Source organism: Streptosporangium sp. LJ11, from assembly GCF_051918945.1.
Taxonomy (GTDB): Bacteria; Actinomycetota; Actinomycetes; order Streptosporangiales; family Streptosporangiaceae; genus Streptosporangium.
The window spans coordinates 113,998-170,646 of the sequence record NZ_JBPXMB010000013.1 but is presented as its reverse complement, the minus strand read 5'-3'; the positions used below and the strand labels follow the sequence as shown (position 1 = coordinate 170,646).

Annotated in this window: 48 protein-coding genes and 1 pseudogene (2 of these 49 cut by a window edge); 33 read left to right on the top strand and 16 right to left on the bottom strand. The window is 71.9% G+C overall.

All coding sequences use genetic code 11. From position 1 onward, the window contains the following. From ACTOQ3_RS20660 to ACTOQ3_RS20650, 3 genes are all read left to right on the top strand, one after another. A protein-coding gene (locus ACTOQ3_RS20660; protein ID WP_440084987.1) for an ABC transporter ATP-binding protein crosses the window boundary here: on the top strand, positions 1 to 779 show its 3' portion. It extends 166 nt beyond the left edge of the window; the window shows 779 of its 945 coding nt (coding positions 167-945); its start codon lies beyond the left edge, outside the window; its stop codon occupies positions 777 to 779. After that, positions 772 to 1,497 carry an ABC transporter ATP-binding protein gene (locus tag ACTOQ3_RS20655; protein WP_440084986.1) on the top strand — a complete coding sequence of 242 codons (726 nt, stop codon included), beginning with the start codon at positions 772 to 774 and terminating at the stop codon, positions 1,495 to 1,497. Before ACTOQ3_RS20660 ends, ACTOQ3_RS20655 begins: the two co-directional genes overlap by 8 nt. 138 nt (positions 1,498 to 1,635) lie before the next feature. After that, positions 1,636 to 2,316, top strand: a complete 681-nt coding sequence (locus tag ACTOQ3_RS20650; protein WP_362685797.1) for a GntR family transcriptional regulator — start codon at positions 1,636 to 1,638, stop codon at positions 2,314 to 2,316. Between the two features lie 176 nt (positions 2,317 to 2,492). Here the strand turns inward: ACTOQ3_RS20650 and ACTOQ3_RS20645 are convergent, their stop codons facing one another. The 4 genes from ACTOQ3_RS20645 to ACTOQ3_RS20630 form a co-directional block, all read right to left on the bottom strand. Continuing rightward, the gene (locus tag ACTOQ3_RS20645) at positions 2,493 to 3,410 is read right to left on the bottom strand and encodes an EamA family transporter (RefSeq protein WP_440084985.1); all 918 of its coding nucleotides are present in this window, start codon (positions 3,408 to 3,410) and stop codon (positions 2,493 to 2,495) included. A gap of 193 nt (positions 3,411 to 3,603) precedes the next feature. Further along, the gene (locus tag ACTOQ3_RS20640) at positions 3,604 to 5,007 is read right to left on the bottom strand and encodes a glycosyltransferase family 39 protein (protein ID WP_440084984.1); all 1,404 of its coding nucleotides are present in this window, start codon (positions 5,005 to 5,007) and stop codon (positions 3,604 to 3,606) included. Positions 5,008 to 5,181: 174 nt separating this feature from the next. Then, the gene (locus ACTOQ3_RS20635) at positions 5,182 to 5,949 is read right to left on the bottom strand and encodes an ABC transporter permease (RefSeq protein ID WP_440084983.1); all 768 of its coding nucleotides are present in this window, start codon (positions 5,947 to 5,949) and stop codon (positions 5,182 to 5,184) included. Between the two features lie 166 nt (positions 5,950 to 6,115). Then, on the bottom strand, positions 6,116 to 7,024 hold the full coding sequence (locus tag ACTOQ3_RS20630; protein WP_440084982.1) for an ABC transporter ATP-binding protein: 909 nt from the start codon (positions 7,022 to 7,024) through the stop codon (positions 6,116 to 6,118). A gap of 243 nt (positions 7,025 to 7,267) precedes the next feature. On the opposite strand from ACTOQ3_RS20630, the gene ACTOQ3_RS20625 reads away from it, so the two are divergent. From ACTOQ3_RS20625 to ACTOQ3_RS20575, 11 genes are all read left to right on the top strand, one after another. Continuing rightward, a complete protein-coding gene (locus ACTOQ3_RS20625; RefSeq protein ID WP_440084981.1) occupies positions 7,268 to 8,500 on the top strand; it encodes a multidrug effflux MFS transporter in 1,233 nt (410 codons plus the stop codon). Positions 8,501 to 8,604: 104 nt separating this feature from the next. Then, a complete protein-coding gene (locus ACTOQ3_RS20620) occupies positions 8,605 to 9,396 on the top strand; it encodes a helix-turn-helix transcriptional regulator (protein WP_440085039.1) in 792 nt (263 codons plus the stop codon). Next, positions 9,393 to 10,805, top strand: coding sequence for a Fe-S cluster assembly protein SufB (sufB, locus tag ACTOQ3_RS20615; RefSeq protein ID WP_362836595.1), 1,413 nt, complete (start codon positions 9,393 to 9,395; stop codon positions 10,803 to 10,805). The genes ACTOQ3_RS20620 and sufB overlap by 4 nt, the downstream gene beginning before the upstream one ends. Next, on the top strand, positions 10,805 to 11,926 hold the full coding sequence (sufD, locus tag ACTOQ3_RS20610; protein WP_440084980.1) for a Fe-S cluster assembly protein SufD: 1,122 nt from the start codon (positions 10,805 to 10,807) through the stop codon (positions 11,924 to 11,926). Before sufB ends, sufD begins: the two co-directional genes overlap by 1 nt. After that, positions 11,923 to 12,240: a Rieske (2Fe-2S) protein gene (locus ACTOQ3_RS20605; protein ID WP_362685816.1), complete on the top strand. Its 318-nt coding sequence runs from the start codon at positions 11,923 to 11,925 to the stop codon at positions 12,238 to 12,240. Before sufD ends, ACTOQ3_RS20605 begins: the two co-directional genes overlap by 4 nt. A 1-nt stretch (position 12,241) precedes the next feature. After that, positions 12,242 to 13,012, top strand: a complete 771-nt coding sequence (gene sufC, locus ACTOQ3_RS20600) for a Fe-S cluster assembly ATPase SufC (RefSeq protein WP_440084979.1) — start codon at positions 12,242 to 12,244, stop codon at positions 13,010 to 13,012. Beyond that, the gene (locus ACTOQ3_RS20595) at positions 13,012 to 14,271 is read left to right on the top strand and encodes a cysteine desulfurase (protein WP_440084978.1); all 1,260 of its coding nucleotides are present in this window, start codon (positions 13,012 to 13,014) and stop codon (positions 14,269 to 14,271) included. Before sufC ends, ACTOQ3_RS20595 begins: the two co-directional genes overlap by 1 nt. Positions 14,272 to 14,389: 118 nt before the next feature. Beyond that, on the top strand, positions 14,390 to 14,827 hold the full coding sequence (sufU, locus tag ACTOQ3_RS20590; protein WP_362685821.1) for a Fe-S cluster assembly sulfur transfer protein SufU: 438 nt from the start codon (positions 14,390 to 14,392) through the stop codon (positions 14,825 to 14,827). Next, the gene (locus ACTOQ3_RS20585; protein WP_362836589.1) at positions 14,824 to 15,219 is read left to right on the top strand and encodes a metal-sulfur cluster assembly factor; all 396 of its coding nucleotides are present in this window, start codon (positions 14,824 to 14,826) and stop codon (positions 15,217 to 15,219) included. The genes sufU and ACTOQ3_RS20585 overlap by 4 nt, the downstream gene beginning before the upstream one ends. 367 nt (positions 15,220 to 15,586) lie before the next feature. Further along, on the top strand, positions 15,587 to 17,305 hold the full coding sequence (locus ACTOQ3_RS20580; RefSeq protein WP_440084977.1) for a DEAD/DEAH box helicase: 1,719 nt from the start codon (positions 15,587 to 15,589) through the stop codon (positions 17,303 to 17,305). Positions 17,306 to 17,704: 399 nt separating this feature from the next. Then, positions 17,705 to 18,538, top strand: a complete 834-nt coding sequence (locus tag ACTOQ3_RS20575; protein ID WP_440084976.1) for a hypothetical protein — start codon at positions 17,705 to 17,707, stop codon at positions 18,536 to 18,538. Between the two features lie 36 nt (positions 18,539 to 18,574). On the opposite strand, the gene ACTOQ3_RS20570 is transcribed toward ACTOQ3_RS20575, so the two are convergent. After that, positions 18,575 to 19,609, bottom strand: a complete 1,035-nt coding sequence (locus ACTOQ3_RS20570; RefSeq protein ID WP_440084975.1) for a LacI family DNA-binding transcriptional regulator — start codon at positions 19,607 to 19,609, stop codon at positions 18,575 to 18,577. A 181-nt stretch (positions 19,610 to 19,790) separates the two neighbouring features. On the opposite strand from ACTOQ3_RS20570, the gene ACTOQ3_RS20565 reads away from it, so the two are divergent. From ACTOQ3_RS20565 to hisG, 8 genes are all read left to right on the top strand, one after another. Continuing rightward, positions 19,791 to 21,581, top strand: a complete 1,791-nt coding sequence (locus ACTOQ3_RS20565; protein WP_440084974.1) for an ABC transporter substrate-binding protein — start codon at positions 19,791 to 19,793, stop codon at positions 21,579 to 21,581. 153 nt (positions 21,582 to 21,734) lie between these two features. Next, entirely contained in the window at positions 21,735 to 22,730 is a 996-nt protein-coding gene (locus ACTOQ3_RS20560; RefSeq protein WP_440084973.1) for an ABC transporter permease, read from the top strand. Further along, the gene (locus tag ACTOQ3_RS20555) at positions 22,727 to 23,632 is read left to right on the top strand and encodes an ABC transporter permease (RefSeq protein ID WP_440084972.1); all 906 of its coding nucleotides are present in this window, start codon (positions 22,727 to 22,729) and stop codon (positions 23,630 to 23,632) included. Before ACTOQ3_RS20560 ends, ACTOQ3_RS20555 begins: the two co-directional genes overlap by 4 nt. Continuing rightward, a complete protein-coding gene (locus ACTOQ3_RS20550; RefSeq protein ID WP_440084971.1) occupies positions 23,633 to 24,574 on the top strand; it encodes an ABC transporter ATP-binding protein in 942 nt (313 codons plus the stop codon). Positions 24,575 to 24,592: 18 nt separating this feature from the next. Continuing rightward, positions 24,593 to 25,474 (top strand): ABC transporter ATP-binding protein, encoded by an 882-nt coding sequence (locus ACTOQ3_RS20545; RefSeq protein WP_440066062.1) that lies wholly within the window; start codon positions 24,593 to 24,595, stop codon positions 25,472 to 25,474. Beyond that, positions 25,471 to 27,840, top strand: a complete 2,370-nt coding sequence (locus ACTOQ3_RS20540; protein ID WP_440084970.1) for a glycosyl hydrolase 2 galactose-binding domain-containing protein — start codon at positions 25,471 to 25,473, stop codon at positions 27,838 to 27,840. Before ACTOQ3_RS20545 ends, ACTOQ3_RS20540 begins: the two co-directional genes overlap by 4 nt. Positions 27,841 to 27,982: 142 nt before the next feature. Beyond that, positions 27,983 to 28,246 carry a phosphoribosyl-ATP diphosphatase gene (locus ACTOQ3_RS20535; protein WP_012892448.1) on the top strand — a complete coding sequence of 88 codons (264 nt, stop codon included), beginning with the start codon at positions 27,983 to 27,985 and terminating at the stop codon, positions 28,244 to 28,246. A gap of 60 nt (positions 28,247 to 28,306) precedes the next feature. Then, positions 28,307 to 29,152 (top strand): ATP phosphoribosyltransferase, encoded by an 846-nt coding sequence (gene hisG, locus ACTOQ3_RS20530; RefSeq protein ID WP_440084969.1) that lies wholly within the window; start codon positions 28,307 to 28,309, stop codon positions 29,150 to 29,152. A gap of 151 nt (positions 29,153 to 29,303) precedes the next feature. Here the strand turns inward: hisG and ACTOQ3_RS20525 are convergent, their stop codons facing one another. The 3 genes from ACTOQ3_RS20525 to ACTOQ3_RS20515 form a co-directional block, all read right to left on the bottom strand. Continuing rightward, positions 29,304 to 30,155: a siderophore-interacting protein gene (locus tag ACTOQ3_RS20525; protein WP_440084968.1), complete on the bottom strand. Its 852-nt coding sequence runs from the start codon at positions 30,153 to 30,155 to the stop codon at positions 29,304 to 29,306. 50 nt (positions 30,156 to 30,205) lie between these two features. Further along, positions 30,206 to 31,552 carry an aminotransferase class V-fold PLP-dependent enzyme gene (locus tag ACTOQ3_RS20520; protein WP_440084967.1) on the bottom strand — a complete coding sequence of 449 codons (1,347 nt, stop codon included), beginning with the start codon at positions 31,550 to 31,552 and terminating at the stop codon, positions 30,206 to 30,208. A 200-nt stretch (positions 31,553 to 31,752) separates the two neighbouring features. After that, positions 31,753 to 32,850 (bottom strand): EAL domain-containing protein, encoded by a 1,098-nt coding sequence (locus tag ACTOQ3_RS20515; protein WP_440084966.1) that lies wholly within the window; start codon positions 32,848 to 32,850, stop codon positions 31,753 to 31,755. Between the two features lie 131 nt (positions 32,851 to 32,981). Between ACTOQ3_RS20515 and ACTOQ3_RS20510 the strand changes: the two genes are divergently transcribed. From ACTOQ3_RS20510 to ACTOQ3_RS20485, 6 genes and pseudogenes are all read left to right on the top strand, one after another. Further along, complete coding sequence (locus ACTOQ3_RS20510; protein ID WP_440084965.1) at positions 32,982 to 33,638, top strand: acVLRF1 family peptidyl-tRNA hydrolase; 657 nt, start codon at positions 32,982 to 32,984, stop codon at positions 33,636 to 33,638. Between the two features lie 338 nt (positions 33,639 to 33,976). Then, on the top strand, positions 33,977 to 35,575 hold the full coding sequence (locus tag ACTOQ3_RS20505) for an ABC-F family ATP-binding cassette domain-containing protein (RefSeq protein WP_362685863.1): 1,599 nt from the start codon (positions 33,977 to 33,979) through the stop codon (positions 35,573 to 35,575). 114 nt (positions 35,576 to 35,689) lie between these two features. After that, on the top strand, positions 35,690 to 35,905 hold the full coding sequence (locus ACTOQ3_RS20500; protein WP_030904785.1) for a helix-turn-helix domain-containing protein: 216 nt from the start codon (positions 35,690 to 35,692) through the stop codon (positions 35,903 to 35,905). A gap of 133 nt (positions 35,906 to 36,038) precedes the next feature. Continuing rightward, the gene (locus tag ACTOQ3_RS20495; protein ID WP_440084964.1) at positions 36,039 to 36,842 is read left to right on the top strand and encodes an enoyl-CoA hydratase/isomerase family protein; all 804 of its coding nucleotides are present in this window, start codon (positions 36,039 to 36,041) and stop codon (positions 36,840 to 36,842) included. A gap of 150 nt (positions 36,843 to 36,992) precedes the next feature. Further along, positions 36,993 to 38,867: an ABC transporter ATP-binding protein gene (locus tag ACTOQ3_RS20490; protein ID WP_440084963.1), complete on the top strand. Its 1,875-nt coding sequence runs from the start codon at positions 36,993 to 36,995 to the stop codon at positions 38,865 to 38,867. A gap of 72 nt (positions 38,868 to 38,939) precedes the next feature. Further along, positions 38,940 to 39,194: pseudogene (locus ACTOQ3_RS20485) on the top strand (transposase); the annotation flags it as partial. 153 nt (positions 39,195 to 39,347) lie between these two features. On the opposite strand, the gene ACTOQ3_RS20480 reads toward ACTOQ3_RS20485, so the two are convergent. After that, on the bottom strand, positions 39,348 to 40,238 hold the full coding sequence (locus ACTOQ3_RS20480; RefSeq protein ID WP_440084962.1) for a sulfotransferase family protein: 891 nt from the start codon (positions 40,236 to 40,238) through the stop codon (positions 39,348 to 39,350). 30 nt (positions 40,239 to 40,268) lie between these two features. Between ACTOQ3_RS20480 and ACTOQ3_RS20475 the strand changes: the two genes are divergently transcribed. The 3 genes from ACTOQ3_RS20475 (at position 40,269) to ACTOQ3_RS20465 (ending at position 45,043) form a co-directional block, all read left to right on the top strand. Further along, positions 40,269 to 41,195, top strand: a complete 927-nt coding sequence (locus tag ACTOQ3_RS20475; RefSeq protein ID WP_440084961.1) for a S66 peptidase family protein — start codon at positions 40,269 to 40,271, stop codon at positions 41,193 to 41,195. Positions 41,196 to 41,234: 39 nt separating this feature from the next. After that, positions 41,235 to 42,164, top strand: a complete 930-nt coding sequence (locus ACTOQ3_RS20470) for a hypothetical protein (RefSeq protein ID WP_440084960.1) — start codon at positions 41,235 to 41,237, stop codon at positions 42,162 to 42,164. Positions 42,165 to 42,403: 239 nt separating this feature from the next. Beyond that, on the top strand, positions 42,404 to 45,043 hold the full coding sequence (locus ACTOQ3_RS20465; protein WP_440084959.1) for an Hsp70 family protein: 2,640 nt from the start codon (positions 42,404 to 42,406) through the stop codon (positions 45,041 to 45,043). A 79-nt stretch (positions 45,044 to 45,122) separates the two neighbouring features. On the opposite strand, the gene ACTOQ3_RS20460 is transcribed toward ACTOQ3_RS20465, so the two are convergent. From ACTOQ3_RS20460 to yczE, 5 genes are all read right to left on the bottom strand, one after another. After that, positions 45,123 to 47,051: a dynamin family protein gene (locus ACTOQ3_RS20460; RefSeq protein ID WP_440084958.1), complete on the bottom strand. Its 1,929-nt coding sequence runs from the start codon at positions 47,049 to 47,051 to the stop codon at positions 45,123 to 45,125. 52 nt (positions 47,052 to 47,103) lie between these two features. After that, positions 47,104 to 48,993 carry a dynamin family protein gene (locus ACTOQ3_RS20455; RefSeq protein WP_440084957.1) on the bottom strand — a complete coding sequence of 630 codons (1,890 nt, stop codon included), beginning with the start codon at positions 48,991 to 48,993 and terminating at the stop codon, positions 47,104 to 47,106. A gap of 367 nt (positions 48,994 to 49,360) precedes the next feature. Then, positions 49,361 to 49,615, bottom strand: a complete 255-nt coding sequence (locus ACTOQ3_RS20450; protein ID WP_362685896.1) for a hypothetical protein — start codon at positions 49,613 to 49,615, stop codon at positions 49,361 to 49,363. Positions 49,616 to 49,785: 170 nt separating this feature from the next. Then, positions 49,786 to 51,546, bottom strand: a complete 1,761-nt coding sequence (locus ACTOQ3_RS20445) for a glycoside hydrolase family 15 protein (RefSeq protein WP_440084956.1) — start codon at positions 51,544 to 51,546, stop codon at positions 49,786 to 49,788. A 9-nt stretch (positions 51,547 to 51,555) separates the two neighbouring features. Next, entirely contained in the window at positions 51,556 to 52,200 is a 645-nt protein-coding gene (gene yczE / locus ACTOQ3_RS20440) for a membrane protein YczE (RefSeq protein WP_440084955.1), read from the bottom strand. A gap of 75 nt (positions 52,201 to 52,275) precedes the next feature. Between yczE and yczR the strand changes: the two genes are divergently transcribed. Then, positions 52,276 to 53,712 carry a MocR-like transcription factor YczR gene (yczR, locus tag ACTOQ3_RS20435; protein ID WP_440084954.1) on the top strand — a complete coding sequence of 479 codons (1,437 nt, stop codon included), beginning with the start codon at positions 52,276 to 52,278 and terminating at the stop codon, positions 53,710 to 53,712. Between the two features lie 28 nt (positions 53,713 to 53,740). On the opposite strand, the gene ACTOQ3_RS20430 is transcribed toward yczR, so the two are convergent. Both ACTOQ3_RS20430 and ACTOQ3_RS20425 read right to left on the bottom strand, forming a co-directional pair. Then, the gene (locus ACTOQ3_RS20430) at positions 53,741 to 54,352 is read right to left on the bottom strand and encodes a trimeric intracellular cation channel family protein (RefSeq protein WP_440084953.1); all 612 of its coding nucleotides are present in this window, start codon (positions 54,350 to 54,352) and stop codon (positions 53,741 to 53,743) included. A gap of 55 nt (positions 54,353 to 54,407) precedes the next feature. Beyond that, positions 54,408 to 55,907, bottom strand: coding sequence for a peptide MFS transporter (locus ACTOQ3_RS20425; RefSeq protein ID WP_440084952.1), 1,500 nt, complete (start codon positions 55,905 to 55,907; stop codon positions 54,408 to 54,410). Positions 55,908 to 56,087: 180 nt separating this feature from the next. On the opposite strand from ACTOQ3_RS20425, the gene ACTOQ3_RS20420 reads away from it, so the two are divergent. Beyond that, positions 56,088 to 56,649, top strand: partial view of an AMP-dependent synthetase/ligase gene (locus ACTOQ3_RS20420; protein WP_440084951.1) — the 5' portion only. The gene runs 1,274 nt beyond the window's last position; the window shows 562 of its 1,836 coding nt (coding positions 1-562); the start codon lies at positions 56,088 to 56,090; the stop codon falls past the right edge of the window.

Here is a 56,649-nt window from a genome sequence, read left to right as displayed (position 1 = left end):
CCTCCGGCCGGATCACCCTGCGCGGCAGGGACCTGCCGGGGATGCGGCCCTCGGCCATCGCGGGCCTGGGGGTCGCGCGGACCTTCCAGAACCTGCGCCTGTTCGGCGAGCTGTCGGTCCTGGACAACGTGCGCGCCGGATCGCACCTGTGGCTGCGCCAGAGCGTCCTGGACGCCCTGCTGCACACCCCGCGCTACCGGCGCTCCGAGCGCGAGTGCACCGAGCAGGCCCATCACTGGCTGGACTTCGTCGGCCTGCGCGGCGACCGGTACGGGCAGGCGCGCAACCTTCCCTACGGTGAGCAGCGCCGTACGGAGATCGCCCGTGCCCTGGCCCGCCGCCCCGATCTGCTGCTGCTGGACGAGCCCGCGGCCGGGCTCAACCACGGCGAGAAGGCCGAGATGCTCGACCTGATCCGGCGCATCCAGGCGCTGGGGGTGGCCATCGTGCTCATCGAGCACGACATGGGCCTGGTCATGGAGGTCTCCGAGCGTGTGGTCGTGCTCAACTTCGGCCGGGAGATCGCCGACGGCCGTCCCGAGGACGTCCGGCGCGACCCGGCCGTCATCGAGGCCTACCTCGGCGGCGACCCCACCGTCACGAGGGACGAAGCCGACGGGACCGACGGGACCGACGGGGCCGACCGGGCCGATCGGGCCGGCGGGGCCGCGACGGCGGGGAAGGACGGTGCCGGGGAAGACGACGGCGCCGGGGGAGCAGCCGCGGGGAAAGAGACCGCGGGGAAGGACGGCGCGGCCGGGGGAGACGCCAATGCTTGAGATCGACGGGCTGGACGTCCACTACGGCGGCGTACACGCCCTGCGCGGCCTGTCGCTCGGCGTCGCCGAGGGGGAGATCGTCGCCCTGCTCGGCAACAACGGCGCGGGCAAGACCACCACGCTGTCGGCGGTCTCGGGGCTGCTGCGGCCCTCCGGCGGCAAGGTGGTCTTCGACGGGAAAGTGATCACCAGGGAGAAGCCGCACCGGATCACCGCGCGCGGCCTGGTGCACGTCCCGGAGGGCCGCAGGATCTTCAGCACGCTCAGCGTGCACGAGAACCTCCAGCTGGGCGGCTACCTGGTCCGCGACCAGGCGGAGATCCGCACGCGGATCGAGCGCGTCTACGAGCTGCTGCCCCGCCTGGCGGAACGGCGCGCCCAGCAGGGCGGCACGCTGTCGGGCGGCGAGCAGCAGATGCTCGCCATCGGCAGGGCGCTGGTCACCGGGCCCCGGCTGCTGCTGCTCGACGAGCCGTCCATGGGCCTGGCGCCCCTGGTGGTCGCCTCGGTCATGGAGCTCATCGCGGGGATCAACGCCCAGGGCACCTCGGTCCTGCTCGTCGAGCAGAACGCCGTGGCCGCCCTGGGGATCGCGCACCGCGGCTACGTGATCGAGAACGGCGAGTGCGTCCTCGACGGGCCCGCCGCCGAGCTCCGCCGGGACGCCCGGGTGGTCGAGGCCTACCTCGGCGGGGTCCGGGGGAGCGAGGGGGGATGACCGGCGGACCCGCCACCGGCGTCCTGCTCTCCGGATCGGCCCCCGGGTGTTCGGGGACGCACGCACAGCCTGGGAGGATGTGGAGGTGGCGGGTTCCGCCGATCAGGCGCGGACGCGAGCGACACGAGAGGCTCCGGTATGGCTCCTAGGGCGGACGGCCGGCTCGACCTGCCGGCCGTGAGCGAGCGGCAGAGCCTGCGTGAGCAGGTGGCCCACGCGCTCAGGGCGGCCCTCATCACCGGTGAGATGAGGCCCGGCATGGTCTACTCGGCCCCGGTCCTCGCCGCCCAGTTCGGGGTCTCGGCGACCCCGGTGCGCGAGGCCATGCTCGACCTGGCCAAGGAGGGCCTGGTCGAGGCGGTGCGCAACAAGGGCTTCCGGGTCACCGAGCTGTCCGACCGGGACCTGGACGAGCTGACCGAGATCCGCAGGCTCATCGAGGTGCCCACGGTGGCGCAACTGGCCGACGCCGGGCGCGCGCCGAGCTTCGAGACGCTGCGCCCGCTGGCCCAGGCGATCGTCGACGCCGCCGAGCGCGGCGACCTGCTCGCGTACGTCGACGCCGACATCCGCTTCCACCTGGACCTGCTCGCCCTGGCGGGCAACTCCCACCTCGTGGAGGTGGTCCGCGACCTGCGCAACAGGGCCCGCCTGTACGGCCTGTCGTCCCTGCACCGGAGGGGCACCCTCGCCGACTCCGCCCGCGAGCACCTCACCCTGCTCGCGCTGCTCTCCGAAGGGGACGCGAGCGGTGCCGAACGGCTGATGCGCGCCCACATCCGGCACGTCCGCGGCATCTGGGCCAGCCGGCCCGAGTAGCGGCGGCCCGGCGGCCGAGGGCGACCGGCCGGGACGCGGCGGCTCGGAGGGCGGGCCGGCGGTGCCCCGCGAGCGCCGGGCCGGGACGGCGGGACGGTCCGGGGTGCCGCGGGTGGCGCCCCGCGGCGGGAACCCGATCGGCGGGCGCCGCGGGTGGCGCCCAGGCGGGGACGGGGTCAGCCGCTGCCGCGGGTGGCGCCCACGCTGGCGATGACCACGCAGCCGATGGCGGCCCACTCCCGTACCTGGAGCACCTCGCCCAGCACCAGCAGCCCGACCAGCGCCGCCATCGCGGGCTCCAGGCTCATCAGGATGCCGAAGACCCGCTTGGGCATCCTGCGCAGGGCCTCCAGCTCGATCGAGTAGGGGATGACCGACGACAGCAGGCCCACCCCGAGCCCGATCAGCAGGAGCTCGGGCTGGAGCAGGTCGGTGCCGCCCGAGGTGATCCCGACGGGGGCGACCAGCACACAGGAGACGATCATCGCCAGGGAGAGGCCGGTGCTCCCGGGAAAACGCCGGCCGACCGAGGCGGACAGCAGGATGTAACCGGCCCAGCAGGCCGCCGCCACCAGGGCGAAGGCGATCCCGGCCCAGCTGATCCTGGACACCGTCGTGCCCCACGGGGCCAGCAGCACCACGCCCGACCCGGCGAGCGCGACCCAGAGCAGGTCGAGGCGGCGGCGCGAGGCCGCCACCGCGACGCCGAGCGGGCCGAGGAACTCGATCGCCACCGCGATGCCCATGGGCAGCCGGGCCAGCGCCTCGTAGAACGACAGGTTCATCACGCCCAGCGTCACGCCGAACGCCACCCCCGCCCCGACGTCCGCCCTGGACAGCCCGCGCAACCGGGGGCGGGCGATCGCGCCCATGATCAGCGCTCCTGTCGCGATCCGCAGGAACACCACGGCGCTCGGCGGCAGCTGGGAGAACAGATCCTTGGCGAAACCCGCGCCCACCTGCACCGACAGGATGGCCAGTATCACCAGCCCGGACGGCGGGACGGCGTCGGAGGCCGCCTTCAGCAGTGCTCCGGGCTTGAGCAGGCTCTGCTTGTACGGCTCGGCGGGCCCCTGCAGGGCTTCGGCGGTCACGGCTCTCCTCATGCCAGGTGCAAAGCGATTTATGACACCTTACTTTTCGTGACTCTCATTTTCAGCGGCGTCCGCGATGCGAGACGCCCGGCGAGAAGTGCCTCCCCCGCGAAGGTGCCGCCTCAGCGCTCTCAGCGCCCTCAGCGCCCTCGGGGGCCTCGGCGTTCTCGGCGGGGGTGACGGCCTCGCCGGTCTATCCGGTGGCGGGTGCCGGGTCGCGAGTGTAGAGCGCCACGGTCATACCGGGTACGCGGCCCGTCCGCCATGCCTTGATCCGGACGAATCCCTCCTTGACCAGGGCGGTGACCCGGCCGACGCGCGAGGCCGCCTCCGATCCGCCGCGCCAGACCACCCAGACCCGCTCGCGCCCGGCCACGGCGGCGGCCACGTCGGAGCGCTCCGGGTAGCCGAAGGAGTCCGGCAGGGGGCCGGGCCCGGCGAGCAGCACGTCGTCGGGCAGCCCCTTCCCCCCGTGCCGCGTCCCGTCGTAGTAGCGGAGGCCCTCACGCAGCGAGGAGCGCCCGTAGACGAGGGCGTCGCCCGGCCGGGACTCGCCGGCGAGGATCCGTGCCGCCCGGGGGAAGTTCTCGTGGTGCCCGTCCTCCCTGCGGAAGTCCAGCTGGCCGGGGAACCCGGCGGCCAGCACGCCCGCCAGCGCGAGCCCGGCGGGCAGGCGGGGCAGCGCGCTGAGCGCGAGCCCGGCCAGCAGCGCGTACGCGGGCACCGTCGCGAACAGGTAGCGGTCGACGTAGACCGGCGAGACCAGGTGGGACAGGGCGAACAGCAGCAGGGGCGGCAGGAGCGCCCAGGCGCCCAGCAGGACGATCCAGAGCCGGTCGGTGCCGTGTCGCCGGCGCAGGAGAGGGGCCGCCGCCGCGACGGCCAGCACCGCGCACCCCGCCAGGACGGTGCCCCCGGCCATCTTGGGCAGTGCCAGGAACACGTCGGGTCCCGGCATGGTGATCCAGCTGATCGCGTGCCGCTCGGCGAAGCCGACCGCCGCCCAGACGGCCCCCGGAACACACCCCAGGGCCACGCAGGCCAGCACCCTGGGCAGGACGCCCCGCCCGTACAGCGCGATCGCGAGCAGGTGCGCGGACATCACGAGCAGCGCGAACACCTGCGTGCAGCCCAGCAGAGCGACGGCGGCCGCGTACCTCCACCAGCCGCCGCGCCGTCCTGGCTCCTCGATCGCCCGGTACAGCGTCCAGGTGGCCAGGACCGCGGCGGCGGCGGCGAACGCGTAGGAGCGGATGTTCTGTCCGTGGTAGGAGACCGAGGGCAGGAAGACGTAGACGGCGGCGGCGGCCAGTCCGGCGGGCTGCGAGCTCAGCCGGCGTCCCAGGTCGGCGATGAGCGCGGTGGCCGCGCCCGTCGCGAGCGCCGAGGGCAGGCGCATCCACCACTCGGCCTGCCCGAACTCCAGCCACAGGTGCATGAGGCCGTAGTAGGGCAGGAAGTGCCCGTCGATGTGCTGGGCCAGCTCCCAGAGTCCTCCGGCGCCGCGGCGGGCCGCGCTGAGGGTGGCGAGCTCGTCCGACGACTGGGAGACCGTGGACGAGCCTGCGACGGCGACAAGCGCGGCGACGATCCCCATGACCGAACTCGGCCAGATCTGCCCCGTATATCGTGTCGCCGGACGGGATGAAGACCGCGTTCCGGTAATGATCACTTGGAGGATGGTAGATCTTGACGATCATCCTCGTAGATCTTTTACATGAACGTGGGGATATTTCCGATCAAGCAGTTCCGGCGCGCGGGTCCGGCCGGGTCACTCCCAGCGGAACGTCCGGGAGGTCAGGAAGAGCGACACCGCCGCCCACGCCGCGAGGATCGCCGCGGCGGCGAGCGGGAGTCCCGCGCCGTCGCTCAGGACCGCGCGGAGCCCGCCGGTCAGCGCCGAGATCGGCAGCAGTTCCAGCACCGGCCGTACCGCCTCGGGGAATTTCGCCAGCGGGAAGGCGACCCCGCCGCAGGCGAGCAGGAGCAGGTAGACGAGGTTCGCCGCGGCGAGCGTGGCCTCGGCGCGCAGCGTTCCCGCCATCAGCAGGCCGAGCCCGCTGAACGCGGCGGTGCCCAGCACGACCAGCAGCAGCGCCGCGAGCGGCGAGCCCGTGGGGCGCCAGCCCAGGGCGAGCGCCACCCCGCAGATGACCGCCACCTGGACGACCTCCACGGCGATCACCGCGAGCGTCTTGGACAGCATCAGCCCGGTCCGCGACAGCGGGGTCGCGCCCAGCCGCTTCAGCACGCCGTACCGGCGCTCGAAGCCCGTCGCGATGGCCTGCCCGGTGAAGGCGGTGGACATCACGGCCAGCGCGAGCACCCCGGGAGTCATGAAGTCGATCCGGGAACCGCCGCCCACGTCGATGATCGGGGCGGAGGAGAGGCCGACGAGCAGCAGCACCGGGATGATCATCGTGAGCAGCAGCTGCTCGCCGTTGCGGAGCATCGCCCGTATCTCCGCGCCCGTCTGGGCCGCCACCATCCGGCCCAGCGGCGCGGCTCCGGGAGCCGGCGTGAGGTCCAGGGTCGTCATGGGGCTCTCCTGCGGTCTGGCCCGTGCTCCGGCCGGGACCGCACCCGGACGCGCGCGGGGAGGTGGCGAAGGGGTTTCGAGGGTGCCGCCTGAGCGGGGGGCTCCGGGAGCGTCGCCGCGCCAGGGGGTTCCGGGAGTGTCGCCGGAGCCGGGGGTCTTGAGGGCGTCACCGGAGTTCACGCCCGGTCAGCTCCAGGAAGACGTCCTCCAGGGTGCGCCGCTCGATGCTGAGGTCGTCGGCGGTCACCCCCTCGGCGGCGCACCAGGTCGTCACGGTGGCCAGGAGGCCGGGCGCGACCTGCCCCTCGATGATGTAGTGCCCCGCCGGCGACTCCTTGGCCGCGCTGCCGGCGGGCAGGGCGGCGAGCAGCTCGTCCAGGGAGAGACCGGGTCGGGCGCGGAAGCGCAGCTGCCGCTCGGCGCCGGTGAGGGAGGAGGGCGTGCCCTTGGCGACCACCCTGCCGCGGTCGATGATCACGATCTGGTCGGAGAGCTTCTCCGCCTCGTCCATGTGGTGGGTGGTGAGCACCACCGAGACCCCGCTCGCGCGCAGGTCCCGCACCAGCTCCCAGCAGGCGTGCCTGGCCTGCGGGTCCAGACCCGCGGTCGGCTCGTCGAGGAAGACCAGCTCGGGACGGCCGATGACCGCCCCCGCCAGCGACACGCGCTGCTGCTGGCCGCCGGAGAGCCTGCGGTACGGGGTGCGGGCGTGCTCGCTCAGCCCCAGCCGCTCCAGCAGCGCCGCCGGGTCGAGCGGGTGGGCGTGGAAGCGGGCCATCAGCCGCAGCCACTGCCCGCAGCGGGACGCGGGGGGAACGCCGCCCGCCTGGAGCATCACCCCGACCCTGGCCCGCAGTTCCGGTCGTGACGGGTCGAGCCCGAGCACCCTCACGGTGCCGCCGTCGGACCGGCGGAATCCCTCGCAGATCTCCAGGGTGGAGGTCTTGCCGGCCCCGTTGGGGCCCAGCACCGCGGTGACCGCGCCTCGGGCGGCGTTGAAGGTCAGTCCGTCGATCGCGGTCGTCCCGCCGTATCTCTTGACCAGGTCGACGATCTCGACGGCTGGGGAGTCCATGGCCACGAGTTTAGGGACTGCGCTCGCCGGTCACGCTTCCGGACCACGCGTCCGGGGCCGCCGCGGCCTCGTTTCCCGGCCGGAACCGGACCCGCCCTACTGGCGCTTAAAGGTTTTTCTGAGGAAATTTCCGAAATACAGGAATTCGGATGACCGGCTGTTGGTTGGGACGCTTCGGCCCCTGTGGGCCCATCGTCGCCCGTGACCGGCGGGCGTGGCCTGCAACCAAAAGGGGACACGGGTATGACCGCGGCCGTCGTCGAGCCGGAGGTGGCGCCGATCGCACGGCGCAGGACACTGCTACTGCTCATCCTGGGCGCGCTGTCGGCGGTGGGTCCTCTCTCGATCGACATGTACCTGCCCGCCTTCCCCTCCATCGCCGCCGACCTGGGCACCGGGCAGGCGCAGGTGCAGCTCACCCTCACCGCCTGCCTCATCGGGTTCTCCATCGGGCAGGTCGTCGCGGGCCCGATCAGCGACACGCGCGGCCGGCGCGGCCCGCTGCTGATCGGCATCGCCGCCTACGCCGCCGCCTCCCTGCTGTGCGCCTTCTCCCCGTCGGTGTACGGGCTGGTGGGGTTCCGCCTGTTGCAGGGCATCGCGGGCGGCGCCGCGCTGGTGATCGTCCGCGCGGTCGTCCGCGACCTGTACGAGGGGGCGGCCATCGCCCGGATCTTCGCCACCCTCATGCTCGTGACCGGCCTCGCGCCGATCCTGGCCCCGATCGCGGGCGCGCAGCTGCTCGACCACACCTCCTGGCGGGGCGTGTTCGTCGCGCTGAGCGTCGCGGGGCTCCTGCTGCTGGCCGCCGCGCTGTCCGGGGTGCGCGAGACGCTGCCCGCCGACCGGCGCGAGAGCGGCGGGCTCCGGCACACCCTCGTCACCTTCTGGCACCTGCTCCGCGACCGCTCCTTCATGGCCGCCACCCTGGCCGGTGGGCTGGGCTTCGCGGCCATGTTCGCCTACATCTCCGGATCGCCCTTCGTGCTCCAGGACGTCTACGACACCTCGGCGCAGACCTTCTCCCTGGTGTTCGGGCTGAACGCGCTCGGCCTGACCGTCACCGCGCAGATCGGCGGACGCCTCGCCGGGCGGCTGGACCCGGCCAGGCTGATCGTCGCCGGGCTGCTCATGAGCGTGGCCGGGGCCGCGGGGGTGCTCGTCGCGGCCCTGTTCCACCTGCCCCTGCCGGTGCTGGTCGCCGCGCTGTTCGTGATGATGTGCGGGGCGGGTTTCGTCCTGCCGGGCAGCGGCGCGCTCGCCCTGGCCGGCCAGCCCCAGCAGATCGCCGGGAGCGCGGCCGCGCTGACGGGCGTGCTGCAGTTCGCGCTCGGCGCGCTCGCCGCCCCGCTGGTGGGTCTGGGCGGCGAGGGATCGGCCCTGCCGATGGCCGTCGTCCTGGCCGGGTTCACCCTCGCCGCGCTCGCCGCCTTCGTCGGGCTGCGGGGAGCCTCACGGAGCGTTTCCCCAGCTTAGGTAAGGCTTACCTGCGTGACGAACCACATTCGGTCGGCCGTACATCGGGTTTGTAACTGGGGAAGCAATTACGGCACACTGATGTTGTGAAATACGTGACCGGGATGCAGGGCACCGAGGGATCCGCCGCCGCGCGGCCCTCCGGCGTGTCCGCCGAGCGCAGCACGCGAGCGCGTGTCGCCCGGCTCATCCTGGAGCACGGACCCATCACCGCCGCCGCCCTCGGCGAGCGGCTCGGCCTCACTCCCGCCGCCGTGCGCAGGCACCTCGACGCCCTGCTGGCCGAGGGAATGGCCGAGGCCCGCACCGCCAGGCCGCGGGGCCAGCGCGGGCGCGGGCGACCGGCCAAGCTGTTCGCGATAACCGACGCGGGCCGCAGCGCCTTCGAGCACGCCTACGACGGCCTCGCCGGGAGCGCGCTGCGTTTCCTGGCCGAGCGCGTGGGCGAGGAGGCCGTGGCGGAGTTCGCCAGGTCACAGGTGGCCGGCCTGGTCGACCGCCTGCGGCCGAGGATGAGCGAGGTCCCCGCCGACCAGCGGGTCCGCGTGCTGGCCGAGGCACTGTCGGCCGACGGCTACGCCGCCTCGGCGAGCAAGGCCAGCCTCGGCGGCGAGCAGCTGTGCCAGCACCACTGCCCGGTGGCGCACGTGGCCGCGGAGTTCCCGCAGCTGTGCGAGGCCGAGACGGAGGCGTTCGGGCGCATCCTCGGCACCCCCGTGCAGCGGCTCGCGACCATCGCCCACGGCGACGGCGTGTGCACCACGCACGTGAGTCCCCGCAGAACCCCCGGGCCGGGCGCGAAAGAGCCCGCGACGGGCCTATCGATACCTGATCCGGCGCCACCGCCGGCAGTCCACGAAACGATCGACACATCGAGCAAGGAGACCGGAAGGTGACTGTCACCGACCGCCCGGAGCTGGAAGGCCTCGGGAATTACAAGTTCGGCTGGGCCGACTCGGACGCCGCGGGAGCGACGGCCCGGCGTGGCCTGTCCGAAGAGGTCGTCCGCAACATCTCCGCGCTGAAGAGCGAGCCGGAGTGGATGCTGGACCTTCGTCTGAAGGGGCTGCGCCTTTTCGGTAAGAAGCCCATGCCCAACTGGGGTTCCGACCTCAGCGGGATCGACTTCGACAACATCAAGTACTTCGTGCGCTCGACGGAGAAGCAGGCCGCCTCCTGGGAGGACCTGCCCGACGACATCAAGAACACCTACGACAAGCTCGGCATCCCCGAGGCGGAGAAGCAGCGCCTGGTCGCCGGCGTCGCCGCCCAGTACGAGTCCGAGGTGGTCTACCACAAGATCCGTGAGGACCTCGAGGAGAAGGGTGTCATCTTCGTCGACACCGACACCGCCCTCAGGGAGCACGAGGAGATCTTCAAGGAGTACTTCGGGACCGTGATCCCCGTCGGCGACAACAAGTTCGCCGCGCTGAACACGGCCACCTGGAGCGGCGGCAGCTTCATCTACGTGCCGCCGAACGTCAACGTGGAGATCCCGCTCCAGGCCTACTTCCGGATCAACACCGAGAACATGGGCCAGTTCGAGCGGACCCTGATCGTCGTCGACGAGGGCTCCTACGTCCACTACGTCGAGGGCTGCACCGCGCCGATCTACTCCTCCGACTCGCTGCACAGCGCGGTCGTGGAGATCATCGTGAAGAAGAACGCGCGCTGCCGCTACACGACCATCCAGAACTGGTCGAACAACGTCTACAACCTGGTCACCAAGCGCGCCGTGGCGTACGAGGGCGCGACCATGGAGTGGGTCGACGGCAACATCGGTTCCAAGGTCACCATGAAGTACCCGGCCGTCTACCTCATGGGCGAGCACGCCAAGGGCGAGACCCTCAGCGTCGCCTTCGCCGGTGAGGGCCAGCACCAGGACGCCGGGGCCAAGATGGTGCACCTCGCGCCGAACACCAGCTCCTCGGTGATCTCCAAGTCCGTCGCCCGTGGCGGCGGCCGCACCTCCTACCGCGGCCTGGTCCAGATCGAGGAGGGGGCGCACGGCAGCGCCAGCACCGTCAAGTGCGACGCGCTCCTCGTCGACCAGATCAGCCGCTCCGACACCTACCCCTACGTGGACGTGCGCGAGGACGACGTCTCCATGGGGCACGAGGCCACCGTCTCCAAGGTCTCCGACGACCAGCTCTTCTACCTGATGAGCCGCGGCATGGGCGAGGACGAGGCGATGGCGATGATCGTCCGGGGCTTCGTCGAGCCGATCGCCCGCGAGCTCCCGATGGAGTACGCCCTGGAGTTGAACCGCCTGATCGAGCTGCAGATGGAAGGGGCCGTCGGCTGATGGGTCTCGACACCGGAAAACCCCTGTCGACCCTCCACGAGAAGGCCTCGTACGACGTGGCCGACTTCGCGGTACCGACCGGCCGGGAGGAGGAGTGGCGCTTCACCCCGCTCTCCCGGCTCAAGGGCCTGCACGAGGGCGTCGCGGCCTCCGCGAACGTCGTCGTGCACGTCGACGCCGCCCCCGAGGTCACCGTGGAGACCGTCGGCCGCGACGACCAGCGGGTCGGCAGGGCCTACGTGCCCGCCGACCGCGTCAGCGCCCAGGCCTACGCCTCCTTCGAGAAGGCCACCGTGCTCACCGTCCCGCGCGAGGCCGTCGCCTCCAAGCCGACGGTGATCACCCTCACCGGGTCCGGGCAGGGCGCCGCGTACGGCCACACGGTCGTGCGGCTGGAGCCGATGGCCGAGGCCGTGGTCGTCCTCGACCACCAGGGCAGCGCCGTCTACGCCGACAACGTCGAGTTCGTCGTGGGCGAGGGCGCCACGCTCAAGGTCGTCAGCCTGCAGGACTGGGCCGACGACGCCGTGCACGTCTCCCACCACCACGCCCTGCTGGCCAAGGACGCGACCTTCCGCGGCTTCGTGGTCACCCTCGGCGGCGACCTGGTCAGGCTGTCCCCGTCGGTCTCCTACGAGGGCCCCGGCGGCGACGCCGAGCTGAACGGCCTCTACTTCGTCGACGCCGGCCAGCACCTGGAGCACCGCCTGCTCGTCGACCACTCCAAGCCCGGCTGCCGCAGCAACGTCGACTACCGCGGCGCGCTGCAGGGCCAGGACGCCCACGCGGTCTGGATCGGCGACGTCATCATCCGCGTCGAGGCCGAGGGCACCGACACCTACGAGCTCAACCGCAACCTGTTGCTCACCGACGGCGCCCGCGCCGACTCGGTGCCCAACCTGGAGATCCTCACCGGCGAGGTCGCCGGGGCGGGTCACGCCAGCGCCTCGGGCCGTCTCGACGACGAGCACATCTTCTACCTCCAGGCCCGCGGGATCCCCTTCGAGGACGCACGCCGTCTCGTCATCAGGGGCTTCTTCGCGCAGCTGCTGGAGAAGATCGAGGTTCCCGAGCTTCGCGAGCGGGTGCTCGCCCGGGTCGAGGCGGAGCTTGAGAAGTGACGTTCGAGAAGGTCTGCAAGCTCGCCGACATCCCCGACGAGGGAGTGATCGGCCTTGAGGTCGGCGACACCCCCGTCGCCCTGGTCCGCCGGGGCGAGGAGGTCTTCGCGCTGCACGACGTCTGCTCCCACGCCGAGGTGAAGCTCAGCGAGGGAGAGGTCTACGACGGCACCCTGGAGTGCTGGCTGCACGGCTCGTGCTTCGACCTGCGCTCGGGCAAGCCCACCGGGCCGCCCGCCAACAAGCCCGTCCCCGTATACCGAGTAAAGATCGATGGCGATGACGTCCTCGTCTCGCTCTCGAAGGAGTCATAAAGTGTCTGACACGAGCCGAGTTCCCTCGGGTTCCACCCTGGAGATCCGCGACCTGCACGTCACCGTCGCCGACAAGGAGATCCTGCGCGGCGTCAACCTGACCGTGCGGGCCGGCGAGACCCACGCCATCATGGGCCCCAACGGCTCGGGCAAGTCCACGCTCGCGTACGCGATCGCCGGCCACCCCAAGTACACGATCACCAGTGGCCAGGTCCTGCTCGACGGGGTCGACCTGCTGGAGCTCACGGTCGACGAGCGCGCCCGCGCCGGCCTGTTCCTCGCCATGCAGTACCCGGTCGAGGTCCCCGGCGTCAGCGTCTCCAACTTCCTGCGCACCGCCGTCACCTCCATCCGCGGCGAGGCCCCCAAGCTCCGCGAGTTCGCCAAGGACCTCAAGTCCGGCATGGACGCGCTGTCCATCGACGCGACCTTCGCCCAGCGCAACGTCAACGAGGGCTTCTCCGGCGGCGAGAAGAAGCGCCACGAGATCCTCCAGCTGGAGCTCCTCAAGCCGAAGATCGCCGTCCTCGACGAGACCGACTCCGGCCTCGACGTCGACGCGCTGCGCGTGGTCTCCGAGGGCATCAACCGCTTCCGCTCCGGCGAGACCGGCGTGCTGCTCATCACCCACTACACCCGCATCCTGCGCTACGTGAAGCCGGACTTCGTCCACGTCTTCTCCGCCGGGCGGATCGTGGAGCAGGGCGGCCCCGAGCTCGCCGAGAAGCTCGAGGCGGAGGGCTACGAGGCCTACACGAAGGCGTCGGCCTGATGGACACCGGCCTTGACGTGGAGAGGATCAGGAAGGACTTCCCGGTCCTCTCCCGCGAGCTTCCCGGCGGCAGGCCGCTCATCTACCTCGACTCGGGCAACTCCTCGCAGAAGCCGACCCAGGTGGTCGAGGTGATGCGCGAGCACATGGCGATGCACTACAGCAACGTCGGCCGTGCCATGCACGTGCTGGGCGCGGAGTCCACCGAGGCGTACGAGGACGCCCGCGACAAGGTCGCCGCCTTCATCGGCGCGCCCGACCGCGACGAGGTCGTCTTCACCAAGAACGCCTCCGAGGCGCTCAACCTGGTGGCGTACGCCTTCGGCAACCCCATCGGCACCGACCCCCGCTTCCGGCTCGGGCCGGGCGACGAGATCGTCATCTCCGAGATGGAGCACCACTCCAACATCGTGCCGTGGCAGATGCTCGCGCAGCGCACGGGCGCGACGCTGCGGTGGTTCTCCGTCACCGACTCCGGCCGCCTGGACCTGTCCAACCTCGGCGAGCTCGTCAACGAGCGCACGAAGATCGTCTCGATCGTGCACCAGTCGAACGTGCTGGGCACGGTCAACCCGGTCGCCCCGGTGCTCGCCAGGGTCCGCGAGGTCGGCGCGCTGATGATGCTCGACGCCTCCCAGTCGGTGCCCCACCGGAAGGTGGACGTGGCCGCGCTGGGCGTCGACTTCCTCGCCTTCACCGGCCACAAGGTCCTCGGCCCGTCGGGGATCGGCGTGCTGTGGGGCCGCGGCGAGCTGCTCGAGGCGATGCCCCCGTTCCTGGGCGGCGGCGAGATGATCGAGGCGGTCTGGATGGACCACTCGACCTACGCGCCCGCGCCGCACAAGTTCGAGGCGGGCACCCCGCCCATCGTCGAGGCCATCGGTCTCGGTGCCGCGATCGACTACCTGTCCGAGATCGGGATGGACGCCGTCACGCGCCACGAGCGCGAGCTCACGGCGTATGCGCTCGACGCTCTGGGGGAGGTCCCGGGGCTGCGGGTGATCGGCCCGCTGGACCTCGAAGACCGGGGCGGCACGGCCTCGTTCACCCTGGAGGGGATTCACCCGCACGACGTCGGGCAGATCCTGGATGACAACTTCGGGGTGGCCGTGCGCGTGGGGCACCACTGCGCCCGACCGCTCCACCTGAGGTTCGGGATTCCCGCGACCACGCGGGCGTCCTTCTACCTCTACAACACACCGGCCGAGATCGACGCCCTGGTCCGCGGCCTCCACCACGTGCGGAAGGTGTTCGCCTAGCCATGCCCGAGCAGTCGAGCCGGCGAGCGGGCGGACGGCGGGCGGCGGATGCCCGCCGCACGGCGTCCGGCGACGCGCGAGCGTACGGCGCAGCGAACGAGAAGGTGAGCACGGCCCTATGATCGCCGAGTCCATGTACCAGGAGCTGATCCTGGAGCACTACAAGCACCCGCAGGGGAGGGGGCTCCGCGATCCGTACGACGCCGAGGTCCACCACGTGAACCCGACGTGCGGTGACGAGATCACCATGCGCGTGAAGCTGGGCGACGGCGGCAAGGTCGAGGACGTCTCCTACGACGGGCAGGGCTGTTCCATCAGCCAGGCCGCGGCCTCCGTGCTGCACGAGCTGGCCACCGGCTCGACCGTCGACGACACCCTCGGCGTCGTGGACGAGTTCACCCGGCTCATGCAGGGCAGGGGAAAGGTGGAGGCGGACGAGGACGTGCTGGGCGACGCCGTCGCCTTCGCCGGGGTCGCCAAGTTCCCCGCTCGGGTGAAGTGCGCGCTACTGGCGTGGATGGCCTACAAGGACGCGGTCGTGAGGAGCACCAAATGAGCAAGGCTGTAGAGACCCCCACCACGGCGTACGACGGGGACACCACCCATGACGAGGTCATGGAGGCTCTCAAGGACGTCGTGGACCCCGAGCTCGGCATCAACGTCGTCGACCTGGGCCTGATCTACGGACTCCACCTGGACGCCGCCGAGCAGGGCGGCGAGGGCGCTGCGGGCGGCGAGGGCGTCACCTTGCCGGTCGCCACCATCGACATGACGCTGACCAGCGCGGCCTGCCCGCTGACCGACGTCATCGAGGACCAGGCGCACTCGGCCCTGGAGGGCATGGTCTCCGACGTGAAGATCAACTGGGTGTGGCTGCCGCCGTGGGGCCCGGACAAGATCACCGACGAGGGGCGCGAGCAGCTCCGGATGTTGGGTTTCAACGTCTGAGAAGTGGTTTCCGGTACGGCTCGCACCCCCCGGGGTTCGGGCCGTACCCAATTGTGTGAGAGGATTTCCGAGGCCGGGAAGAAAAGCCCGGCCTGGAGTGTTGACTCCAACCGACGGACAAGCGGCCGGCCGATGCCGGACGCCCCGACCGAACCCGGCACTGCGAACGCCGGGTATGCTTGATCGTGGTTTGACTGCGTGCGGGTAAGCTAGACCCGCCCCGTGCGGTGCGCCTCGACTTGCACCGCACTACCGCCCCCATGTGGGCGTTGATCCAGCGCGGCCTCAGGCCGTGCGTTCCAGGCTCGTCCTTTCGCAGAAGTGACGTGCCCCGTTCTTCTATCGAAAGGCACGAGTCTTCGTGACCATGCTTGACGCTGTTCTGCCCGAAATCACCGACATCACCGAGATCTCCCAGGCCCCCGCAGGCGTGTCCGAGTTCACTCTCCTCGGCCTGCCGAAGCCGCTGGTGACCGGTCTCTCCCGTTCGGGCATCGACAGTCCCTTCCCCATCCAGCGGGCCACGATCCCCGACATTCTCGCCGGTCACGACGTTCTCGGCCGCGGCCAGACCGGCTCCGGCAAGACGCTCGCCTTCGGCCTGCCCATGATGACCCGCATCGCCGGCGCCAAGGCCCGTCCCGGCCACCCGCTGGCCGTCGTCCTGGTCCCGACCCGCGAGCTCGCCATGCAGGTGACCGACGCGCTCGAGCCGCTCGGCCGCGGCCTGTCGCTGCGGATGAAGACCGTCGTCGGCGGCATGTCCATGGGCCGCCAGATCGAGGCGCTGCGCCGCGGTGTCGAGGTCGTCGTGGCCACCCCCGGCCGCCTGACCGACCTCATGCAGCAGGGTGAGTGCATGCTGGACGAGGTCCAGGTGACGATCCTCGACGAGGCCGACCACATGTGCGACCTCGGCTTCTTCCCGGTCGTCAGCGCGATCCTGCAGCAGACCCCGGCCGACAGCCAGCGCCTGCTGTTCTCCGCCACCCTCGACGGCGACGTCGACAAGCTCGTCCGCCGCTTCCTCACCAACCCGGTGACCCACTCGATGGCCCCGGCCGCCTCCTCGGTCGACACCATGGAGCACCACGTGCTGGAGGTGCACCGCGACGACAAGTTCCCGGTGACCGCCGAGATCGCCAACCGCGAGGGCCGGACCATCATCTTCGTGCGCACCCAGCACGGGGTCGACCGGCTGTGCAAGCAGCTCGCCCAGGTCGGCATCCGGGCCGGCGGCCTGCACGGCGGCAAGCGCCAGAACCAGCGCACCCGCATCCTGGCCGAGTTCAAGGAAGGCACGATCAACGTCCTGGTCTGCACGGACGTCGCGGCCCGCGGCATCCACGTCGACAACATCAGCCTCGTGCTGCACGTCGACCCGCCCCAGGACCACAAGAGCTACCTGCACCGCGGTGGCCGTACCGCCCGCGCCGGGGAGAAGGGCACCGTCATGACGCTGGTGCTCCCCAACGAGCGCCGCTCCACCGACTCGATGACCCGCCGCGCGGGCATCAAGCCGTTCCGCATCAAGGCCACCCCGGGCCACCCGCGCCTGGAAGAGGTCGCCGGCGCGCGTACGCCCACCGGCGAGCCGATCCCGGTCTGGGAGCCCTCGGCGCCGGCCGCCAAGCAGCGTCAGGGCCGCGGCGGCTTCGGCGGCAACGGTGGCGGCGGGCGTGGCCCGCGCCGCTTCCGCTCCGACCGTCCCGCCCACGGCGCCGGTGAGGGCCAGCAGCCCCGCGAGCGTTCCTTCGGTGACGACAACCGCGGCGGCGGCGCCTCCGGTGGCGGCCAGTACCGCTCCGAGCGCCCGGCCGGCGGCGGTTACCGTTCCGAGCGCCCGGCGGGCGGTGGCTTCCGCTCCGAGCGTCCCACCGGTGGCTACCGCGGTGGCGAGCGGCGCGAGCCGTTCCGCGCCGACCGTCCGGCCCCGGCCGGCGGCGGTTACCGCTCCGAGCGTCCCGCGGGCGAGCGCGAGCCGTTCCGCGGCGAGCGCCAGGGCGGCGGCTTCCGCGGCGGGGAGTTCCGCGCCGACGGCCGCGGCTCCGCCCCGCGCGGTGGCGGCAGCCGCTACGGCCGCTGATCACCTCGTAGGACCCGAGGGTCCTACCGCGACACCCTGAAGGGCCGGTACGGCATCCGCCGTACCGGCCCTTCGGCTTTCCGGGGCTTTGCGGGGCTTTCCAGGGCTTTGCCCGGGGCTTCGCGCGACCGCGTCGGCGCCGAGCCGCCGCCCGGCCGGCGCCCGCCGGCGGCATGTCGCCCTGGCCGGGCCTTCCCGGTGGCCGGCGGGACAACGGCGGCAGGGGTCGATGCCGGCGGCTGCCGGATCCCGTGGTTGACGATCTAGCTTCAGCCGTCATTATGGCTGTATATCCCGCTATTTCCGTTCAACTTCGAATGCCCTGGGGGCCGGGCACTCTCCGCCGGGCTGCCCGCGTGATCAATTGATGCGTCCGGGATCTCCGAGATAAGAGGATAAATGCGCCTTTCGTGGTCCAGCCTCCGTGTTCTCGCTCGCCTTCCCCTCGTCGTCCTGCTGGCCACGGCCGTCGCCGCCGTTCCCACCGCGTCCCACGCCACGTCCGCCGTTCCCCACGCCGCGTCCTCAGCGTCCTCAGCGTCCTCAGCGTCCTCAGCGCAGAGTTACCGCGTCCTGCAGCTCAACCTCTGCCACAGCGGCGTCAACACCTCCTGTTTCAACGGGGCCGACGTCATCCAGGAGGCGCGCGACATCATCGGCGCCAGGCAGCCGCAGGCCGTCACGCTCAACGAGATCTGCCGCGACGACCTGGCCCAGTTGGCCCCCTCGATGGGGAACGGCCACCGGGCGTTCGCCCCGGCGCTGCGGCCCGACGGCACGCCGGTGCGCTGCGTCAACGGGGACGAGTACGGCAACGGGCTGCTCTTCCGCGCCACCGGGGCGACGAACTTCTCCGGCGTCTACGCCACCCAGGACGGCGGGAGCGAGAGGCGCGTCTACGTGTGCGCCGAGTTCCCCGACCTCACCGGTTGCACCACCCACCTGTCGACCACGGGGAGCGTCGCCATGGCGCAGTGCAAGGCCGCCATCGCCATGCTGCGCGACCGGGGCGCCGCCACCAGGCCGACCTTCCTGGCCGGTGACTTCAACATGAGGTACGCGCCGCTGTTCGGGCAGAACGTCCAGAACTGCAACTCCGCTCCCTTCTTCAGGAAGGGGGACGGGGACGTGCAGCACGTCTTCGCGGCGAGCATGGGCTTCGAGCGCACCGACGTCATCTCCATGAGGTACACCGACCACCCCGCGCTGCTCGTCACCCTGACCAAGCCGTGACGGGGCCGTGACGGGGCCGTGACGGGGCCTCGCCGGTCAGGCCCCTCGCAGGGACCCGGCCGGCGGGGGCGGGGGAGCGGTGCTGCCCCTGGGAGTGAGGCGGGCGGCCTCGTCCTGGTAGGGGCCGGCCTCCTCCCCGGCGACGAGGGAGAGGAGCCTGCGGGCGGCGTGGGCGCCGTAGGCGGAGATGTCGCGGCTCAACGCGGTGAGCGGCGGGCGGACGACCCGCGAGAGCGGGGAGTCGTCCCAGGCGACGATGGACAGGTCGCGCGGGACGTCCAGGCGCAGGTCCTGGGCGGCCGACAGCCCGGCGACGGCCATGATGTCGTTGTCGTAGACGATCGCGGTGGGCCGGGCGGGGGAGCCGAGCAGGCGCCGGGTGGCGCGGGCGCCCTCCTCGCCGGTGTGGTCGGTGTGCACGGTCACCTGCTCGGCGACGCCGTCGCAGGCCTCGGCGAAGGCGCGGTCGCGCAGCACGGTGTGCACCAGGTGCGGCGGCCCGGCGACCCTGGCGATCCTGCGGTGGCCGAGCGCGACGAGATACTCCACCGTCTCGCGGACGGCGCCGCCGACGTCGGACCAGACGGGGACCAGCGACCCCGCCCCCGCCGGATCGCCGATCACCACGGCCGGCAGGCCCAGCGCCTCGAAGGCGGGGATCCGGGGGTCGTCCACGTGCAGGTCGACCAGGATGGCGCCGTCGACGCGGCCCTCTCCCCACCAGCGGCGGTAGACCGCGACCTCCTGACCGTGGTCGGCGACCACCTGCAGCATGAGCGCGTACGAGCGGGCCGACAGCTCGCCCTCGATGCCGCTGACGAGCTCCATGAAGAAGGGGTCCATGCCGAGGGTGCGGGCCGGGCGGCACAGGGCCAGGCCGACGGTGTGGGCCCGCGCGCCGTTCAGGGCGCGGGCCGCGCTGCTGGGACGCCAGCCGATCTCCTCGGCGATCGCCAGGATCCTGGCGCGGGTGCCCTCCGAGACGCCGGGCTGCCCGTTGAGGGCGTACGAGACGGCGCCCTTCGAGACCCCGGCCCGCCTTGCGACGTCCGCGATCGTCGGTCTCCTCATGATCCTCTCTCCCCGACCGCTCCCCTCCTGCCTGCGGTGATTGTAGCTGAACCGGTCTAGCCGCCTATTGACAGTGCAGACACATTGACTTTACGGTCGCGTTACTTATCCGGTTCAGCAAGCGCATGCGGTCGCGTTTAAATCGGTTGGGAGCGCTCCCATGCTGGAGAGGAGACTGTCGATGCGGATTCGACGAAGGTTCGCGATCCTCGGGGCGGCGGCCTGCGCGGCCTGCATGGCCGTGGCGGGGTGCACCGGAGGGTCCACCACGCCGTCCGCTCCGAGCGCGGCGCCGCAGGGTTCCGGCGGAGCGGCCCCGTCGGCCGGAGCGGGCGGGGCGGGTGACGCGAACGCCGCGTTCCCCCGCAACGAGACCCTGTACACCAGCGGCACCCAGTGGGGTCCCCCGGCCAACTGGAACCCGCTGCGGACCTGGGACTCGGCCGTCGGCACCAAGGGGCTCATCTACGAGACCCTGTTCCTGTACGACCCCCAGACGGACAAGTTCACCCCCTGGCTGGCCGAGAGCGGCACCTGGACGGACGACAAGACCTACGAGCTCAAGCTCCGGCAGGGGGTCACCTGGGCCGACGGCAAGCCCTTCACCGCCGACGACGTCGTCTTCACGGTCGAGCTCGGCAAGATGAAGACCGTCCCCTACGCCAACCTGTGGGACTGGCTGGAGAAGGCGGAGGCGGTCGATCAGGGTACGGTCAGGTTCACCTTCTCCAAGGCCAACTACCAGCAGTGGGCCAACTGGGTCTACGGCAACGCGATCGTCCCCAAGCACATCTGGGAAGGGCTCTCCGAGGAGGAGGTGCTGAACGGCGTCAACGAGAAGCCGGTCGGCACCGGGCCGTACGCCTACCACAGCCACGACCAGGACCGGATGGCCCTGGTCAAGCGCGACGGCTGGTGGGCCACCGCCGCGCTGGGCAAGGACGTCAAGCCCAAGTACGTCGTCGACATCGTCAACTCCAGCAACGAGGTCGCGATGGGCCTGCTGCTGCAGAAGGGCCTGGACCTCAGCAACAACTTCCTGCCCGGGGTGGCCAACCTCGTCAAGGGCAACTTCGGCGTCCAGACGTACTATCCGGAACCGCCCTACATGCTCTCGGCCAACACCGCCTTCCTGGTGCCCAACACCACGAAGAAGCCGATGAACGACCCCGCCTTCCGCAAGGCGCTCGCCAACTCCATCGACACCAAGAAGATCGTCGAAGGCGTCTACGGCAACCTGGTCAAGGCGGCGAGCCCGACCGGCCTGCTGCCGCAGTGGGACAAGTACGTCGACCAGGCCGTGGTGAGCGAGAAGGGCTTCTCCTTCGACACCAAGAAGGCGAAGAAGCTCCTGGCCGACGCCGGGTACAAGGACGGCGACGGCGACGGGTTCGTGGAGAACAAGGACGGCTCCAAGGCCTCGCTGAAGCTCATCGTCCCGGCCGGGTGGACCGACTGGATGGAGGCGAGCCGGGTCATCGCCGAGGGCGCCAAGGCGGCCGGGATCGACCTCACCCCCGACTTCCCCGACTACAACGCGCTGGTCGACCAGCGCACGTCCGGCAAGTTCGACCTGCTGCTCAACAACGAGCGGCAGCTGTCCAACACCCCCTGGATGTACTACGACTACATGTTCCGGCTGCCGATCAACAAGCAGCAGAACACCGTCAACTTCGGCCGCTACGAGAACAAGAAGGTCTGGGACCTCGTCCAGGAGCTCGACGGCAAGAAGGCCGACGACGCCGAGGGCATGAAGCAGGTCGCCTCGGAGATCCAGAAGATCCACCTGGACGATCTGCCGGTGATCCCGCTCTGGTACAACGGCCTGTGGGCGCAGACCAGCAACGCGGTCTGGACCAACTGGCCGTCCTCGGCCGCGGGCACCCCCAAGACCCCGCCGACCATGTGGCGCAACTGGCTGGAGCTGGGCGGGGTGCTGACCCTGACCGAGCTGAAGCCCGCCGGCGGCTGACCCCGCGATCCTCGTCCCCCTCCCCGCGCGCCGCCCGGACGTCCCGTCCGGACTCCCGCCCGGTACGTCCGCCCGGACTCCGGGCGGGCCCGCCGGGCCCCGTTCCGGGGCCGCACGGGGGAGGGGCTCATCTCGCCGATTCTGGAGGATCGCGTGCGACGCTATTTCGGCCGGAAGCTGCTCGTGTACGGGCTCACCTTCCTCGTGGCCGTCACGATCAACTGGATGATCCCGCGCTTCATGCCCGGCGACCCGGTCCAGAGCATGCTGGCCAGGGCCAACGTGTCACAGCCTGCCGCCGTGGAGGCGATGCGCGCCCACTACACGAACCTGTTCGGGCTCGACCTGCCGCTCTGGAAGCAGTACGCCAACTTCTGGGCCGCGCTCTTCCGGGGCGACCTGGGCACCAGCATCTGGCTGTTCCCCACCCCGGTGACCGACGTCATCGTGCGGGCGGTGCCGTACACGCTGGCGCTGCTCATCCCGTCCATCCTGCTCAGCTGGTGGGCGGGCAACAGGTTCGGCGCCTTCGCGGCCAGGCGGAAGTGGCTGGACAACACGGCCCTGCCGATCGGGTACGTGCTCACCGCCACGCCCTACATGTGGCTGGCCATCCTGATGGCCTGGGGGCTGGGCGTCGTCGCGGGGGTCTTCCCCGTCTCCGGCGGCTACAGCTTCTCCATGCGGCCCAACTGGTCGTGGGAGTTCCTCGGGGACCTGGCGCTGCACTGGTTCCTGCCGTTCGTCTCGCTCTTCCTCGTCGCGTTCGGCGGCTGGGCGATCGGCATGCGCAACATGATCATTTACGAGCTGGAGGCCGACTACTCCACCTACCTGTCCTCGCTCGGGGCCTCGCAGCGGCTCATCCGTCGCTACGCGTTCAGGAACGCGGTCCTGCCGCAGATCACCGGCCTGGCCCTGCAGCTCGGCGTGCTCGTGGCCGGAGCCCTGGTCACCGAGATCGTCTTCTCCTATCCGGGACTCGGCCACCTGATCCTCAAGGCGATCCAGAACCAGGACTTCTTCCTGCTGCAGGGGGCCTTCCTGTTCATCGTCGTGGGCGTGCTGATCGCCAACTTCATCATCGACATCGTCTACGTCCTGGTCGATCCGCGTACCAGGACCGGGATGGGAGGGGAGGCCGCGTGACCGCCGTGCCCGCGGACCCGCGCCCGGACGGGAAGGCCGTCGTGACGGCCGTGCCCGCGAGGCGCCGCGAGGGCCTGTACTTCGCGATGCGCAACGGGAAGCTGCTGGCGGGGCTGGCCGTGCTGGTCCCGCTGCTCGTCCTGGCCGTCGCCGCTCCCGTGATCGCCGGAGGCGACCCCAACGCCTACGTCGCCACCCCCGCCTCGCCGCCCTCGGCCGAGCACTGGTTCGGCACCACCATGTTCGGCCAGGACATCTTCGCCCAGTTCGTCTACGGCCTGAGTCTCACCTTCCAGGTGGGGGTGCTCGGCGGCGGGCTGGCCGCGATCATCGGCATGACGGTCGGCTTCACCGCCGGGTACCGGGGCGGGCTGGTCGACGAGGTGCTGAACATGCTCACCAACATCGTCCTGGTCCTGCCCGCGCTCGCGGTGCTGCTGATCGTCAACGCCTACCTCGGGGTCCGCAGCGTCGGCGTGCAGGCGCTCTTCATCGGGCTCACCTCCTGGCCCTGGGCGGCCAGGGCCATCAGGGCCCAGACGTTCTCGCTGCGCTCGCGCGACTTCGTGGACCTGGCCCGGCTCAGCGGGGTACGCACCTGGAAGATCATCGCCAGGGAGATCGCGCCCAACATGAGCTCGTACCTCTTCATGACCTTCATCCTGCTGTTCGGCGGGTCGGTCCTGATCGCCGCCTCGCTCGACTTCATCGGCCTCGGTCCCAGCGAGGGCGTCTCGCTCGGCCTGATGCTCAACAACGCGGCCCGCTGGAGCGCCCTCCACCTGGGCATGTGGTGGTGGTTCGTCCCGCCGGGGGCCGGGATCACCGCCATCGTCGGCGCCCTCTACGTGATGAACGTCGGCCTCGACGAGGTGTTCAACCCGAAACTGCGGGAGCTGTGAATGACTCTGCGCGTGAACGACCTGCGGGTCCACTACCGGACCCTGCGCGGCGAGGTGCGGGCGCTCGACGGCGTCAGCTTCGACGTCGGCGACGGCGAGATCCTCGGCCTGGCGGGCGAGTCCGGCTGCGGCAAGACGACCCTCGGCAAGAGCCTCATCAGGATGGACGGCCGGATGCGGCTGGCCGGGGGCGGTGCCGAGCTGGACGGCGAGGAGCTGCCGATCGGCGACGACCGCCGGATGAACCCCTTCCGGTTCAGCCGGGTCTCCCTCATCCCGCAGTACTCCATGAGCGCGCTGAACCCCACCAGGAAGATCGGCCGGATGGTCGCCGAACTGCTCGCCTCCCGGGGCGAGCGCCTCGACGTCACCGAGCTGGAACGTCGTCTCGACCTGGTCGAGCTGCCCCGCGGCGTCCTGGACCGCTACCCGATCGAGCTGTCGGGCGGGATGAAGCAGCGGATGGTGATGGTCGTCTCCACCCTGCTCGACCCGTCCCTGCTCATCGCCGACGAGATCACCTCCGCGCTCGACGTGTCGACCCAGAAGGCCGTGGCCAGGACCCTGGTGGAGTTCAGGGACCGGGGTTTCGTGCGCAGCATGATCTTCATCACCCACGACATCTCGCTGACCTACCAGATCGCCGACACGATCATGGTCATGTACGCGGGGAGGCTGGCCGAGAAGGCTCCGGCAGGGGTGATCGTCAACGAGCCGCGCCATCCGTACACGCGGATGCTGATCTCCTCGCTGCCCGAGGTCGGCGTCCGCCACGCCGAGCGCAGGCTGTCGGGCATCCCCGGGAGGCCTCCCTCGCTGCTCGACCCGCCCTCCGGCTGCCGGTTCAGGGACCGCTGCCCGCTCGCCTTCGAAAGATGCGCGGAGGACCCTCCGCCGGTCGAGGTCGCCCCCGGCCACCACGTCGCCTGCTGGAAGGCCTGACCCGAAGGATTCACGACGATGCTGAGACTCGAAGGGGTCACCAAGACCTACAGGGTGGGTGCCTTCGGCACCGCGACCCTCACCGCCGTCGACGACGTGAGCCTGGACCTGGCACCGGGGGAGGTGGTCTCCCTCATCGGCGAGAGCGGCAGCGGCAAGACGACCCTCGGCAAGACCGTCCTCGGGCTGATCCGCCCGACGAAGGGCGTGATCACCCTCGACGGTGCCCCCGCCAGGCCGGGCAAGGCGTACTACCGGCACGTGCAGGGCGTGTTCCAGGACCCGTTCAGCTGCTACAACCCGATCTTCAAGGCCGACCGGGTGCTGCAGATGATCAAGGACGAGTACTTCCCCGGCGTCGCCGCCTCCGAGTGGGACGGCAGGATCGACGCGTCGCTCAAGGACGTCGGCCTCGATCCCGGGCAGATCCTGGGCCGCTACCCGCACCAGCTCAGCGGCGGCCAGCTGCAGCGCCTGCTGATCGCCAGGGCGCTCCTGCTCGACCTCAGGTACCTCGTCGCCGACGAGATCACCAGCATGCTCGACGCGTCCACCAGGATCGACGTCCTCAACCTGCTCGCCGACCTGAAGTCGCGCGGCCTCGGGGTGCTGTTCGTCACCCACGACCTGTCGCTGGGCAACTACATCAGCGAGCGGGCCGTGGTCCTGTACCGGGGGCAGGTGGTCGAGTCCGGTCCCACCGGCATGGTGTTCGGCAACCCCCTCCACCCGTACACGGCCAGGCTGCTGTCGTCGGTGCCCAGGCTCACCGCCCGGTGGGACGGCGAGCCCGCCGCCCCCGCAGAAGACGTGCGGGAAGGACCCTCCACACTGGTGGAGGCCGAACCGGGTCACCTCGTCCGGCGGGGCGACACCGCATCCATGGGGAGTGTGAATTGAGGGCGCTACACGACGGCTGGACCCTTCACCAGGTGGGCGCGGGCATCTCCCGCGTCCCGGCCACGGTGCCGGGGTGCGTGCACACCGACCTGTTGGCCGCCGGTCTCGTCGAGGACCCGTACCTGGACGACAACGAGAACCGGCTGACCTGGATCGGGCGCTCCGGCTGGGACTACGAGACGGTCTTCGTCTGGCACGCCGACGGGCACGACCGCACCGACCTGGTCTGCGAGGGCCTCGACACGGTCGCCACGGTCGAGCTCAACGGCGTCCGGGTCGCGAGCACGGCCAACCAGCACCGCTCCTACCGCTTTCCCGTACGGGAGCTGCTGCGCGAGGGCGAGAACACGCTGCGGGTGCGCTTCGCCTCCCCGGTGGCCTACGCCGAGGCGCGCAGGGCCGAGCTGGGCGACCGGCCCGGCAGCTACGAGGCGCCCTACCAGTTCATCCGCAAGATGGCCTGCAACTTCGGCTGGGACTGGGGCCCGGCCGTGGTCACCTCCGGCATCTGGCGGCCCATCGGCCTGGACGGCTGGAGCGGGGCCAGGCTGGCGTCGGTGCGGCCGCTGGTGAGCGGCGACGGGCGGGTCGAGGCGCACGTCACGGTCGAACGTGCCGACGACATGTCGGCCGCGCCCCTCACGCTGACCGCGGAGGTGGCCGGGGTCGTGGCGGAGACGGTGCTGGCCCCCGGCGAGCGCGAGGCCGTCTTGGAGGTACGGGTGCCCGAGCCCCGGCGCTGGTGGCCGCGCGGGTACGGCGCCCAGGACCGCTACGAGCTGACCGTGGGCCTGTCCGGACAGGGCGGCGAGGACACCTGGACGCGGCGGATCGGCTTTCGCGACGTGCGCCTGGACCGGGCCGGCGAGGGCTTCACCGTGGTCGTCAACGACGTGCCGGTGTTCGTGCGCGGCGTCAACTGGATCCCCGACGACTGCTTCCCGGCCCGCGTCACCCGCGAACGCCTGGCCGAACGCTTCGGCCAGGCCACCGGCGCGAACGTCAACCTGCTGCGGGTGTGGGGCGGCGGCCTGTACGAGAGCGAGGACTTCTACGACCTGGCCGACGAGCTCGGCCTGCTCGTCTGGCAGGATCTCCCCTTCGCCTGCGCCGCCTACCCCGAGGAGGAACCCTTCGCCACCGAGGTCGAGGCCGAGGTCCGCGAGAACCTCGCCCGGCTGTCCTGGCGCCCCTCCCTGGCGCTGTGGTGCGGCAACAACGAGGCCCTCGAAGGCCACGCCGACTGGGGCTGGCAGGACGAGCTGGACGGGCGCACCTGGGGCGCGGGCTTCTACCACGGGCTGTTCCCGGCCCTGGTGGCCGAACTCGACCCCACCCGCCCCTACTGGCCGGGCAGCCCGTACTCCGGCCACCCCGGCCTGCCGCCCAACGCCCCCGCCCACGGCACCACCCACATCTGGGACGTGTGGAACCGCGAGGACTACACCCACTACGCCACCTACGCCCCCCGCTTCGCCGCCGAGTTCGGCTTCCAGGGCCCGCCGGCCCACGCCACGCTGCGCGAGGCCGTCAGCGGCGAGCTGACCCCCGACGCGCCCCTGGTCCTGCACCACCAGAAAGCCCACGAGGGCAACGCCAAGCTCCTGCGCGGCCTGGGCGAGCACCTGCCGACCCCGCAGACCTACGACGACTGGCACTACCTGACCCAGCTCAACCAGGCCAGGGCGGTCACCTTCGGCGTCGAACGCTTCCGCGCCCTGGCCCCCTACTGCGCCGGCACCATCGTCTGGCAGCTCAACGACTGCTGGCCGGTCACCTCCTGGTCGGCCGTCGACGGCCGCGGCCGGCGCAAGCCGCTGTGGTACGCGCTGCGCCGCGTCTACGCCGACCGTCTCCTGAGCGTCCAGGACGGCGCCGTGGCCGTGGTCAACGACGGCCCGGAACCCTGGACGGGCGAGCTGGAACTCCAGCGGCTCGCCCTGAGCGGGGAACCGCTGGCCAAGGAGAGCGTCCGGGTCGACGTGGCACCCCGCTCGGTGACGAGGGTGCCGCTCCCGGACCCGGTGGCCGTCCCGGGAGACCCGTCGGCCGAGCTGCTGTCGGTACGGCTGGGCGGGCACCGCACGCTCCACTTCTTCGCCGAGGACACCCGCGTCGCCTTCCCCGCCGCCGTCCACGACACCGAGGTGGCCGAGGCGGAGGGCGGCGGCCTGGACGTCACCGTCACCGCCCGCACCCTCCTGCGCGACCTGGCCCTGTTCCCCGACCGCCTCGACCCGGCCTCCTCGGTCGACGACATGCTCATCACCCTGCTGCCCGGCGAGAGCGTCACCCTGCACGTCACCGGCTCGCCCGACCCCGCCGCCCTCGTCACCCGCCCGGTGCTGCGCTGCGTCAACGGCTGAGCGCTCCGGGGAGGTTTCCGGCCGTCCGGGGGAAAGGGGACGACGACCGGGCGGCGCGCGTCCCAGAGCGTGGACCTGCACGCGCCGGGGGCCGACGGCCCGTTAGGCTTGACGGGCACATCCGACGACGCCGAGAGAGACCATGAAGACCTTCGAAGAGCTGTACGCCGAGCTGTCCGACAAGGCGCGCACCCGGCCCGAGGGCTCGGGCACCGTGGCCGCGCTGGACGCCGGGGTCCATGCCATCGGCAAGAAGGTCGTGGAGGAGGCCGCCGAGAGCTGGATGGCGGCCGAGCACGAGTCGAACGAGCGGGCCGCCGAGGAGATCTCCCAGCTCCTCTACCACGTGCAGGTCCTCATGATCGCCAAGGGGATCGGACTGGACGAGGTCTACAAGCATCTGTGAGCCGGTGCGCCCGGCTCCGGCCCTCGTAGGCAATCCCGTCCACCTGTAAGGAAGCCCGCCATGCTGCGTCTCGCCGTACCCAACAAGGGCGCCCTCACCGAGGGTGCCCAGACGATCCTCAAGGAAGCCGGATACCGCGTCCGCAAGGACAGCAAGGAGCTCGTGGTCGCCGACCCGGAGAACTCCTGCGAGCTGTTCTTCCTGCGGCCCAAGGACATCGCCGTCTACGTCGGCGAGGGCACCCTGGACGCCGGGATCACCGGCCGCGACATGCTCCACGACTCCGGGGCGCGGGTCGAGGAGATCATCCCGCTCGGCTTCGGCCGCTCCACCTTCCGCTTCGCCGCCAACCCCGGCGACTTCGACTCCGTCGCCGACCTCAAGGGCAGGCGCGTCGCCACCGCCTACGCGGGGCTGCTGGAGACCTACCTCGCCGAGCAGGGCGTCGAGGCCCGGGTGATCAAGCTGGACGGCGCGGTCGAGACCGCCATCCGGCTGGGCGTGGCCGACGCCGTGGCCGACGTCGTGGAGACCGGCACCACGCTGCGCAACATCGGCCTGGAGGTGTTCGGCGAGCCGATCACCCACTCCGAGGGTGTGCTGATCAAGGGGGTCGGGACCGAGGAGACCCCGGGCCTGCGGCAGCTCATCCGCCGCCTGCAGGGCGTGCTGGTGGCGCGCGACTACGTGATGATGGACTACGACATCCGCGCCGAGCGGATCGAGGAGGCCATCGCCCTCACCCCCGGCATGGAGGGGCCGACGGTCTCCCCGCTGCACCGGGAGGGCTGGGTCGCGGTCCGGGCCATGGTCCCGCGCAAGGGGCACCAGCAGATCATGGACCAGCTCTGGGAGATGGGGGCCAAGGCCATCCTGGTGACCGCCATCTTCGCCTGCCGTCTCTGAGCCGCACCCTCGCCTGCCGCCCCGGCCCGTAGCGCTGGGCACCCCGGGCGCGCCGCGCACCCCGGCGGGCCCGCCCCGCGTTCCCGCGGCGCCGGGGCGGCCCGCCGCCGGGGCCGAAGAGGCGGACCTCCCCGCCCGGCCGGACCCGCGGTCAGGAGGAGAGCGTCGCGGCCTCCTCGGCCTCGATCTGCTCGTTCCACTCGCGCTTGGAGGAACGCCAGGCCTCGTCGTCGCGGCCGAGGCGCCAGTAGCCCGAGATGGAGAGTCTCTCCAGCGGGATGCCGCGCTCGGCGCGCAGGTGGCGCCTGAGGTCGCGGACGAAGCCCGCCTCGCCGTGGACGAAGGCGTGCACGTCGCCGTCGGGGAAGTCGAGCTCGCGGACCGCCCTGACCAGCAGCTCGCCGTACGGGGCGCCCCCGCGGTGCAGCCAGACGATCCGCGCGTCACCGGGGGAGTCGATCTTCTGCTCCTCCTCGGGGCCCTCGACCTCGATGAAGGCCCAGGCCGGTGCCCCGGCGGGGAGGTTCTCCAGGGCGACGGCGATGGCGGGCAGCGCGCTCTCGTCTCCCGCGAACAGGTGCCAGCCGGCCTCGGGGTCGGGCGCGTACGCGCCGCCGGGGCCGAAGAAGTGGACCTCCTCGCCCGGCCGGACCCGGTCGGCCCACGGCCCCGCGAGGCCGCTGTCGCCGTGGTGGACGAAGTCGATCGTCAGCTCGCCCGCGTCGGCGTCCCAGCGGCGGACGGTGTAGGTGCGGGTGGTGGGCCACTGCTCGCGGGGCAGGTCGCGGCGGATCGCCTCCATGTCGAACGGCCGGGGGTAGCTCACCCCGGCCGGGGCGAACAGCAGCTTGACGTAGTGGTCGGTGTACTCGTCCGCGCGGAAACCGGCGAGACCCTCGCCGCCGAGCACCACCCGGATCATGTGGGGGGTGAGCCGCTCGACCCGCCGGACCAGGCAGCTCGTCACCTTCGGTGTGCGGCGCCCGGCCTTCTCGTCTGCCATGTGTCACTCCGTGGGAATCCAAGTTAGGTATACCTAACTCGTACCATACGTCACCTGAGGGCGGCGACGGCCTTCACCGCCTGGTCCACCTGTTCGGGGGTGGTGACGATCCCGGTACCGAAACGCAGGTAGACGTCCTGGTACGGGGTGGCGCTGGTGACGATCCGGTGGTCGCGGCGGAGCCTGCCCACCGCGGTGGGGGCGTCCATGCCGTCGACCACGCAGCAGACCAGCCCGGCCGACAGCTCGGCGGAGACCGGGGTGATCAGCCGCACGTTGGGCAGGCCCGCGAGCCCCGCCTTGAGCCGGGTGGCCTGCTCGGTGATCCTGGCCGCCACCCGCTCCTTGCCGATCGCCCGGTGGAAGGCGAACGCCTCGCTCAGCGCCCAGCGGTGCTCGAAGCTGTGGTAGCCGCCGGGGGTGTGCAGCAGGCCGCCGGGGCCGTACGGCTCGTCGCCGGTCCCCGGATCGACGGTCACGTTGGAGAAGCTCGCGATCACCGGCAGCAGCGCGCCCCAGGCCTGCCCCCTGCCCCACAGGATGCCGGTGCCCCGGGGGCCGAACAGCCACTTGTGGGTGCCGCTGGCCAGGAAGTCGCAGCCCAACTCCTCCACCCCGTCGGCCATCGCGCCGAAACCGTGCACCCCGTCCACGCACAGCAGCGCCCGGTCCCCGGCGTCCCTGGAGCGGTTGGCCTCGGCGACCATGTCGGCGATCGCCCTGACCGGCATCCGCACCCCGGTGCCCGAGTGCACCCAGGTGATCGCCACCACCCGGGTCCTCGGCGTGAGCGCGGCCTTCAGCCGGGAGACGATCTCGTCGGCGGAGGCCTTGGCCGGGTCGTCGTACAGGCCGACCCTGCGGACCTTGGCGCCGGTCCTGGCGGCGAGCAGCCGCAGGCTCTCGTGGGTGGCGAAGAAGTCGTGCTCGGTGGTGAGCACGTCCTGGCCGGGGAGCAGCCGCATGCCGCTGTAGAGCAGGCCCAGGCCCATCGTGGTGCTGTCGGTGAGGGCGACGTCGGGGGCGTCGGCGCCCAGGTAGGCGGCGGCGGCCTCGCGCACCGCCCCCTCCCTGTCCTCGCCGTGCAGGTAGGCGTCGGTGTCGGTGTCGAGGCCGCGCCGGTGTTCCTCGATCGCCCGCCGCACCTGGGCCGGGTGGGAGGCGAGGACGTAGGCGGCGAACTGCGCGTAGGAGGGGTCGAGCGGGAACTGGGCCCGCACCGACTCCCAGCTGGCGGGGTCGAACGGCGGAGGCTGCGGGGCGGCGGGGGTGGCAGGGGCGGCGGGGGTGGCAGGGGTGTCGGCGGAGGTGCATCCGGACAGCGCGGCTCCGGCTCCGGCCAGGAGTCCCGCCCCGAGCAGTCCCCGCCGCCCGACCCGAGGTCCGCGATCGTCCATTCCGTGCCCCTTGTCGCCCCTCGTCGTCGTCTCGCCCTGTGCCCTTCCTACCGTGATCATGCGCGCCTGCCAAGGGGCGCGGCGCCGGCGCGGCGGATATTCGAATCTACAACGTAAAGGCGATGGCGTCCGGCATGGCGAGACGATCCGTCCCGACAACGGGCGGAACCGAGGAGCGAGGCCGGCGGGTGAAGGAGCCCTCAGCGCTGCATGGCCGCCACCTGGCGGATCAGGTCGGCGACCCGGACGACGCCCATGCAGCGGCCGACCTCGTCGGTGACGACCAGGTCGTCGTAGACGCGTTCGGCGTCGCGGCCCGCGACCTGCATGGCCGCTATGGCGGGGGTGGTCTTGGGAACCGTGCGCGCGGGGTCGGCCAGCCGCCCGGCGGCCTTCTTGCCGTGCAGGGCGTGACCGAAGCGCCCGGCGATCGACAGCAGGAAGCGGCTGCGGTCGAGGCTGCCCCTGGGACGCTGGTACTCGTCGACGAGGATCACGCTGGTGATGGACGGCTCGCTGCCGAAGGCGTCGATCACGGCCTCGGCGGTGGCCTCGTAGGGGAGGGTCACCGCGGGCAGCAGGAACTCGTGGACGCGGGGACCGAGCAGGAGCCGCGAGGGCTCCTGCTCGACGACCGGGAGCGGCACGTGCACCCGTCCCGACGGGCCGGGGATCAGCAGCGGGCCCTGGGCCAGCCGCACTCCCCAGCCGCGGATCACGGCGAGCTGCGCCTCGTCCCTCACTCCCGGGGCCAGCACGTGCGTCCCCGTTCCCCGCGCGAGCCGCGCCAGGCCCTCCCCGATCGCGGTGCGGCGCGGGTCGCCGGGCACCTGGTCGATCAGGTCCCGCGAGATCACCGCCAGGTACGGTGCCGCGTCGGCGAGCAGGTCCAGCGGGACGTGCGCGGTGCCCAGGTCGCCGACCGCGATGAGGTAGCCGATGGCGCGCAGGCCGTCCAGCCCGGTGAGCAGGGAGCGGCGCTCGAACTGGGCGAAGTCGCCTCGTACGGTGAGGATCACCTCGCGAGGCCGTCGGCCTGACGCGCGCAGGGCCTCGTGCAGCGGTGCGAGCGCGGCCGAGCCGCCGATCACCGCGGCCGTCGGCAGGGTGAGCACCAGGGGGAGCAGGGCCTCGCCCGCGGCGACGTCGCGCACCGTCTGGACGGTGGAGGAGATGTTCCCGCGTCCCTCGCCGTCCGCCTGGAAGGCGATGACGCCCCCGGTGTCGAGATCGACGACAGGCGTGACACCCGCGCCTGCCGCGGAGGCCTGCGGGACGGCTCGCGCTCTGGTCGTCACATTCCGAGCATGGGGCATTCTCTACCGTCACAGAAGTAACGCACTGTGATGTTCACCGATATTTCGCCATTCGTTGGACTTGACCAGTGAGACCGTGTGTTCGGCGAGGTCAGCCGGTAGTGTCGCGTTCCATGACGTCGCGACCGGCCAAGGGGGGAGGCCGCTGGGTCTCCGTGGCGCCCGAGCGCCTGAACCGCTGGATCGACGGCTTCGTCGACCGGCACGGCCCGCCGAGCGTGACGGCCTCGGCCTCCGTCGTGCGCCTGGAGGGCGCTGACGGCGCGGTCGCCGAGTGCCAGGTGCCGTTCCCGCCGCTGACCTCCTCGGGGGGCGGCCCGATGGCGCGCCTGGTCACCCACGTGCGCACCGAGCGCAGGATCGGCGTGCTGCTGGTACGGCTGGGCGGCCACGCGGCGGGGATCTTCCAGGGTGCGGAGCTGCTCTCCTCCAAGGTGGGCTCGCGGCAGGTCCACGGGCGCAGCGCGGCGGGCGGCTGGTCCCAGCGGCGCTTCGCCCGGCGCAGGGAGAAGCAGGTGGACCAGGCGCACGAGGCGGCGGCCGAGGTGGCGCTGCGCGTCCTGGGCCCGCACGTGGGCGAGTTGGAGGCGGTCGTGCTGGGCGGCGACCGGCGCGCGGTCGACGCGCTGCGGCCCGACCGCAGGCTCGCGCCGGTCTTCGCGCTGGAGGCCGAGCCCTTCCTGACGGTCCCCGACCCGCGGCTGGTGATTCTCAAGGACACCCCCGCCCAGTTCCGCGCGGTCCGCATCAGGGTGAGCGATCCGGGATGACCGGGTCGCCGGTGAGCGGGTTCCGTGCGCAAGGGCCTGTGTGAACGGGGTTCGCGTGGCGGGCGCCCGCGTGAGCGCCTCCGCGCGGAGGGGGCCGGGCGGCCCGGGTTCGCGTGGCGGGGGCCCGCGTGCGCGGGTCCCCGGCGAGCGGGGCTCGACAAAACGTGGAGAAGCCGCCCGGTGTCGCGCCGTACACTGATCGGTATGCGCACTCCCGATTGACCGTCGTCCCGATGAAGGCGAGACGGCCGAGCCGAGAGCCGGGAGACACAGGGCGCGGCGGGTTCGGCCACAGTGAAGTGAGCCTGTGTATTTCCTGCTGGGAGTGTTCTCCAACCATGATCGTAGCTTCTGACATCGAATTGCGGGCCGGGGCCCGGCTGCTCATCGAGGGCGCGTCCTTCCGGGTGAACCCCGGTGACAAGATCGGGCTCGTCGGCCGGAACGGGGCCGGGAAGACCACGCTGACCCGCGTGCTCGCGGGAGAGGGGTCGGCCGCCTCGGGCACGGTCTCCATCAGCGGCGAGGTCGGCTACCTGCCGCAGGACCCGCGCACCGGCGACCTGCACGTGCTCGCCCGTGACCGCATCCTCTCGGCCCGGGGGCTCGACCAGGTGCTGCGCGAGCTGCGCGAGGCCGAGGCCGGCATGTCCTCGGCCGACGACCGCACCAGGGACCGCGCGGTCCGCGCCTACGGGCGCCTGGAGGACCGGCTGCACGTCCTGGGCGGGTACGCCGCCGAGTCGGAGGCCGCCTCCATCGCCTCCAGCCTGGGGCTGCCCGACCGGGTGCTCGGCCAGCCGCTGGAGACCCTCTCCGGAGGGCAGCGCAGGCGGGTGGAACTGGCCAGGATCCTCTTCAGCGGGGCGGAGACTCTCCTTCTTGACGAGCCGACAAACCACCTAGATGCGGACTCAATCGGGTGGCTTCGTGATTTTTTACGATCTCACCAGGGCGGCTTGATCATTATTAGCCACGACGTCACGCTTCTTGAAGCGACGGTAAACCGCGTCCTGCACCTCGACGCCAACCGCGCGGTGATCGACACCTACAACGTCGGCTGGAAGGCCTATCTGGCCCAGCGCGAGACCGACGAGAAGCGCAGGAGGCGCGAGCGCGCCAACGCCGAGAAGCAGGCCTCTGCCCTGATGTCGCAGGCCGACAAGATGCGCGCCAAGGCCACCAAGGCCAAGGCCGCGCAGGACATGCAGCGCCGCGCCGAGCGCCTGCTGTCCGGCCTGGAGGTGGAGCGGCGCAGCGACAAGGTCGCCAAGCTGCGCTTCCCCCAGCCCGCCCCGTGCGGGCGCACCCCGATCATGGCGGAGGGGCTGTCGAAGTCGTACGGCTCCCTGGAGGTCTTCACCGACGTCGACGCCGCCGTCGACAGGGGGAGCAGGGTCGTCATCCTGGGCCTGAACGGCGCGGGGAAGACCACTCTCCTGCGCATCCTGGGCGGCATCGAGGAGCCCGACACCGGCGCGGTCAAGCCGGGACACGGGCTCAAGCTGGGCTACTACGCGCAGGAGCACGAGACGATCGACCCCGAGCGGACCGTGCTGGAGAACATGCGCTCGGCCGGGGGAGAGCTGCCCGACGTGGAACTGCGCAAGGTCCTGGGCTCGTTCCTGTTCACCGGCGACGACGTGGACAAGCCCGCGGGAGTGCTGTCGGGCGGGGAGAAGACGCGGCTGGCGCTGGCCACGCTGGTGCTGTCCGCGGCCAACGTCCTCCTCCTGGACGAGCCCACGAACAACCTCGATCCGGCCAGCAGGGAACAAGTTCTTTCGGCGCTAACGTCCTATTCTGGGGCGATTGTGCTTGTCACGCATGATGAGGGTGCTGTAGAGGCTCTACGACCCGATAGGGTGATCTTGCTGCCTGACGGAGTTGAAGACGCGTGGAGCGACGAATTTTCCGATCTTGTGGCACTTGCCTGATCTTAATTTGAGCGGGTACGGATCTTTTCCCGTGGAGTAGGTAGCCGATCTCGCTGAAATGACTGATCATGGCGTGTGTAACGCTGCGGAAGTCTGGCACTACAGGAGGTACTCGTGGCCGAGACTCTGAAGAAGGGCACCCGGGTTACCGGGGCCGATCGTGAAAAACTGGCCTCCGATCTCAAGAAGCGCTACAGCGCGGGTGAAAGCATCCGTGCCCTGGCCGCTTCGACCGGCAGGTCGTACGGGTTCATCCACCGCATCCTGAGCGAGTCCGGCGTGACTCTGCGCGGGCGCGGTGGCGCCACCCGAGGCAAGTCCAAGCGCTGACCCCGCCTCGGAACGCGCGACCGCAGCCGCTCGTCCCCCACTCTGAAGCCGTCCCCGCCCGGACCTGTAGAACCTCATTCTGGGGAATCGATAGGCTCGGGCGAGGCGGACACCGAAGGTGGGAGAACAGGCGATGGCGGAAGTGGCGTTCGGGGGGAGTGCGGAGGAGATCTCTCTCGAGGAGGTCGGTCTGCGCTATGAGGTGGACGGCGAGATCGCGACGATCACGCTGGACCGTCCGGAGAAGCGGAACGCCCAGACGTTCGCCACCTGGTCGGCTCTGGCTCATATCGGTGACGGCCTGCCGCAGCAGGTGAGGGTCGTCGTGATCAGAGGTGAGGGGCCGTCCTTCTCGGCGGGGATCGATCTGAGGATGTTCACCCCGGAGGGAGTTCCCGGGCAGGGGTCGTTCGCGTCCTCCGCGACACTCGACGAGGCTGCTTTCGCCGAGCGGGTGGCGCAGGCCCAACGGGGTTTCCTCTGGCTGAGGCGTCCCGACATCGTCTCCGTGGCAGCCGTTCAGGGCCACGCGGTCGGTGCGGGGTTCCAGTTGGCGCTCGCCTGTGACCTGCGGGTCCTGGCGGACGACGCCAAACTGTGCATGAAGGAGCCGGCCCTCGGGCTGGTCCCGGACCTGACCGGCACCAAGCCGCTGGTCGACCTGGTGGGCCTGTCCAGGGCCATCGAGATCTGCCTGACCGCCCGCGTCGTGGGGGCGCAGGAGGCGGCGCGGATCGGCCTAGCCGAGCTGGTCGTCGCGCCGGAGGAGCTGACGCAGGCCGTACGCGACCTGACCGACGCGCTGCTGGCGACCGACCGCGACGCCGCGACGGCGACCAAGCGGCTGCTTCAGGGTGCTTCGGGGCGCACGCTGGAGGAGCAGTGCGCGGCCGAGGCGCGCGAGCAGGCGGGGCGCGTCAAGGCGCTTTTCGGGTAGGCCGTCCCGCTCGTGGCACGTGGTTCGCGGAAGGCCGTCACACGGCCCGTCGCAGGGTCCGTCCCCAGTGGCCCTCCCGTGGTGTTCGCCCGAAGCTGACAGGGGAATGATCGTGCCTCTCCCGGTGCTCGCATCGGGAGAGGAGGCCGTATGGCGATGATGGGCGGGGGCCTCGGCCCCCAGGCGATGTTCTCGTTCCGGCGGGACAGGTCGGTGACCAAGCAGCGTCTGGCACCGGGCACGGTCAGACGCATCGCCCGCTACGCACAGCCCTTCTCGCGGCACATCGCCGCCTTCCTCGCGCTGGTCGTGGTCGGCTCGGTCATCGTGATCGCCAACCCGCTGCTGATGAAGGCGATCATCGACGACGGCATCATCGCCAAGCGCCAGGGGGTGGTGATCGCCCTCGCGCTCGTCATCGCGGGCCTGGCGGTCGCCGACGGGGCGCTCACCCTGGCCCAGCGCTGGTTCTCCGCGCGGATCGGCGAGGGCCTCATCTACAACCTGCGCACCGAGGTCTTCGACCACGTCCAGCGCATGCCGGTGGCCTTCTTCACCCGCACCCAGACCGGCGCCCTGGTCTCCCGGCTCAACACCGACGTCATCGGCGCCCAGCGAGCCCTGACCAGCACCCTGTCGTCGGTCGTGGCCAACGTGGTCATGCTGGTGCTGGTGCTCGGCGCCATGCTGGTGCTCTCCTGGCAGATCACCGTCGTCGCCCTCGTGCTGCTACCGATCTTCATCTTCCCGGCGAAGTGGGTCGGCAGGAAGATGTCCGGGCTCACCCGCGAGCAGATGGAGCTCGACGCCGAGATGAGCACCATGATGACCGAGCGGTTCAACGTCGCCGGGGCCATGGTCGCCAAGCTGTACGGCCGCCCGGACGACGAGACCGCCGCCTTCGGCGACAGGGCGGGGCGGGTGCGCGACGTCGGCGTCACCGTCGGCATGTACGGGACGGTCTTCCGCGTCGCGCTCGGCCTGGTCGCCGCGCTGGCCACCGCCCTGGTGTACGGCGTGGGCGGCGTGCTGGCCGTCTCCGACGTCTTCGAGCTCGGCACCCTGGTGGCGCTCGCCGCCCTCCTGATGCGCCTGTACGGCCCCCTGACGAGCCTGTCGAACGTGCACGTGGACGTGATGACCGCGCTGGTGAGCTTCGACCGGGTCTTCGAGGTCCTCGACCTGCAGCCCATGATCGCCGAGAGGCCCGGCGCCCGGCCCGTTCCCGAGGGCCCGGTCTCCGTGGAGTTCGACGACGTCCGGTTCAGATACCCGTCGGCCTCGGAGGTGTCGCTGGCCTCGCTGGAGGCGGTGGCCCGCCCCGACACAGGGCCGGGCCACGAGGTGCTGCGCGGCGTCACCTTCACCGCCCGCCCCGGCGAGATGGTAGCCCTGGTCGGCCCCTCGGGCGCGGGGAAGACCACCATCACCGGCCTGGTCTCCCGTCTCTACGACGTCGGCGAGGGCGCGGTCCGCGTCAACGGCCTGGACGTGCGCGACGCCACCCTGGCCTCCCTGCGCGAGACCGTGGGAGTCGTCATGCAGGACGCCCACCTGTTCCACGACACCATCGGGGCCAACCTCCGCTACGCCAGGCCGGAGGCCGGCGACGAGGAGATCTGGGACGCCCTGCGCGCCGCCCAGATCTCCGACCTGGTCCTGGGCCTCCCCGAGGGCCTGGAGACCGTGGTGGGCGACCGCGGCCACCGGCTGTCCGGTGGCGAGAAGCAGCGGCTGGCCCTGGCGAGGCTGCTGCTCAAGGCACCCCGCGTGGTGGTCCTCGACGAGGCCACCGCGCACCTCGACTCCGAGTCCGAGGCCGCCGTCCAGCAGGCGCTGAAGGTCGCGCTCGCCGGACGCACCTCGCTGGTCATCGCCCACCGGCTGTCCACGATCCGCGAGGCCGACCAGATCCTGGTGGTCCAGGACGGCCGGGTGGTCGAGCGGGGCCGCCACGAGGAGCTGCTGGCCAGGGGGGAGGTCTACGCCGAGCTCTACCGGACCCAGTTCAGTCAGGCCTCCTGACGCCCGGCGCCCCGCCCGCGAGTGGATCTTCCGGGGCGAATGGTGTTAGATCATGGGGACGTGGACGACCGGTTGAAACGCGATGACCTGACCGACGACGAGTGGGTACGGCTGGCGCCGTTGCTGCCCGCTCACGCCCGGCGGGGAAACCGGTGGGCCGATCACCGCACGATCATCGACGGGGTGTTCTTCCGCACCAGGACCGGCTGCCCCTGGCGCAAGCTGCCGGAGGCCTACGGCAACTGGAAGACCGTCTACAACCGGCACCGCCGTTGGTCGGCGGACGGCACCTGGGAGACGATCCTGGTCACGCTGCGGGCCGGCGCCGGCTCCACGGCCGTCGCGACCGGCAGGCCCGCCCCGCAGGGGGACATCCGGCCCGGCGCGACGTTCGAGATCGCGAACTGGTGACTCCGCGTCCCTCGGCGAGACCTCGTGAAGGGGCCCGGACGGTGGCGCTGACGGTGGCGCGGACCGGCGTCAGGACGAGGTGGCGTAGCCCAGGCGGGTGAGCTCCTCGCGGGCGACCTTGGCCACCAGCTCGGAGTCCTGGCCGCGCAGGCGGGTGCGCCAGACGCCGACCTTCGGCACGCTCGGGCCCAGCAGGGCGATCTTGGGGACCCGGGTCTCCAGGAAGCGGGAGAGCCCGTCCAGGGCCTCGGCGGGGGAGGAGACCAGGTCCTCGTAGCGCAGGGTCAGCAACTGCTCCCGGGGCAGCTCCTGGTGGAGCGAGGCCGACAGCCGCACCGCGCTGCGCCAGCGCAGCGCGCACTTGCCCGCCGTGGGCATCGCCTTCCAGCGCTCGCGGTGCTCGCCGGAGTTGACGCCGAGGAACGGGTTGGGGAACTCCGTCTCGTCGCTCAGCATGGCCGGCTTGAACCACGTCAGGGACGCGGGGTCGGCCAGCATGTCGGCGGCCACGTCGCGGCCGTCCCTGATGAGCTGGACGAAACGGGCGTCGGGGAAGGCCTGCAGCAGCACCGAGGCGCTGTAGAGGAGGTCGGGGCTGGCGTCGCCGAAGCGGGCCACGGAGCCCGAGGCCACGCAGGGCCCCGCCCCGGTCACGCCGCCCGCCTCCCGGCACGTGGCCGGGCACTCCTGGCAGGCGCCCGGGACGATCTGCCAGGCCTCGGCCATGGCGTCGCGGAGCACGCGGGTCGCGCCCATGCCCCGTCCCGCGATCGAGGGCCGCCGGGCGAAGGCGTAGACGACGTGCGCCACCGCCGCCCGCCCCATGGTGACGTGGAATCCGGGGGAGCGTTTCAGGGCGCGGGCCAGCAGATCCGCGCCGGAGTGCGGGGCGGCGAGCACGAACACCGGCCTGCGGACCTTGATGCCGTTGACCACCAGGATGTGGGGCGGAGGTCGCATATGAAAGCCCAGTGTGGCACCGTTTGCGGAGTGAACGAACCGGCTGCCGGGATACCGGTCCCGCCCCCGCCGCGTCCGGGCGACACGGTGGCGGTGGTCGCCCCGTCCGGACCTCCCGATTCCGAGCGGCTGGCGCGCGGCATCCGCGTCCTGGAGGGGCTCGGGCTGAAGGTCGTCGTCGGTGCCCACGTCCTCGACAGGGATCGCTACCTGGCGGGCTCGGACGCCGGCCGCGCCGCCGATCTGCGGGACGCCTGGTGCGATCCCGCGGTGAGCGCGGTGTTCTGCGCCCGCGGCGGCTACGGCGCCACCCGCCTCCTCGGCCACCTCGACTGGGACGCCATGCGGGCCGCCGGCCCCAAGGCGCTGGTCGGCTCCAGCGACGTCACCGCCCTGCACAGCGCGTTCGCCGTGGAGCTGGGCGTCGCCTCCTGGTTCGGGCCGATGCCGGCCTGTTCCACGATCAGCGATCCCGAGGGGCCCGAGCCGCGCACCTTCGAGAACTTCACGGCCGCCCTCGCCGGAGCCCCGCCGGCGATCGGCGGCGACCGGGTGATCGTTCCCGGCGACGTCACGGCGCCGGTCACCGGCGGTAACCTCAGCCTGCTGGCCGCGCTCTGCGGCACGCCGTACGCGCTGTCGGCGCGGGGCAGGATCGTGCTGCTGGAGGACGTCGCCGAGGCGCCGTACCGGATCGACAGGATGCTCACCCAGTTGCTGCAGGCGGGGGCGCTCGACGGGGCCGCCGGGTTCGTCCTGGGGTCCTGGGTCGGCTGCGGCGACCCCTACCCGGTGCTGGAGGAGCTGCTCGCGCCGCTCGGCGTACCGGTTATCGCGGGGCTTCCGATAGGGCATGGAAAGCCACAGTTTTCTGTATTGCTCGGGGCACTTGGTGCTATTGATGCAAAATCGTGCTCTCTGACCTACTCAACAGGGGGCGCCGACCAGGCACTCTAGGTGCGAACCTAGGAGGAAACCGGCAGAGGGGGCGCACGCGTGAGATTGTTCCGGCGGCACCGTAACCGGCGAACCGAGACGCCCCCGCGTTCGGTCGAAGAGGTCGATCTCGACTCCCTGCTCGCCCTGGTCGCCGACAATCTCGGCTATTCCTGCGCCTTCGACCCCGGCGGCGCGGCCCTGACCCTCACCGGCCCGCGCCGGGTCGTGGTACGGCTCACCGGGCTGCGCGCCGAGGCGCTCCGGCGCTCCCGCGAGGACTGGCCCGTCCTCGTCTCCGAGCACCTGTCCCACACCCTGGCCACGGCGGACGAGCCGTTCGACGTCTGTGACCTGGAGCAGGTGCGCCCGATGCTGCGGACCCGCATCCAGCTCGACGACGACCTCGACCCGGCCCGCGTGGTCGGGCGCCACCTCACCGCCGACCTGGTCGAGGTGCTCACCGTCGGCGACGCCTCCGCCGGGCGCACGGTACGCCCCGAGGAGGTCGGTTGCTGGCCGATCACCGCGGGCCAGGCGCTCGACCTGGCCCTGGACAACACCAACCGGGAGGAGCGGCTCTCGGTCACGGAGGGTGACCTCGGCGGTGTGGCGGTCCGCAGGCTGACCGGCCCCACCGAGGGTGCCGCCGCCCACCTGCGCAGGCTGGGCGACTACCTGCCGGTTCCCTCCGACGGGGTCCTCGTCGCCCTGCCCGACCCGGCGACGCTGATCGTCCACCCGGTCGAGGGCATCGGCGTGGTCCGCGCGATCGAGCGGCTGCGGCTGTTCGCCCAGCGGGAGTTCGACAGGCGCGCCGGCGCCCTCAGCCCGCAGGTCTACTGGTGGCACGGCGGCCGCCTCTCCCTGATCAGGGCCGACCTGGTCAGCCAGGACGGGCAGACCCGGCTGGTGGTCGCGCCCCCGCCGGACTTCGCCCGGGTGCTCGCCGCCCTGGCCGTCCGCCCCGACGGCGCCACCGGCGGCTGACCCGCCCCCCGGGGGACGGTCACCCGCGTCCCGGCCCGGGGCCTGTTCCCGTACGGCCTCCCGCACGGCGGAATCGTGAGCCGTGGAGACGGCGCGGGCGCGAGATGATGAGGACGCTCCCGCGCCCGTCCCGGCTGCCGCGACGCTCCGGGTCCTGGATCGGTACCGGCGCTCCGGCCCGCGCCCTGTCCGTGGTCGCCGGATGCGGGATGATGGGTCCTGATCTTCGAGGAGTGGACATGGCGCAGTGGTGCCTCGGTGTCGATCTGGGGACGAGCTTCTCCGCCGGGGTGATGGCGGCGGAAGGGCGCTTCGACGTCCTGGAGGTCGAGGGAGAGCGGCGCATCCCCTCCGCCGTCATGCTGGACGAGCGGGGGACGCTCGTGGCGGGCAGGGTCGCCCAGCGGGGCATCGCGATCAGTCCCGAGCGCGTCGAGCGCAACCCCAAGCGCTACGTCGGCCGGGGCCGGATGCTGCTCGGCGGCGTCCCGGTGGACGTGGCCGACGCCCTGGCGGCGCTGCTCGAGCTGTTCGTCGGCGAGGGGCGGCGGCGGTTCGACGGCGCCGAACCCGACTGCATCGCGCTGACCCACCCGGTGGCCTGGGGCGCCGACCGCAAGGCGGTGCTGCTGGCGGCGGCGAGGAAGGTCGTCAGCGGCGTGCGGATCGCGCTCATCGACGAGCCGGTGGCCTCGGCCCGCTACTTCGCGTCCGCGGGGCGGGCGACCGGCGGGTCGCGCCTGGCCGTCTACGACCTCGGCGGCGGCACGTTCGACGCGGCCGTGCTCACCGTGGACGGCGGCGACTTCGCGGTCGTCGGCGAGCCGGGAGGCAGTGACGAGATCGGCGGCGAGGGGTTCGACGAGCGGGTGTTCGCGTTCCTCGGCGCCCAGATCGAGCGGCTCGACGCCGACTGGTGGCAGCAGGTGACCACCAACCCCGAGCGCCGCTACGTCAGCTACGCCGCCGACCTGCTCAAGATGGCCAGGGAGGCGAAGGAGACGCTGTCGAAGTTCGACACCTCCTCCCACTACGTGGTGGGCATCAACGAGGACGTGCACATCACCAGGGCCGACCTGGAGGACCTCATCGGCGAGGAGATCGTCAGGACGGTCGACATCCTCGACGAGACGATCCGCGGCGCGGGGGTCGAGTCGGACGACCTGGCCGCGGTGTTCATGACCGGCGGGCCCAGCAGGATGCCGCTGGTCCAGAAGGCCGTCCGCGAGCGCTTCGGCGAGCGGGTCAGGACCTACGACGACCCGAAGATCGTGGTCGCCTACGGCGCCGCGCAGCTGGCCTGGAAGCTCAAGGTCGAGCACCGCGAGCCCGGCCGGGGACCCGCTCCCGCCACCGGTGGCCACCCGGTGCCCACCGGCACGTCCGGCGCTCCCGGCACCGGGCGGGTCTCCGGTACGGGGCAGCGGGCCTTCACCGGCCCCTCGGCGGACTCCCCGGTCCCCGCGGGCGGCCCCGCCGGGGGCCACCGGCCTCCCGGCGCGCCGGTCCCCGGCCCGCGGGCCTTCACCGGTCCGGCGGGCGGTGCCACCGGCGGCCACCGGGCCCCCACCGGACCGCCAGGGGGCACCGGGAGCGCCGGGAGCGCCGGGAGCGCCGGGAGCGCTGCGGGCGCCGCGGGCGGGCCCACGGTCCAGGGGATCGAGAAGGTCACGGACGCCGTGCTGGAGGCGCGTGCCGAGGCAGGCCGGGTCTTCGTCCACCAGGCCTTCGACAACGGCCACCTCCTGCGCAGGCTCGACGGGATCGGCGGCCGCCACGACCGGGAGCTCCGCTTCGGCAGGCTCGTGGAGTGGGACGCGTCCGGAGAGGGCGTCGTCGCCGTGGAACAGGTGGGGCCCGCGCAGGTGCTGGTCCGCACCCTCACCCCCGACCTGGCCATCCGCGCCACCCACCCGCTGCAGATGTGGGGCGACCCGACCGTGATCGCGCATGGCCGTACGGCGTGGGTCTTCTTCCAGTCCCGGCAGGCCGTCCCGGTCGACACCGCGATGGGCCTGCCCTGGGGGGAGACCGGCCACCTGGCCGTGATCGAGCTCGACCTGGCGGGGACCCTCGCCTTCCAGGCCCCCCAGCCGCGCGAGCTGGGCCCGTACGCCCGGTGGTTCCTCAACGAGGACAACAGGCTGCGCCGGCTGCTCGACCAGGAGGCCCCCAGCGGCACCGAGCCGTCGTCCTCGGTGGGCGCGCCGGGCTGCACCGTGGTGCTCGGGCAGTTCAGCAGCAACAAGCCGATGTTCCAGAACCGGCACCAGGACTTCAGGCCGTGGCAGGTGTTGTGCCTGGTCGACCCCGGCGGCGTCGTGCGCCCGACGGTGCGCGAGCCGGGGCGGAGCTGGTTGCACCAGGTCGTCCTGCACCAGGGCAGGTGGTTCACCTCCGGATCGGCGGGGCTGGAGGCCGACACCGCGGACGGCAGGACCAGGCTGGTCATGCCGCGCCCCCGGGGCGGCGCGCTGCGCTGGTTCCCCGCCGGTCGCCAGATCTACGCGGTCGGCGTCGACCAGGTGAGCCCGGCCAGGGGCTGGTCGGTCGGGATCTTCGACCAGCGCTCCCAGACGCTGGAGTTCCTGATGGGCAAGCAGTCGGCGACGCTGGCCGGTCACCTCACCTCGCGGCACCGCTGGGAGCGCCCCAGGTTCGTCGCCGACGGCGACTCGATGTGGATGACCATGCGGGACGCGGGCCGCAGCAGGCTGCTGCACGTCACCCCCGGCGGGGCACGGGAGGTGCACCGCACGCCGGGGACGTTCGAGCCGGTCGCCCGGGTTCCCACGGGCCTGCTCTGCCTGCACCGCCCCGCCGACGCGACCGGCGCCACCCGCGACCAGCCCGCCACCCTGGTGCACCTGCCGCTCTGACCGTTCACGGCCCCCGCCGGGGGCGGCGGGGGCCGTGAACGGCTCCACGGACGTGTCACGCCCCCGTCCCGGCCTCCGGTCAGGTCGTCACGGCGGGCATCGGCCGTTCCGCGCCCAGCGCGGCCACCGCGGCGGCGAGTTCCCTGCGGAGCTCCTGGCCGCGCGTGGTGAGGGTGCCGATCGCGGCGATGCGGTCCTCGCCCGACTTGCGAGCCTTGAGACGGTCGGCGGCCGAGCGGGCGGAGGCGGACCTCAGCTCGGCCCGCCGGGTCTCCAGCTCCCTGCGGCGCCGTGCCAGGCTCTCGTCCGCGGTCTGCTCGACGCCCACCCGCCAGGTCGCCACCATCCGCTCCAGGTCGAGCGTCATCTCCCTGGCGATCACCGAGAACTGGTCGCGCAGCGCCCCCCTGATCGCCGCCTGGCTGCGCTGCACCTTCTCCATCGAGCGGCGTCCCATGAAGATGGCCGCCCCGATGGCCGGGGCGACCAGGATGAAGCCCACCGGGCCGAGCAGGGCCGTGGCGAAGCCGCCCAGGGACAGCCCGATCGAGGCCGAGGGCAGCACGTCCCGGATCAGGTCCACGCCGCCCGGGTCGTCCGCGGCCAGGTCACCCCTGACCTGGACCTGCGTCAGGCTGGGCATCGCGCGACCGTCGGTGGCCAGGTCCACCGGGTCGAGGCCGAGGTCGCGGGCGAAGGCGTCCAGCGTGGTCCTGGCCAGCGTCTCCACGTCGTAGACGATCTGCGACCACGCCGCCTCCAGGGAGCGCTGCACGCTCTCCGGCAGCTCCGCCATGTACTGGTCGATCTGGGCCTGCTTCTTCAGCGTGGCGATCGTGTTCTCGTACGGCTGGCGGATCTCCGACACCCGCGCCGCCACGATGCCCGCCACCTCGCGCCCGAGGAAGGTGTTGGCCACCGCGCCCGCCCTGCGGCGCCCCGCCAGCGCGGTGAGCTCCGCCAGACCGGCGTCCACCTCGGCGAGCCGGGCGGTGACGTCGCCCTCGTCGCCGGAGCCCACGGCGACGTCGTCCTTGGCGCCGGTCGCCAGCGAGCCCAGCACCGACAGCGCGGCGGCGACCACGGTGGCGCCCCGCGCGGAGTCCCTGCCCTCGGCGAAGCCGCGCAGGTGCCGTTCCAGCGCGTCCATGCCGCTGCGCGCCCGCAGGGTGTCGGCGCGTTCCGTGCGCCCCTCGCGCCGCTTGGCCTCGGCGGCCTCGGCGAGCTTGGCGCTCACCGGGATCCACGGCGCCTCCAGGAGCGGGGCCAGCGTCGCCGCCCGGCCGGGACTCGCCGCGATCGCCTCGGTGACGAAGGTCCTCAGCCGGGCCTTGTTCTCCTCCTGCAGGGCGCGCCAGTTGGCCGAGTCCTCCACCTTCGTCAGGACGAACGCGATCGCCTGGACCCGCTCGGCGGCCTCGGCGAGGAACTCCAGCTCGTGCCTGAGTACCGGCTGGTCCTGGGCGCTGAGCGTGAACAGCAGTGCGTCGGCCCGCTGCAGCATGGCCACCGTCACCTGCCGGTGGCCCACCGTCAGGCTGTCCACGCCGGGGGTGTCGAGCAGCCGCAGGCCGTCGAGCAGCGGGTTGTCGAGGGTGATGTCCACGCTGACGACGTCGCGGCGCTTGCCCGCGTCGCCGCGCATCGAGGCGTAGTCGGGGATCGACTCGACGGTGATCGGCGTCTGGACCGGCCCCGCGTCGGTACCGCGGTGCACGACGGCGGCGAGCCGGGGGCCGCGCCGCAGCGACAGGAAGCAGTTGGTGGCGACGTCGGCGTCGACGGGGAGCAGGTCGGGGTGGGCCACCAGCGTGTTGAGCAGCCGGCTCTTGCCGCGCTTCTGCGCCCCGGCGACCACGATGTCGGTGCACTCGTCCTTCCAGCGGCCCGCGCACGCGGCCAGCACCTCCGCGAGGTCCTTCCTGCCGCACTGCCCGGCCAGCGCGTGGACCTCGTTGGCGTAGCGCAGCAGCCTGGCCACGGGGCCGGTCGGGTCGGGGGTCGTCATGGTCGGTCCTTTTCTCCTGTCGGGGATGGTCGGGTGTCGCGGGGGTGCCGCCTCAGGAACCGTCGCCGTAGTGCGCCCAGATGGTCTCGTACGCCTCGCACAGCGTCTCGGCGGCCCGCCGCTGCCGCAGGGAGAGCGGCCGGTGGGTGAGGGTGCGGAACCTGGCGCCCAGGGCGGCGGCGTAGCCCGCGACCTCGGCGCGCGGGGCTCCGGGCGGCGCTCCGAGCTGGGTGGCCAGCTCGGACCCGGCGAGCAGGAGTTCCAGCGCCCGCCGATCGTCGGCGGGGACCATGGGGGAGGACCGCAGCGCCTCGACCGCGGCGGGGTCCACCCGGACCGGGGGGAGCGGTTCGCCGCCCCCGCCACCGGCGGAGGGCGTTCGCCCGTCCCGCGCGGTCCCGTCCGGTGCCGCCGCCTCCGGCGCGGCCTTCTCCGGTGCCGTCTCGTCCAGCGCCGCCGAGACGATGTCCTCCAGGACGGTCAGCACGTCCCTGGCCCGCTGCCCGCCGGTCCTGCCCTCGCTCATCATGGCGAGGGTGCGCCAGCGCATCGACGCCGCCGTGGCCGCGGCTGCGATCTCCGCGGGAGCGGCCCCCGGAGGCAGGCCGAGCTGCTCGGCGGGCTCGTCGTGGCGGGCCAGGCGCAGCAGCTCCGCGGTCATCTCCTCGTTCAGCACGAGCGTGCCGCGGCCGAGCGCCTCGGCGGCGGTGAAGATCCGCAGGCCGCCCAGGGAGGTCGCGATCGGCCGGTTCTCGTCGAGCTGGGCCGCCAGCGCGTCCAGGGTGGCGCGGTCGGCCCCCAGCGCGGGCGTGCGGGCGATCGCGCGCAGCCTGGTCAGCGCGTCGAGCGCCTTCAGCTGGTCGGCGCGGCGGGCGAAGTGGGCGATGCCCGCGGCCACCGAGCCGGTCGCGGCCCGGCCCGCCGAGGAGTAGCCGGAACGCTCCAGCAGGTGGGCGGCGAGCGCCTCGGGGTCGGCGGTCCCGGTCGCGCGCACCGCGTCCACCGCGCTGGTGATGCCGTAGCGGTGCAGCCGCTCCACCAGCCGGTGCCGCACCTCGGCCGGTATGGGCAGCTCGGGCGCCGAGCGGAAGTCGTCCAGGTCCAGGAGGTAGTCCTCCAGGTCGTCCTCGTCGAGCCCGGCCAGCGCCGCCAGGGCCGCCGCCTCCTCGGTGCCCAGCGGGCGGGCCCGCGCGGTCTCGGCCAGCAGGCCGATCACCGGGACCACGTCGAAGACGGAGGTGCGCAGGTCCGCGTAGCCCTTGGCGGCGAGCCGCCTCGCGGTCGGCCACGGGTCGCCCTCGTCGCCGCGCCGGTCGACCTGGCCGAGCACGGCGAGGGTGTTGACGCAGCTCATGCCGCAGGCGTCGGTGAGCCCGCGGAACTCGGCGAGGGTGGTGTCGTCGAACTTCTGGACGTAGCGCAGCACGTAGATCATCGCCTGCGCGCGGTCGTCCTCGTCGCCCGAGCCGAACAGCATGCTCCTGGCCGCCCGCTCGTTGGCGGCCGTCACCGTGTTCATGCCGGGGGTGTCGACGATGGTGATCGTGCGCAGCGACGGCAGGTCCAGCGTGACCCGCAGGCGCCGGATCCCGGCCACGTCGACGCCGAACTCGGCGGGGAGCCGGTGTCCCGGCAGCAGCCGGGAGTGGGCCACCCCGCCGTCGGCGAGCTCGACCGTGATGTGGCCGTCGTCCTCGCCGTACTCGTACTGGGTGACCACGAAGGTGCACTCGCCCGCGTCCACCGGGGCGACGGGCAGGCCGAGCAGCGCGTTCACCAGTGTCGACTTGCCACTGCTCACCGCGCCCGCCACCGCGACCCGCAGCGGCGCGTCGAGGCCGGCGCGCACCTGCCTCACCCGCTCGCGCAGCTCCGCGCCGGAGAGCCTGGCCGCGGTGGTGTCGCACAGGCGGCGCAGCAGGTCCGCGGGCCCGGCGTTCACGCGTCACCATCCCGGCCGCCGGAGGTGTTCCCGCGGGCGGGTACGCGGGCCCGGCCGTCCGGTACGGGTGTCTGAGCGGGCATGTCGGGATCTTCTCCTGGGTCGGTGCGGGGGGTGAGGGAGCGGCGCGGCGGGGAGGGACGCCTCAGCGCCCGGTCCCCGGGTCCGGCGGCGAATCCGCCGCCGGAACCGTCACCGCGCCGCAGCCGGTCAGCGCCGGCCAGGCCGGGAGCGGGGAAGGGAACGCGCGCCGGTCCCTCATCGCGGGCCTTCCTCGCCGGCCGCCCGTGTGACCCGGATCCGGGTCCCCCCTCGGTGAGATCACCCGGGCTCGTGCCGGTCTCCCCGGTTCGGACGGTCAGACGGTTCAGACGGTCGGGAAGGGGCCCGCGGTCTCGGTGTAGTCGGCGACCCCGTCACCGTTCAGGTCGACCCGCGTCTCGTCGATGTAGCCGTCACCGTCGTGGTCGAGGTAGACGACGTCGGTGACGCCGTCGCCGTCGGTGTCGTAGCGCTCCTCGTCGGCGAGACCGTCGCCGTCGATGTCGATCAGCTGGGCGTCGGTGCCTCCGTCGCCGTCGTAGTCGACCAGGTCGGTGCTGCTCACATCGAAATCGCTCATTGGTCCGATCCTTTCCGGTGGTGTTACATCGGATGAGAGTCACGATCGCACCGGATTGTTGCAGCCGAATCCCAGGTTTCTTTGCAGATTTCCGAAAAGCCATCCCACCCTCAGGACTTATCCGGACTAAAGGGGATAAATGAGGCTGGAAGTGCTCGGAGGTCGCCCGCTCAGCTGAGCGCGCGGGCGGTGTGGATCAGCGGAACGTGGCTGAACGCCTGCGGGAAGTTGCCGACCATCCGGCCGTAGCGGGGGTCGTACTCCTCGGCGAGCAGGCCGACGTCGTTGCGGAGCGACAGCAGCCGCTCGAACAGCTCGACGGCCTCGTCCTTGCGGCCGATCATCGCCAGCGCCTCGGCCAGCCAGAAGCTGCACGCCAGGAACGCGCCCTCGCCACCGGGCAGGCCGTCCACGTCGTTGTCGGGGGAGACCGGGTAGCGCAGCACGAAGCCGTCGACCATCAGCTCGCGCTGGATCGCCTCCACCGTCCCGACCACGCGGGGGTCCTCCGGCGGCAGGAAGCCGACGATCGGGATCAGCAGCAGGGCCGCGTCCAGCTCCTGCGAGCCGTACGACTGGGTGAAGGTGCCGCGCACCGGGTCGAAGCCCTTGTCGCAGATCTCGGCGTGGATGCGGTCGCGCAGGTCCTTCCAGCGCGTCAGCGGGGCGGGCTTGCCGAAGGCCTCCACCTGCCTGACGGCCCTGTCGACGGCGACCCAGCACATCACCTTGGAGTGGACGAAGTGCCGGCGCGGGCCGCGGACCTCCCACAGGCCCTCGTCCGGGTCGCCCCAGTGCTCCTCGACGTAGGAGATCAGCTCGAACTGCAGGGTCCACGCCCGGTGGTCCGCCTCGAGACCCGAGACGCGGGACAGGTGCAGGGAGTTCATGACCTCGCCGTAGACGTCCAGCTGGAGCTGGTCGACCGCGCCGTTGCCGATCCTGACCGGCCGGGAGTTCTCGTAGCCGGGCAGCCAGTCGAGCTCCAGCTCCGTCAGCCTGCGCTCCCCGGCGACGCCGTACATGATCTGCAGGTCCTGGGCGCGGCCCGCGATGGCCCGCAGCAGCCAGGACCGCCACGCGCCCGCCTCCTCCAGGTATCCGGAGCCGATCAGGGCGTCCAGGGTCATGGTGGCGTCGCGCAGCCAGCAGTAGCGGTAGTCCCAGTTGCGGACGCCGCCGAGGTCCTCGGGCAGCGAGGTGGTCGGGGCGGCGACGATGCCGCCGGTGGGGGCGTACGTGAGCGCCTTGAGCGTGATGAGCGAGCGGACCACGGCGTCGCGCCACGGCCCCTGGTAGGTGCACTGCTCCACCCATTCGGCCCACAGCGCCTCGGTCTCGGCCAGCTGCTCGTACGGATCGATCTCGACGGGCTTGGGCTCGTGCGAGGGGTGCCAGGTGAAGACGAACGCCATGCTGTCACCCTCGGACACCTCGAACCTCGCCCGGTGGGCGTAGTCGCCGCCCTCCAGCGCGACGGGGGAGTGCAGCCACACGGAGTCGGGCCCGCCGACGGCCTGCAGCAGGCCGTCGCTGCGGCGCACCCAGGGCACGATGCGGCCGTAGTCGAAGCGGATGCGGATCTCGGTGGCCATCTCCACCGTGCCGGACACGCCCTCCACGATCCTCACCAGGTCGGGGTTGGTGTGCCGGGTGGGCATGAAGTCGGTCACCCTCACCGTGCCGCCCGGGGTGTCCCACTCGCTCTCCAGGATGAGGGTCTCGCCCCGGTAGCGGCGCCGGGTGGCGCGCGGCCGCTCGGCGTGCGCGGGGCCGATCCACCACTGGCCGTTCTTCTTGTCCCCGAGCAGCGCCCCGAAGCAGGAGGGCGAGTCGAAGCGCGGCAGGCAGAGCCAGTCGATGGAGCCGTTCCGGCCGACCAGGGCGGCCGACTGCATGTCGCCGATGAGCGCGTAGTCCTCGATCCACATGACTCGAAGCTAACGCCTCCGCGCGGTCCACGGTGGCCTTGGGAGGAACTGGGCGCCCGGCTGCGTCCTGGGCATGAAGAACTGGCTCAGCGGCCCGATGGCGAGGGCGAACACCAGCGTTCCCACCCCCACCGTCCCGCCCAGCAGCCAGCCCGCGGCCAGCACGGTGACCTCGATGACGGTGCGCGCCGCGCGGATGGACAGGCCGAGACGGTTCAGGCCGGTCATCAGGCCGTCGCGCGGTCCGGGGCCGAGCCCCGCGCCGATGTACAGGCCGGTCGCCGCGCCGGTGACCACGACGCCGAGCAGGAGGTACGCCCAGCGCGCGGCGAGGGCGTCCGGGGTCGGGAGCAGCCACATGGCCGCGTCGGCGAACAGGCCGAGGAAGACGACGTTGCTGAGGGTGCCCACCCCGGGCCGCTGCCGCAGCGGGATCCACAGCAGCATGACCAGGGCGCCCACGATGATGATCCAGGTGCCGATCGACAGGCCCAGGTGGATGGAGAGCCCCTGGTGGAAGACGTCCCAGGGGCTGCCGCCCAGCCGCGACTCGATCAGCAGGGCGACGCCGACGCCGTAGAGGGCCAGGCCCGCGTACAGGCGGGTGAGACGGTTGGGGAGGGAGACAAGGGTGGGCAGGGAGAGTTCGCTCATGATGGCGTCAATCGTTCAGGCCATCCTGCCGGACCAAAAGGGCCAATCACTACAAGTGGCCTTACGATGGCCCGCATGGACCGGTATATGAGCGGCCCCCAGCTCGCCCGCCTCCTGTCGATCGACCCCACCGCCAGGCCGTACTACCGGGTCCTGGCCGGGACCGTGCGGTCACTCGTCCTCGACGGGCGGCTGCCCGTGCGGATGCGGGTGCCCGCCGAGCGGCATCTCGCCACGGCCCTGGGCGTGAGCCGCACCACCGTGACCGCGGCCTACGACCTGCTCCGCGAGCAGGGGTACCTGGAGAGCAGGCAGGGCGCGGGAAGCTGGACCTCGCTGCCCGACGCGGGCTCGCTGGGCGCGGACAACCCGTGGCTCGCCGCCGAGGGCGACGGGCTGCTGCCGATGCACGCCGCGGCCCCGAGCGCGATCTCGACGCTGCCCGAGGCGATCGCCGCCGCCGCCGGCTGTTATCCCCGCTACACGCTCGGCATGGGCTACGACCCGGTCGGGATAGCCCCGCTGCGCCAGGCGATCGCGGCACGCTACACCGCGCGTGGGGTGGCCACCCGCCCCGAGCAGATCCTCGTCACCACCGGCGCCCAGCAGGCCATCCACCTGGTGACCACGATGCTGCTCTCCCGGGGCGACCCGATGCTGGTGGAGTCGCCCACCTACCCGCACGTCCTCGACCTGGCCAGGACGCGCGGCGCCAGGATCGTCCCGGTCGGCGTCCCCGAGGAGGGCTGGCGTGACCTGGAACTGCTGACCTGCGCGATGCGCCAGTCGGCCGCCCGCCTCGTGTACATCATCCCCGACTTCCAGAACCCGACCGGGCATCTGATGGACGACACGGCGCGGGCGGCCCTCGCCGTCGCGGCGAGGCGGTACGGCACCACCCTGGTGGCCGACGAGAGCTGGGGCGAGCTGGCGATCGACGAGGGGGCCGGGGCCACGCCGCTGGCCGCGTTCGACACCGACGGCAGGGTGATCACCATCGGCTCGGCGTCCAAGCTGTGGTGGGGCGGGCTGCGCATCGGCTGGATCCGCACCACCGCCGCGACGGTCCGCCGCCTGGCCGTGCTCCGCGCCTCGGTGGACATCGCCAGCCCGCTCTTCGAGCAGCTGGTGGTGACCGAACTGTTCGAGGACATCGAGCGGGCCAGGGCCGAGCGGGCCCGCCTCCTCGGTGCCTCCAGGGCCGTCCTGGCGGCCGAGCTGGCGGCGCGCATGCCCGACTGGAGCTTCCTGACACCCGCGGGCGGCGGCTCGCTCTGGGTGCGGCTGTCCGGCCCCTCGGCCGTCGCGCTGGTCGACGCGGCGGCCTGCCAGGGGGTCCGCCTGGCTCCCGGGCAGTGGTTCGGGGTGGACGGCACCCTGGAGGGGCGGCTCCGCCTCCCCTTCACCCAGCCGCCCCAGGTCCTCGTCGAGGCGGTGCGGCGCATCGCCGAGGCCAGGCGCAGGGGCGCGTACGGCACCCGCCCCGCCGCCCCTCTCACCCCGGCCCTGTGAACCGGCCGGGTGGACGGCGGGGCGTGGTTCAGTCGGAGGTGACGCCCCTGGCCAGCGGGGCCCGCAGTCCCAGCCGCACGGCCGCGATCCGCAGCCCGAAGGCGAGGCACGCGGCGGCCAGCGTGGCCGGCCAGCCGTGCAGGTCGAGGGTGTAGAGCAGCGCCATCAGCGCCGAGCCGAGCATGGCGGGCACCGCGTACAGCTGGCGGTCGTACAGCAGGGTGGGGATCTGCCCGGCGAGGACGTCGCGCAGGATGCCGCCGCCGACCGCGGTGGTGACCCCGAGCAGGGTCGCGTGCAGCGGGGAGAGGCCGAGGTACATCGCCTTCTCGGTGCCGACCGCGCAGAACAGGCCGAGCCCCGCGGCGTCGAACACGTTCACCGCGGGCATCACCCGCTCGACCTGCGGATGCCAGAAGAACACGATCACCGTGGCAAGCACCGGCACGACCACGTAGCCGACGCTGGAGAAGGCCGCGGGCGGCACGTTCAGGATCAGGTCGCGCGCGATCCCGCCGCCCAGCGCGGTCATCTCGGCCAGTACGGTCATGCCCACCACGTCGAGCCGCCTGCGCACGCCGACGAGGGCGCCCGAGAGGGCGAAGACGAAGATCCCGACGAGATCGAGCACATGATTCACGAATAAATCATCCCATGACCGGATATATGCGCTTTCCATGAGGTCGGCGGGACGGTCAGCGCGACGGGGCCGTGTCCGGCGCCCGGTGTTCGCGCATCATCGTATGCAGCCTGCCCGCGAAGGCGAGGAGCACCAGCGACGCCACGATGGAGATCGCGGCGAGGGTGAGGAAGTACGCGGGCTCCGACATGTAGTTCTTCAACCGCCCCGTCTGCCCGCCCACCGCGTCGCCCACCGAGAAGGACAGGAACCACAGCCCGAGCATCTGGCTCTTGAACGCCTCGGGTGCGAGCTTGGTGGTGACCGAGAGCCCGACCGGGCTCAGCGCCAGCTCCCCGAAGACCTGGACGAGGTAGACCAGCACCAGCCACCACACCGAGATCCTCCCGCTCTGGGCCAGCATGGCGGCGAGCGCCATGATCATGAAGCTCAGGCCGTTGACGAACAGTCCCACGGAGAACTTGTGGGGAGCGGTCACCCGGTTGCCCAGCCGGATCCACAGCGCCGCGAAGACCGGCACGAAGATCATGATGAACAGCGGGTTGAACGCCTGCGTGGTCGCCGGGGTGATCCGCAGGCCGAACAGCGACAGGTCCGTGTTGTTCTGGGCGAAGAACAGCAGCACGGTCGGCGCCAGGTCGTAGACCATCCAGAAGACGGCGGCCGCGGCGAACAGCCAGACGTAGGCCTTCATCCGGGAGCGCTCGTCGTCGGTCAGGTTGTGGCTGCCCAGCAGGATGTAGCCGAAGTAGAGCACCGGCACGGCCACGATGAGCAGCGTCATCACCAGGGCGAAGGTGTCGAGGCTGAAGGTGCCCGAGGCCCCCCACACGGCCAGCGCGCCGCCCGCCGCGACGACGGCCACGACGAGGGCGAGGGTGAAGTGCCGGCGCTCGCGCGGGGTCATCCGGTGGCCCGGCCGCTCGCCCACGCCCATGAGGTGGCGCCTGCCCAGCACGTACTGGAGAAGGCCCAGGGCCATGCCGACCGCCGCCGCGCCGAAGCCCAGGTGCCAGCGGTCGCCCTCGGCGAGCCGGCCGACCACGATGGGGGCGATGAAGGCGCCGATGTTGATGCCGAGGTAGAAGATCGAGAAGCCCGCGTCCCTGCGCGCGTCGTCGTTCTGAGGGTAGAGCTTGCCGACCATCGTGGAGATGTTGGGCTTCAGCAGCCCGGTCCCGATGATGATGAGGAACAGGCCGAGCGCGACGAAGGCGCCGGTCCTGACGGGGATGGCCATGCTGATGTGGCCGCACATGATGACGAAGCCGCCGCACAGCACCGCCCTGCGGGCGCCGAGTATCCGGTCGGCGATCCAGCCGCCGGGCAGGGCGACGAGATAGATGAGGGCGCCGTAGATGCCGATGATCGCCTGGGCGGTCTGCTCGGTCAGCCCGAGGCCGCCCGTGGCGGGGGAGGCGGCCATGAAGGTGGCGAGGATGGCCCGCAGGCCGTACCAGCTGAAGCGCTCCCACATCTCGGTGCCGAACAGCGTGGCGAGGCCGCGCGGGTGCCCGAAGAAGGTCTTCTCGCGAGCTCGTCTTCCCGATGGCATGCGTCCCCCCGAACGTCATCGCGTGATCAGAGGCTAACTCTATGTACGCCTTCCGGCGGGACGGGAAAGCCGGTTACGCGATGTGGTGTTTCTTCTCCCTTTCAGGGTCTTGTCCAAGGGGAACGGCGTGTGGTGCGATGCATGCCACTCGTGCAAGTGAGCACTTTCTGGAGGCGCGTCATGGCCGGTGTCCTTGAGGAGCGGGCGGCGATCGAGAGGGAGATCGCGGGCCGTACGGTCTGTGGTCAGCTGAAGGAGGCGGCGGAGAGCAATCCCGACGCGCCGGCGTACTCCGACCCGGTCGAGGGGGGCTGGTCCACCCTCACCTACTCCCAGGCCAGGCAGCGGGTCCTGGAGATCGCCGCCGGTTTCGCCGCCCTCGGGCTGGAGCCCGGCGAGGCGGTGGCGCTCATGATGGTCAACCGCAGCGAGCACGTGCTGGCGGATCTGGGCGCGGTGCACGCCGGCGCCGTGTCCTGCTCGGTCTACTCGACCTTCGCCCCCGAGCAGGTGGCGTTCGTGGCCGGTGACGTCGCGGCGAGGATCGCGGTGCTCGGCGGACCGGCCGACCTGGCCAGGTGGGAGCCGGTCCTGGACGACCTCCCCGAGCTTCGCAAGGTCATCGTGCTGGAGGGCGCCCCGGCCGGCGACCGGTTCGTCTCCTGGGACGACTTTCTGGCCCTCGGCCGCGAAAGACTCGCCGCCGACCCCGCCGCCGTCGACGCCCGCTGGCAGGCGGTGA

What these genes read in the sequence shown, in the direction of transcription:
- ACTOQ3_RS20655 (WP_440084986.1), top strand. Translation starts at nt 772, where the DNA reads ATGCTTGAGATCGACGGGCTGGACGTCCACTACGGCGGCGTACACGCC.
- ACTOQ3_RS20650 (WP_362685797.1), top strand. Translation starts at nt 1,636, where the DNA reads ATGGCTCCTAGGGCGGACGGCCGGCTCGACCTGCCGGCCGTGAGCGAG.
- ACTOQ3_RS20640 (WP_440084984.1), bottom strand. Translation starts at nt 5,007, where the DNA reads ATGGGGATCGTCGCCGCGCTTGTCGCCGTCGCAGGCTCGTCCACGGTC.
- ACTOQ3_RS20635 (WP_440084983.1), bottom strand. Translation starts at nt 5,949, where the DNA reads ATGACGACCCTGGACCTCACGCCGGCTCCCGGAGCCGCGCCGCTGGGC.
- ACTOQ3_RS20630 (WP_440084982.1), bottom strand. Translation starts at nt 7,024, where the DNA reads ATGGACTCCCCAGCCGTCGAGATCGTCGACCTGGTCAAGAGATACGGC.
- ACTOQ3_RS20625 (WP_440084981.1), top strand. Translation starts at nt 7,268, where the DNA reads ATGACCGCGGCCGTCGTCGAGCCGGAGGTGGCGCCGATCGCACGGCGC.
- ACTOQ3_RS20620 (WP_440085039.1), top strand. Translation starts at nt 8,605, where the DNA reads ATGCAGGGCACCGAGGGATCCGCCGCCGCGCGGCCCTCCGGCGTGTCC.
- sufD (WP_440084980.1), top strand. Translation starts at nt 10,805, where the DNA reads ATGGGTCTCGACACCGGAAAACCCCTGTCGACCCTCCACGAGAAGGCC.
- ACTOQ3_RS20595 (WP_440084978.1), top strand. Translation starts at nt 13,012, where the DNA reads ATGGACACCGGCCTTGACGTGGAGAGGATCAGGAAGGACTTCCCGGTC.
- sufU (WP_362685821.1), top strand. Translation starts at nt 14,390, where the DNA reads ATGATCGCCGAGTCCATGTACCAGGAGCTGATCCTGGAGCACTACAAG.
- ACTOQ3_RS20585 (WP_362836589.1), top strand. Translation starts at nt 14,824, where the DNA reads ATGAGCAAGGCTGTAGAGACCCCCACCACGGCGTACGACGGGGACACC.
- ACTOQ3_RS20580 (WP_440084977.1), top strand. Translation starts at nt 15,587, where the DNA reads ATGCTTGACGCTGTTCTGCCCGAAATCACCGACATCACCGAGATCTCC.
- ACTOQ3_RS20575 (WP_440084976.1), top strand. Translation starts at nt 17,705, where the DNA reads ATGCGCCTTTCGTGGTCCAGCCTCCGTGTTCTCGCTCGCCTTCCCCTC.
- ACTOQ3_RS20570 (WP_440084975.1), bottom strand. Translation starts at nt 19,609, where the DNA reads ATGAGGAGACCGACGATCGCGGACGTCGCAAGGCGGGCCGGGGTCTCG.
- ACTOQ3_RS20565 (WP_440084974.1), top strand. Translation starts at nt 19,791, where the DNA reads ATGCGGATTCGACGAAGGTTCGCGATCCTCGGGGCGGCGGCCTGCGCG.
- ACTOQ3_RS20550 (WP_440084971.1), top strand. Translation starts at nt 23,633, where the DNA reads ATGACTCTGCGCGTGAACGACCTGCGGGTCCACTACCGGACCCTGCGC.
- ACTOQ3_RS20545 (WP_440066062.1), top strand. Translation starts at nt 24,593, where the DNA reads ATGCTGAGACTCGAAGGGGTCACCAAGACCTACAGGGTGGGTGCCTTC.
- ACTOQ3_RS20535 (WP_012892448.1), top strand. Translation starts at nt 27,983, where the DNA reads ATGAAGACCTTCGAAGAGCTGTACGCCGAGCTGTCCGACAAGGCGCGC.
- hisG (WP_440084969.1), top strand. Translation starts at nt 28,307, where the DNA reads ATGCTGCGTCTCGCCGTACCCAACAAGGGCGCCCTCACCGAGGGTGCC.
- ACTOQ3_RS20525 (WP_440084968.1), bottom strand. Translation starts at nt 30,155, where the DNA reads ATGGCAGACGAGAAGGCCGGGCGCCGCACACCGAAGGTGACGAGCTGC.
- ACTOQ3_RS20520 (WP_440084967.1), bottom strand. Translation starts at nt 31,552, where the DNA reads ATGGACGATCGCGGACCTCGGGTCGGGCGGCGGGGACTGCTCGGGGCG.
- ACTOQ3_RS20510 (WP_440084965.1), top strand. Translation starts at nt 32,982, where the DNA reads ATGACGTCGCGACCGGCCAAGGGGGGAGGCCGCTGGGTCTCCGTGGCG.
- ACTOQ3_RS20505 (WP_362685863.1), top strand. Translation starts at nt 33,977, where the DNA reads ATGATCGTAGCTTCTGACATCGAATTGCGGGCCGGGGCCCGGCTGCTC.
- ACTOQ3_RS20495 (WP_440084964.1), top strand. Translation starts at nt 36,039, where the DNA reads ATGGCGGAAGTGGCGTTCGGGGGGAGTGCGGAGGAGATCTCTCTCGAG.
- ACTOQ3_RS20490 (WP_440084963.1), top strand. Translation starts at nt 36,993, where the DNA reads ATGGCGATGATGGGCGGGGGCCTCGGCCCCCAGGCGATGTTCTCGTTC.
- ACTOQ3_RS20480 (WP_440084962.1), bottom strand. Translation starts at nt 40,238, where the DNA reads ATGCGACCTCCGCCCCACATCCTGGTGGTCAACGGCATCAAGGTCCGC.
- ACTOQ3_RS20465 (WP_440084959.1), top strand. Translation starts at nt 42,404, where the DNA reads ATGGCGCAGTGGTGCCTCGGTGTCGATCTGGGGACGAGCTTCTCCGCC.
- ACTOQ3_RS20460 (WP_440084958.1), bottom strand. Translation starts at nt 47,051, where the DNA reads ATGACGACCCCCGACCCGACCGGCCCCGTGGCCAGGCTGCTGCGCTAC.
- ACTOQ3_RS20450 (WP_362685896.1), bottom strand. Translation starts at nt 49,615, where the DNA reads ATGAGCGATTTCGATGTGAGCAGCACCGACCTGGTCGACTACGACGGC.
- ACTOQ3_RS20445 (WP_440084956.1), bottom strand. Translation starts at nt 51,546, where the DNA reads ATGTGGATCGAGGACTACGCGCTCATCGGCGACATGCAGTCGGCCGCC.
- yczE (WP_440084955.1), bottom strand. Translation starts at nt 52,200, where the DNA reads ATGAGCGAACTCTCCCTGCCCACCCTTGTCTCCCTCCCCAACCGTCTC.
- yczR (WP_440084954.1), top strand. Translation starts at nt 52,276, where the DNA reads ATGGACCGGTATATGAGCGGCCCCCAGCTCGCCCGCCTCCTGTCGATC.
- ACTOQ3_RS20425 (WP_440084952.1), bottom strand. Translation starts at nt 55,907, where the DNA reads ATGCCATCGGGAAGACGAGCTCGCGAGAAGACCTTCTTCGGGCACCCG.